Below are 56152 nucleotides of genomic sequence, written 5' to 3'. Positions count from 1 at the left end.
ATCATCACCATGAACGAACAGCCAACATTTTTAAGATTGAGAGAAGCATTGCCTGAACATATTGTTCTGGCACAAGTTGCATTTAGTGCATTTATGACAGCAAGCGGGTATACAACACGTAATCTATTCAATCGAAAAGTGGCTGACTTTGTTGTGTTAGACAAACAGTTCAACATTGTTGCCATTGTTGAACTGGATGATTCTTCACATAAAGGCAAAGAGGATAAAGATGCAGATAGGGATGCCTTAATTGCAGAAGCAGGTTTTAGGGTGATTCGATATAAGCGAACCCCTGATCTGGAACAAGTAAGAATTGACTTCAACATCTAAACCTCCAAGGCTTGGCTAATGCCAAGCCTTTTCTTTTTACACAACTTCCCAAAAATGGGAAGTACGGAGTAAAAAAAATCTTCTACAATGTGGGAAGAACTATACTTCCCCAATTAGGGAAAAATCAAGAGGTGAGAAAATGCTCAAAGACATCATCGAATTGAATAAAGTACGCTTTGGGAGCTATGAAAAACTAGCTTGGGAATTAGGTGTAACACCTTCAAATGTGTCTGACTGGAAAGCAGGACGCAAAAAGCCAAATGCAGTACAAGTAATGCAAATGGCTGACTTTATTGGATATGATAAGTACCATGTGCTCTGCTTAGTCATGGAAGAAATCGACACGAAGAATGCAGAGCTATGGAAAAAATGGCGTCCCTACGGGGATTCGAACCCCGGTTACCGCCGTGAAAGGGCGATGTCCTAGGCCTCTAGACGATAGGGACTTCTTGAGGTGGGTGTATATTAGGGTTCTGTCACCAAAGTGTCAAGAAGATGGGGTGATAGTTTGTTCAAAATATAACAAAACAGTTCAGCCGTCTTTTGGGTATCGTATAGGGCGGAATGTGCCTCCTTACCATCAAACTCAATCCCTGCCTGAATACACGCCCGCGCCAAGACAGTCTGACCAAACATGACCGCACTGAGGGTTACGGTATCAAACACAGAGAAGCTATGAAAAGGATTCTGGTTCTTTGTTCCAGTACGGGCAATTGCCGCCTGCAAGAAACCTAAATCAAAATGGGCATTGTGTCCGACCAAAACAGCATGGGTACAGTGCTGTGCCTTGCGAACCTCGTTCAATGATTTAAAAATACGTTTTAATGCACCACGTTCGTCTTCTGCCATCGCTACACGCATGGGGTTAAATGGATCAATCCCAATAAAATCTAAAGAACGGCGGTCAAGGTTCGCTCCCTCAAAAGGATTGATATGGGCATGGAATGATGGTCCAGGAATAAATTGCCCTTGTTCATCATAGACAATTGGAATACATGCGATTTCCAGAAGTGCATCGGTTTGTGCATTAAAACCTGCTGTCTCCACATCAACAACAACAGGTAGGAATCCACGAAAACGCTGGGCAATTACAGGGGCTTTACTTTCTGCTTGTGTCACACTTTTCTCCATTGCAGTGTTTTTCCTGCATGAAGTGGAATAATTTTCTGACCATCAAGATAGTCAAATGATTCAGCTACGGTATTTTCTTCCTTGACCAGCGTGATGGTAGAGGTATTGCGTGGCAAACCATAGAAGTCAGCACCGAATATGCTGGCAAAACCCTCTAGGCGCTCTAATTTACCCACTTGGTCAAATGCCTGAGCATACAATTCAATCGCATTTGGCGCACTATAACAACCTGCACAACCACAGGCATTTTCCTTGGCATTTTGTGCATGAGGTGCACTGTCTGTCCCTAGGAAGAATTTTGGATTACCGCTGGTTGCAACTTCCAGTAATGTGGTTTGATGAGTTTGACGCTTTAAAATCGGCAGGCAGTAAAAATGTGGCTTGACCCCGCCAACCAACATATCATTACGGTTAAACAATAAATGTTGTGGAGTGATGGTCGCGGCAACATTGCGATCCTGCTCAAGCACAAAATTGGCTGCATCGCTGGTGGTGATGTGTTCCAATACCACCTTTAATTTTGGAAACTGTTTTAGGAGGGGGGAGAGGATTTCATCAAGGAAACGTTTTTCACGGTCAAAAATGTCAACATGGTTGTGGGTCACTTCACCATGTAATAGTAAAGGCACCTGATGTTCTTCAAGCTGTTCAATTACCGCATACACCTTACGGATATCGCTGACACCATTGTCCGAATTTGTGGTGGCACCAGCAGGATAAAGCTTGATGGCATTCACAAATTCAGAGTCTTTAATTTTACGAACTTCGTCTGGAGGGGTATGATCAGTAAAATACAGCACCATACGTGGATCGAAATTGATTCCCTCTGGCACATGGGCAAGAATACGCTCGCGGTATGCTAAAGCTTCTTCTACAGTTTTGACTGGTGGAACAAGGTTCGGCATACAAATCGCGCGTGCAAATTGTTTTGCCAAATCAGGTACAGTGCGTTTTAGGGCTAAACCATCACGCAAGTGTGCGTGCCAATCATCTGGTTGTAAAAGTGTAAGAGTATTCAAGGCGTACTTCAAACTTAAAAATAATACAAATAATAATGCATATAGTGTGAAAATGGTAACTACAATTACGGATAAGTGGTTAACCAAAGCACATGACAAAATGCGATTTTGTGTTATTTTTATGCGGCATAAGAATAGTGCATTATAAAAAGAGTATTGAGGATGGATAACCAGTATGATCTTGATCAATTACGGAGGTCAAAAGAAGATCTAGAGCAGCTTGTTGCCCAGCATTTTAAATCAAATAACCAGCAGACCCTACTCCCTAAAAAGTTGGAAGATGAGTTTTGGGCATTCAATATTGACCGAACACGTGTCAATGCCATTCAGTTTTTTGGTCAGGGTGTGATTACCTATACCATTTTTGTACTGTTGATCTTACCCTCCAATTATTTTGTTCTTCGTGAAAGCCCACATTTTGTTCTCGATTTTATCTACAGCATTTTAAGCTTAATTGTTGTGGGGGCCGCACTGTTTTTATTCTGGGCCTTTTCCCGTTTTAGAAACCTAAGAATTTTCTTTTATCCAGCCGCCTGCACGATTGTTTTTTTTACCATTGTACTGACTTCATTGTTGATGATTGGCGTCTCTAATGTGGTGTTGCAGAATCAGGCAATGGTGCTGGTTGCTTTCTTATACATGCTGGGCTTTATCCTGAGTGGTATCAAACCCTTGCATATGCTGTGGATCGGTTCTTTCGCGGCAATTGTTACCCTGTTTTTTCTTTATTTTTTAAATATTCCCTATGACCTTTTGATGATAGGTCGGACCTTTATTGGAAGCCTGCTCCTCGGTTTTTCCATCAGTGTAATGCTGACTTCTAAAGAGCGACGGATTTTTATAAAATCAAAAATATCTGAGATTGATGAGAAAATCTTACGCTTACAAGCCTCCGAACTGCTCCATCTAAGTCAGCATGATGAACTGACCAATGTGTCGAATCGTCGTACTTTTGAGGAGATGTTTACCCATTACTATAACTTGGCATGTAAGGAAAGCACGTCGTTATCTGTGCTGTTTATTGATATTGATTATTTTAAAAACTACAACGATTTTTATGGTCATCAGATGGGTGATCAGGTGATTTCTGAAATCGCGAAAACCATAAAAAGTTCGATTCGCCATATGGATTTTATTGCACGTTATGGGGGAGAGGAGTTTGTGGTGCTGTTACCTGAGACTTCTGCCCAAGGTGCCTATGCGGTTGCAACCAATATTTACCGCGCCATTGACCGATTAATGATTGTACATGAGAAATCACTGGTCTCTAATTATGTCACCATTAGTTTGGGCATTACGGTTTTTAATGGTAATCCTAAAATCAGTCAGGATTTCCTGATTCAGACTGCGGACAAGGCATTATATCGGGCCAAGCAGTTAGGTCGTAATCAAATCTATTATCAACCATTGCCTATTGTTGAATAAAACTTGGCGATTAAAAAAACCGAATATTAGTGAATAATATTCGGTTTTAATTTACTTGGAATAACCCTGAAATTATTCAAGGAATTTTACGGTTACACCTGAACGGACTTTATTCCCCAAGTCATTGGCATCCCAGTTGGTTAAACGGATACAACCATGTGAGGCGGTCTTGGAAATTAATGATGGGTTTGGCGTACCATGAATACCAAATGATTTTTTACTCAAACCAATCCAGATATTGCCCACAGGTGCGTTGGGACCAGGTGGCAAGGTCAGTGGCTTAAGGTTTTTCCCCTGAACAAAGTTCGATGGTGAGTAGCTGTAGTATGGGTTTTTCGCAACACCTACCACTTTATAGGTACCTGTTGGAGAAGGTGTGTCAGAACTACCAATTGTCGCAGGAAATGATGCAATCATCTGGTTACGGCTATTAAACAGATAAAGCTGTTTTGCGCCTTTATGTGCCACGATTAAATGGATGTCTTCAGGCAAGTCGTTACGCACATTGGCAACAACGATTTTTTCACCTGGTTTTTTGAATGTTGCGGTTGGGTTGAGCTGTCTCAGGAATTTTTCATCCATGTGAAACTTTTCACCGAGCATTTCTGTCACACGTGTGTAGTAAAGGCCTTTCATTTTGGCTTGCAGCGCATAATCTGATGGGATTGAGTCTGCATAAGGGCCCTTAAAATCAGCATCGGTTGTGGTGTATTCAACATAGGCTGGTTTGGTTTGCTGGGAAACCAGTGCATCCCATGTTTCCTTGGTGAGCTCACCTGTTGGGGTGATGCCATTCATTTGCTGGAATGACGCAATCGCTTTCAGCGTGTTTTTACCATTGGCGCCATCAATCGCACCTGGTGATGCATGTGCATTGTTCAACATGACATGGGCACGTGCATAGGCAGGGTATTGGCCTTTCGGCATATTTTCAGACCACTCGGCATTATTAAGTGAGTCTAGATTCCAGCCTGTAGGCACTGATTTAGATGTTGCTGCTGAATCTGGAGCCTTTTCCAGATTCTGGGAAACAGTTGAGGCGGCATTATTGGGTTGTGGTTCAGAAGCCGCCGCCTGTGTGTCTGCCTGTGGTTCTGAGGCTGCCTGCGCGACCGAACTTGAAGATGACGCAACATCAATTGCTAAAGGATCAATTGGATCTTCAACTGAGGTTGAAATTTTTTTGGGATTTAAAGGTTGCTCAGTTGTAGGTGCAGCTAAAGCAACATTGATAAGAATAGAACTTAAACTCACAGCGAGTAATGAGCGAACAAACATGCAATTTAACCTTAAGAATTATTCATATTGAGATATAAGATATTACAAGTATTACAGAAAATAATTACGCTTGCAGTAGCAGTTTTGTGTCAAAGCGAAATTTTTATTTTAAAGGTGTAATGTTTGTATGGAATTGAAATTATAAATTCCAGGCTAACTTTGTTATGATGCGTTCCACATGAAAGAATTTAGAGATTGGTAATGACAACGTTGAAAAATGATCGTTTTTTACGAGCTTTATTACGTGAACCTGTAGACACCACACCTGTATGGATGATGCGTCAGGCAGGACGTTATTTACCAGAATACCGAGAAACCCGTGCGCAGGCGGGGGATTTCTTATCTCTATGTAAAAATACAGAATTTGCCTGTGAAGTCACTTTGCAACCTTTACGCCGTTACGAACTGGATGCCGCAATTCTATTTTCTGATATTTTAACCATCCCTGATGCACTGGGGTTGGGATTGTATTTTGAGGCGGGGGAAGGCCCAAAGTTTCATAAAACAGTACGCACTGAACAAGATGTCGCGAATCTACCGAAACTCAATGCCAAGTCTGACCTGGCCTATGTCATGAATGCCGTTTCAGCCATTCGATCTGCTTTAGGCGGGCAAGTGCCTTTAATCGGTTTTTCTGGAAGCCCGTGGACTTTAGCGACCTATATGGTGGAAGGCGGTTCCAGCAAGGAGTTCCGCTTTACCAAGAATATGATGTATGCACAGCCAGAAGTTCTACATGCCTTGCTTGATCATTTAGCAGATTCAGTGATTGATTATCTCAATGCACAGATTGATGCGGGTGCACAGGCCATCCAGATTTTTGATAGCTGGGGCGGGGCGCTGGCACATCGGGAATATGTTGAATTTTCATTGAACTATATGACCAAAATCATTGCTGGGCTTCAGCGTGAAAAAGATGGTCGCCGTATTCCGATTATTGTCTTTACCAAAGGTGGTGGTCAATGGTTGGAAGCAATGCTGACAACAGGTGCAGATGCATTTGGACTGGACTGGACAACGCCACTTTATACTGCAAGAGATGTGGTTGCTGGACGAGCCGCCTTGCAGGGGAATCTTGATCCAGCTACGCTTTATGGTTCGACGGCATCCATTGAAAAAGCAGTTAAAGCCATGCTGGATGATGCCTATCGCAATGGTGAAAAAACAGGTTATATCGCTAATTTAGGGCATGGTATTACCCAATGGGTCGATCCAGCCCAACCAAAGATTTTTGTGGATACCGTACATGAATATAGCGCGAAATATCTAGGCTGATATTTAAAAGGTATTTCAAGGCTAAACCAGCTAGGATCAGTTTCGTGCAGTTGATTGTATTACCACTCAATTTTATCAGTAGGGCAGCTTCGGCTGCCTTATTTGGATTGCTGCTTTTAATTGCTTTTGCAATGACTGCACCGATGGGAAGCCAGGAATATTACGGTTTTTACCGTTATGACTATTTGTTGTTTTATGCGCTGATTATCCAGATTTGCCTGCTGTATTTAAAACTTGAATCCTGGGATGAAGCCAAGGTCATTGCCTTATTCCATATTATGGCGATGGGGATGGAGATTTTTCTGACTCATCCTGCGATTGCATCATGGCAATATCCTCAGCCTGCAATATTCAAGTTGCTGACGGTGCCACTATTTGCGGGTTTTATGTATTCGGCTGTAGGCAGCTTTTTTGCAAGGTCACTCCGCCTGTATCAGGTGTCTTTTGAAAATCTCCCCCAGTTTGGCAATATGTTGTGCCTGGCAGTTTTGTCTTATTTAAATTTCATGACCAAATTCTTTATTCCTGATATTCGTATGGGATTATTTATCTGGAGTGTGGTGATTTTCTGGAAAACAAAATTATATTTTCAACTCGCCCAACATCGTTTCAAGGTTCCTATGCTGCCGATTTTGCTGATACTCGCATTCCTGATCTGGATTGCTGAGAATATCAGTACTTTCTATAAAATCTGGCTTTATCCAAGTCAGGTTGATGCATGGCATATGGTCGGCTGGGGGAAACTGGGTTCCTGGTATTTACTGTTATTGTTAAGCTTGGTTCTGGTCTTAAAAATACTGGGTGAGCGTGATCAAAATGGGACTTGGCACTTGCATTAGGCAAGAATGCTTCATCTGTTCCCAACGATTTCTGATTGATTCATCTTTGTTATGAATATTTCAGAAATATGAAAAAAGTATATGTATCTATATGATATTTATAGCCTTTATAGTGCTAAAAATGATGAAATATATAGCACAAATCGAACATATAGAATATATAGAAAACAAATACTTACTGATAGGTTTTGCAGTAAGTATTTGAGTCATTTAAGCAAATGGGAGTTTAATACCCACGTCTACATCATTCCAGATTATTTCATGGCCACTTGCATATTTATCTGTCATTGCTGGCGTGGTATGTCCAGCTAATGCCTGGGCACTCCTACCAGCTTTCTTATGAAGAAAAATTGATAATGCGCGTATTTCGTGGAACGTTGGCAACTGTTTTGCTGTATATGTTGGGTATGCTTGGGATTTCACCACAGCATATTTAAACTTATTACTGAGATGTGTTGGATGAATTTGGGTCCAATGCTCCTTAGGTGTTTTGTTTCGTCTACCTCGTTTATCTGGAATTTTCCGAATAATAAAGGGGCTAACCAGATTATCAGCTTTGCATCGTTCTAAAACTTTTTGCAGTTCAGCATCAATTTTAATCCGAATATAACCAGCACCCTCTAAAATCTCAAAATCATCCTCAGGGTCATCTGTGGTTTTTTCCTGGGCAACATGCAGATAACCATCATAAATATCTGTCCATTTAAGGTTAAGAATATCTATGCGGCGCTGTGTAGTCAGCATTGATATATCAATCGCATTTTGCAGCCACGGATCGCACATATCACGAACTTTCTTTAAGCCCTCAAGTGTATGTCGTTTACGTTGTTTGGTGGTGTGCTTGGTGATTGTAGCCCGTGCTGGATTATCTTCACGTAGACCCTTGCTGATCGCTAAATCAAAAATTTCATTCAGTAGGCTACGGCAGCTTTTTCCTGTGCTTGGTGGAAAATCATCAAGTAGCTGATTAACCATCAAGAGGGTTATTTCATCAATACCTATGTTTGGCCATCTATCTTTCAATCGCTCAATATTGAATTTATACATCCGTTTTGAGTTGCTGGCGATCGGACGTCCATCTTTACGTCTTTTATTTTCTAAATAATCGTCAGCAAATTTAGCAAAGCTTATGGTTCCTATCACCTTACCCACAAGGTCAGTTCTTGGGATGAGTAAATCATTCAGTTTTCTGGCCGCATTTATGGCATTATTTTTATCATTGCCAAAATTGGTAAACTTGCCAGTGACAGGGTGGCGGTATCTCCAAGTTTTACCCTCACCTCGATAGAGGTTTGCGGGTAAATCCTTGTTTTTTTTGTTACGTGGACGAGCCATTATTAGCCTCTAAGAACTTTATCAACGAGGTCATTACCAGTCTGTTTTTGGTAAATATCCCAATTTATATACCAGGTGCCTCTTTTACCATCTTCTGCGCCATGTAATTCGGCTGGCAATTTACCGTTACGGCATTTACGGGTAATAGTTTGAGAAGCTGGGGGAGTGGCGCCAGCCTCCTTGCTACCATAAACACGCTTAATGAATTCTGATACGTTAATTAAACAAGACACATCACACCTCACATGGCTTTCTTGTTTTAGCCAACACTCTTGCTCTTTGCCCCAGCTTGGTTCTACTCATTCCGATTAATTCAGCCGCAGCCCTTTGATTACCTTTTGTTTTAATCAAGGCCTTTTCAATCAACACATTTTCAAGATGCTGAACTAGACTTTTAGTGACATTCACACCACTTAATATGGCTTTATCAATGTCAGATTCACGTAATACGATGCTATTATTCATATCAGCACCTTAAATATTCATAAATAAAACAGGCTGACAACCAGTATCTTTAATGGCCGCATCTTTATAATGTTGGTAATAACTACTTATGTAGTCCTCACCAGTATCGTCATTAATAAAATCACGAATTTTATGAACATCCTCAGATGATAGGTCATACACAAAAAGACCATTTAAAAACTGTTCTTTAGATGTTTCTGTTTCACCATAATTTTCAATGTAATATTGATAAACATCTTCTTTTGTTTTTGCTGCATATATGGCTTCATCACAGTTTTCAATTAGTTGATAGCCATTTATTTGAAAATCCATAACACTCTCCTACAACCCCACCCACCGCATGAGTGGGGGTATATAAATTAACCCTGTAACTCTGCATAGCGGCGGTCATAGGCATTATTGATTTGTGCAGTCTCGTCATCTGGCAAGCTATTTACTGCTGGATCACTCATAATTTCGTTTAAACGATCAATGCTTGCGGCGTGTTCAATACTTTGAAGATAGGAGTCAACCAGACTTAATTCATCTTCAAAAATATCTTGCTGTGACAGTACCTCTTTACGATGTGCATAGGCCATCGATACCGCTTGGTTATGTTCCTGTGTCAGCTTTGACTCATTGCCTTTAATCGTTCTTGCCACTTCCGCCTCAAGCGATACCACATCTTTTGCCTCAGCAATCATTCGCTCAAGACCAGCTTTAACAGAATTGCTTTTAATCGGATCAGGTCCTACAACTGTAGCCTTAGGTTCTTCTTTAACTGGTGGTGGAGTGAACTTTTGCTTCAACTGGGTATATGTGTCTTTCAGGTAGGATAGATGTGTACCAGTCAAACCATCATTTTTTAAGAACTCATCATGGATTTTATTCAAATCATCCTGTGATGTAGCTGCATTCATGCGAAGTAAGTATTCTCTACGGATTGAAAGTGATGTGGCTTTTTCGGCATTCTTTGACTGGATTTTTTGAGTATCGTTAGCTTGCCGTTGCTCAAGCTGTTGCAAGTCATCTTCTGTAACTTCTGCATCAACAACTTCACCTAACCCATCATTAATGAGAACAGGTTCAGGCTTTTTTGCTGTGGATACCTCCGCAATGGGTTGGAACTTCTGGCCTTGAGCTTTGATCAGAGTCATTAATTGTTTGCGCTCTTCTTTATCCGCATGATCCATTGCTTGCTCTTCCATAACATCAAGATGAGCAGGGGATTTTGCTGACAAAATACCACGTTTAATCTGAGTAAATGTTGGTGCGTAATCCTCAACAACTTCATTTTGCATTACTTTTTGCTGTGAAACTTGGCTCTCATCCTCATAATTCTGGTGATTTGACACCTCATTTTGTGTTGAAGTTTGGACATTTTGATCCTGTTCTTGATATTGATTGGTATCAACGGTCACGAAATCGCCATCAATTGTTACACCCTTACCAGACTCTTGAGCATTAGAAACATCCATTGCATTTGATAATTCAATAGATTGAGGCATGTACTTTAATACTTGCAATAAAGCTACTTTACGAGCATATGCTTCAAAATGTTTATGTGAGTAATGATTTGGCTGTAAAGGCTTAACAACTGTTTTTTTGAAGTGTTCACGTACTTTACGCACAGGCCACACTTCAATAATAGGCATTTCTGAATCTTTAACACGACCAATTGCATAAACGTGTGTCAGTTTATCGACATCAAATTCGCCACAAGGTTTGTGACGGCAATATGGGGAGTCGCCAAGCATATAATCAAATTCATCACCCTCGTAAACCGCACCAGTCCAAACAGATGAACGGCCACCACGTTGTGCTAAATCAACAAGACCTTTCCAGCCTGGAATAAAAGTACATTTATCTTTGTAAGGCACTAAGTAACCCTGACCATTCACACCAGGTTCTAGTCCGAGTTGTGAAGCAATAATAATGCTCGAAAAAATTGAGTTCGAAGTACACTGTTGCAATGCGGGGTTTTGACTAAATGCGGTCAAAGATAAGCGAATCATACGATCCACGGTTAAATGTTTAGGTAAAGCTGCTTCTAGTTGAGATTTGTATTTCAGCATATAAGTTTGGAATGCTTTAGCTGGGCTTTGAGCTGGCATATTTTGGTTTTGAGCGTTCATGAAAAAATTCCTTAAATTTGAATAAAATCGTTAAAAAATGAATAAAATTAGTGAAAATCGGCTTCTAAAGCTTGTTTTGTCATGTACGATGGCAAGAATAAATCTTCCATTTCGAGTGAATAACCATCCCATTCGTTAATGAGAAGTGACTCAGCAAGCAATTCTTTAGCTTTGTTGTAGCGTGTGTCGCCAACGCTTAAAAATAGGTGGGATGCTTTATACTGTTTGACGTTGAAAGGAATAGAACTTTCCGCAACCAGTAAAATAAAGTCAGGTTTTTGCTCAGTTTGGTAATACTGCTGAAAACCCTCACGATACATAGATGCAGAAAGGTCATAACCAAAGTCAGAGCATTTTTTAGAGAAAGCGTGGGCACGTGCATCAGTCGTGGTTTTTAAATCCAAAATTAAGCCGTTTGGAAATGTCTTGCATGGTGCAATGTGCCAGTCAGGACGAATACGCAACGGTAAATCGAATACTGGATCGGTAAAGAATATGCTTGCCTCAGCCATGCCATAATTATTCTGCATATCAGCATAGGAGCTCAGTTTTTGCAGATTGATTACTATGCGCTTTGCGGCTTCAACCTGTTCAGCATCAACCAAGATTTTTCCTTGATTAGCTTGCTCCCAAGCCAAGGCTTCTTCTTTCCCAGCCTTTGTGCGACGCTCGAATTTTGGCGCAATAACAAATTCATTTTCAAACTGTTCAGGTTCAAAAAACAGTGTGTGAGCTAATGTGCCAAAATTCATGGCCGCTTTGGTTTCTCGTTCAACTTCTTTTAAAATATTGTTTGAATAGAAATGGGCAGCACTACGCAACATGTCTTTAAGCTGGCTTGAGCTGTACTCTGGGCGAGCGTGATATTCATCATTGCTCATACCCTGAATAAGTTGATCAGAAGATTGTAGAAGTTGAGGTATTGTATTCATAACTCACCGCCCTGAATTACTTTAAATTCAACTACCCATACCCACGGATTGGCATTCCAGCCTTTTTCTTTCCAGCCGTGCTTTTGATTCCAATAAATTGAATAATATTCTTCAGCACAATAATCGTCATCAGCCACCATACCCTCCGCAATGGCACCTGCTTCCGTAATGTCTTGAAGTCGCTCAACACGAATATTTGTGATTTCTAGCAAAATGCGGGATGCCCAGCGTGGCATTTTTTTTGATGATAAATATTCAGGGACTATAAAATCCCAGTCCCAATCTTCAGGCAGTAACTCTTCAACAGCATCAAAATTAGGTGCGGTTACTTCATTGTCTCCACCCGCTTCATAATCTATCCAACCACGACATGGCTGGCTGTCATCCATCGACCAGCCCTCGCAGGCATCAGCAATACGCCACTTCTCTTTAACCCATAGTCGATCACCAACAATTCCAAATGGACACTTGATTGTTAGAGGGAAAGTAGAAATATATTGTTGAATAACAGCCTCACTTCTGGCAGTACCTTTCCACCAGCCATGAGGGCCATTTGGTTCATATCCGATTACTGCTGGATGTTCAGCATATTTAAAAGGTCTACGAGTCTGAGTTTTACGACCATCCAAAATTGCCTGAACCATTGAAGTGGAAAATAAAATAGGATTTTCACCCATTAGAAAATCCCCCTTAACCAAGCGGCCAAAATCTGAAATACATAACCAAAGAAAATGAAAAGGGCATAACCAGTGAATATCAGTGCCAACATTTTTATTGAATCGACCAGATTGGCCCATAGGTGTTCCCAAAATGGAATTTGTATGTCCTTGTCCGTTGGTTCGGTACAGCAAGGGCGAGTCGTTTGACTCTGTATAGTTCTTTGTTTCATAATTTGATTGCTCCTCGTTGGGGGTAAAGCACATCGGAAGTTGAAAGGGTCGGTGTGCTTTTTTTTGTTTACGATAAGCAAGATAACTAAAGTTATTGCTTTGGTCAATAACTTTAGTTAGTTTTATGCTGAAAATTATGCTTTAATAACAAAAGAAGCCCTCATAGTGAGGGCTGTATGGAGTTATTAAGATGAAAGGTGTTCGTACGCTTTGGCGGCAGATATTGATTTTTAAGATGTTAAAGGTGAATCTGCTTTTGGGAAAAAAATCAGTCGATGAGCTTATTGCAGATGCAAAAAAAATAGAATCTTTTGTTTTCCAAAAAAATATACATGAAATTAGTTCGGAGGCTTCAAATGATTAAGTCACCAAAATCAATCGTGATCAATCCACCAAGAAAGGGGGTTTATGTTGATGTGAAAACTGAACATGATACTTTTCTAGTCGATATTGGGAATCAATATCTAGAGTTTTCTAGGATAGTCCAAGATACGTTCCAATTAGTACAATCGCATTCGGTAGATTATCTAAGCCCTCATCCAGTAGTTTCATGGTCAGGTGTTTTATGGACTCGGCAGGCAGCTCTCGAATGCCATCAATCATTGACTGCTTATGTTCAGGGGTTGCCTCCGCTTGATTGATTCTGCGTTCTAAAATAGTTCTTAATGTGTCAGCTTCAAACTTAATGGTAACAACGCCAAGAATTGCAGAAAGCCCACCATCATCAGCCAAAAAATCCATCCCTTTTTGACTGATTGTTGGTAGGTGAATAATCAAATTAAATCCAGTACCGTTGTAATTACTTAGTGTTAAACTTTTCTTTTCCACCAGTTCATGCTGCATTAAATAATATAAATTTCTTAATGCAGCCTCATAATTTTCTGATCCCTCTGGAAAATCATTGTAAAAATCCCAATGGTAGGGATATTTTGCAGCCATATATTCAAGTAGTTTTAGTTGTAAACTTCTATCAAGAGACATAACACACCATAAAAATAGATTTCATAATGCAAAGCCTATCCATTTTAAAAGCCAATATATCGGCCATATTTCTGCCAAGAAAAAATTGACAGGAATAAGTATTATCCAATTCCACCAATTGTAATTTGTATTAAAAAACAATAAGTATATAAGCGTTGGGATGCTACCCAACTGCCATAACCAGAAGAATAATTTACCTTTATCCATTATTTCCTCTATTAATCAATTAGACTTTAGGCAAAATTTTAAAATTAGCCCGTTTTTTGTGCCGTGATTTCACTACTTGGGAGTGGTTTCCAGCTATTTACAATTCCATCAATCAGCCCAATTCTTTCATCAGTAAGTTCCCCTTGCTTTGAAAGTAACTGTAATTTTTGTATAAGTTGATCAAGCTTATTTCCTTTCTGCTCAGTCGTTCCATACAAAATATAATCAATAGTCGTATCTAGTTTGACTGCCAATGCAACAAGGCTTTCATGTTTTGGAACATTCTCATCTTTTTCCCACTTTAAGACAGTAACACCGCTAACACCAAGAAACTCACCAAGAACTTTCTGTGAGAGCTTCTTTTGCGTTCTTAATGTATGAATGCGAGAACCTATAGTTTCCATAAAACAATATACCTAGGCAATAGATAACTTATGTTAGCTATTGACACGCTAACTTTAAGTAATAGAATAATGATAACTAAAGTTATCGAATTTGATTTTATGAAAAAGTCTGAAGCATTGAATTTGCTGCAATGCACAATTCCAGAATTAGCCAAAATTTTAAACATTTCAACAGAGGCCATTTACAAGTGGGGTGATAAGCCCATTCCGATTGCTCGCGAGTACCAGATTAAAGACATAGCGGCTGGAAGAAAGCCATTGGCTAAGTCTTGAGGTGTCTCTATGTCTGAAAAATTAATAGAGAGCATCACCCATAAATGCACTGATATTGAAAAGCGGAAGCTGGAAGCAATAGCAAAGTCACGTAATTTAAGTCTGTCTGAATTGATACGTTCAATCTGCATGAGAGAAATCCAAGATGTGGAGGAGTTTTTACATTCTCTCCAAACCGCATTTGCTCTTACCACAGATACAGCAGATACGTTTGAGCTGTCACCCCAGCCAATTATTGACATCACCCCAAAACGAATAGGCACAAAAAAAGCCCAACTGTGCGACCAGTTGAGCCTTATTGCCATACCAATAAATTGATATGAGGTAGTTCAGATGACCAGCTTATCACAGAACAACCAGCAAAACCAAGACCCTTTAAAAAAATTGAATTGGATACAACAGCATCATGCCGACGCCTTGGCAATTTTGGACTGGATGTTCCAGCGCAACAAAAACAACCTGATCAAACGTGGATACCGCCCTGATAACGCCGCCGTAAACCGTAAGGAGTGGCGTGAGTGTATGGAGTGGAGATTCCGTTGTGATTGGAGAATTTCGCAAGAAATAGAGCATAGCTTGGCACAGACGGGCTTGCTTTTCTTTTTTGGCGGTTATGTAAAACGCATTGAGGATAAGTAGCTATGAATACTGCACCAGTGATTCAGTTTCCTAAGCCTCAGCAAGAGCAACAAGAGGCTAGTAGGGGCATGTATAGCGATAGATTTAAAAAAGGCTATGTGATGTCGAGCCGATTGTACAGGGAGGAAGTTTACCCTTTCATTTCTGACGCTGCTCGGAATGTTTATGCCGAATTAGAGAACCGCATCAACGGACATAATAAGGAGTCTGATTTTGTCAGTTATTCCCAGTTACAGGGTGGCGAACTAAAAGGATCAAGAAAATTAGGTTCTAAAACAGTTACGGCAGGCATTAAAGAGTTACTTGATTTAGGTGTTATTAGTGTCATTGGAACAGGAAAACGCGGGGTACAAAAATATAAATTAAATGATATTTCCCTTGTTGACCACTTCACTATGGAAAGTACTTCACTAGGGAAAGTGGTCGAAGAAATTAAGGAAAGTACTTCACCTAGTGCAGAGAACCACTTCACTAGGGAAAGTAAAACCACTTCACTAGGGAAAGTGACAATAGATAATAAGAATTCTTTAGATAATAAAAAAAAGAAAGTTGCTGTGGATAACTTGGATTCTGAGATGTTTGGCAGCTCAGTCGAATACCATCAAGACGACAAGGAAATTTACACACTTCGGGAATTGGCAAATCGGTACACGGTTAAATCCGATTTCATCACTCAGGCACAAAAACAAAATTCACAGCTAACCGATGAATTTATTTTGGCTGAGTTGAAAAATTTTGTTCAGTGGTCAACAACACGGGAAAAAACCACGGCACAAGGCTGGATGAATTACTGGATTTATCGAATCCAAAAATTATCTACCTCAAAACCAAAAACTACGGCCAAGGCAAAAACATCACCTGGAACAAAAAATCTTACTGACCCTCAGATCAACATGTTCAGCAGAAAACTTTGTGCTTTGCCTGATTTTGCTTGTACCTATGCCAACGCTGGTGAATCACAGAAAAATTTTGAATCCCGTATCGCTGTAAAACTTCGTGATCCTGAAAACCTAAAACACTGGGCTTCATATCTTCGTGATGTTGGATTTATTGGCAATGTGGGGGGTAATGCATGAGATGGAGTGAAGATCAGCTACAAGCACACTTAAAAGCGCACAGAAATAGGGCTAATTTGAGCAAGGAGAGATTAAAAACTGAAAATGATGCAAAGGTACATCAAGCCAATAAAACTATCTTAAACGCGAAAATACAGCGAAATAAGATATGTGATGAAAAAGAGATTTTGAATTGTGAAATTGCAACTTGTCCGCCGTCTGTAAATCACTACTGGGTAGCAAGTGGCAAAAAACGCTATTTGAGCGAACAGGCAAAAATATTTCATGCTTTAGTTCGGGTTTTAGTACCAGCAAAACAGACTGAAGCACGATTGAAACTCGATGTCACTTTTCACTTTCCCAATTACCAGACACGGGACATTGATAACTACCTGAAAGCAACAATCGACAGTTTAGTGAAGTGTGGTTTATGCGTTGATGATGAACAGTTTGACGAGCTGGTCGTTAAGCGTGGTGAGGTTGTAAAAGGCGGTTTAATAAAATTAAAAGTGATGGAATTGGAGTGAATACCAATATGAAGATTTATGGAAATGGTAATCTCTGTTTTGATTCAAATATTTATACGTACTCAAACGATCCTCGTGCGCGCGCGCGTTTTGTTTCAGCCAAACAGCAGGCGAAAAAATTTATCGTCAAACGGCGTGGATATAAACCGCCTGATTTCGTTCGCATGATTTTAGACTTGCGCAATCTCGGCTGGTCGCATGAAAAGATTTCCTATGTGCTGGACTGTTCTGCCAATGCCGTTTCGTCCTGGGCTGTAGGTTCACGTCCATTTTACGATCATGGGGATGCGTTTATTCAGCTTTGGCAGGAAATGACGGGAATCGAACGTTACCCGCGTGAGGGGGAGTTTTTAACTTACAAATATGATATTGGGCAGTTAGATTTTCTGGATCAGCTTGACAGTGTGATTGGGCAGTTAGATGGCGAAGTGTCAGAACGTGACTCAAGTGACGGAGAAGGGTGATGAAACTAAATGGCTGGATTAATACAAGTGAACAATTACCAGAGACAGCTCCTAATACGGATGGTGAGGTATTCGCAGTGCTTACGGAAGATGGAAACGTTTATAGAGCTAGATATATGCACGATGTTTATGACGGTGGTGAATCAAAGTATTGGTCTGAGTTCACTATCGATAGTTGCGGTAGAGAAAACGAACACTACGAAATTTGTGAAAGAGTGACGCATTACATCTCTCTCCCAAAGGAGCAAAGCCAATGAATGCGATTAATTTTATAAAGCAGCACGGTATTGATAAGGCTAGGGAAGTTGTAGCTACTTACCATAAAATCCCAAATTACACATTCAAGGAAAAGACTGAACGTGGTTATTCATCATGCAAAAGTGTTGACCTTTCCGACCTCAAACGCCTCGTTGAGAGCGTGGATTTTATTAACAAGTTTGGTGGAATTGGTCTAGCAAAGGCTTATGACAAAGAAATGGGCTCTCATGGTTTTGATCCTTTCTTTGAGAAGTCCATCGCAGACTACGAGTCGATTTATTGTGTAGCAGACATGGGTGACGACACTCACATTGAGAACCATGTTAGTCCGCTTTGCAAAGTTGGGGTGAAGTGATGAGAGATTTTATTACCGATGTTGAGCAACAGTACGAGGTGTACTGCAAAATCGCAGAAGAATACGGATTTATTGATCTTAATGCCAAGAAAAACGGCTTTCGGTGCACAACAAAATCAAGTGAATTTAATGCTGGATGGATTGCGTTTACTGGTGCTATTGCAGCTATGCGAGAAGATCAACAATCCAAAGTGGATGAGCTGCAAAAGCGGGTGGATGCAGTAAAGACATTGATCGAAGAATATAGAGACCCACCAACGGAAGATAAGACATTTCAACATGCGCTATCAATTGTCGCATATGAGTTAGAGCAAGCGCTCAAAGGGGGAATCTAATGGGTGAAATCTTGTATGAGCAATTTAATGGTTTTGGTTACTGGTTCGTCACTCATGGAAAATTTAACCAGTTCGATCTTTTTCTAAATTATGAATTTCAATACGGCTTTATGGATTTAGATGATGCTAAGAAATGGATTGAGGAGTCTGACCAATGACCACATTCAAAGAGGCTCAAAGAAGCAGATCGAAAGCTGTGGCACGTTCTAAACGTGCCCCAAAGGTACTAACAGAAGATCAAGAGCAAATCACCCAACAAACCGATGCTACCTATAACTAAGACTAACCCTATCAGCAACGATAGGGCTTTTTTTATGGCACGAGTAACCAAAGTGCCAGGCGAGCAAACACCGCCTGAGACTGAAATCACAGAACAAAACCAAGTTGATCAAGATGGGCAGGCAACTCAAGTACAAGATCAGCCGCCAAGTGAATTAGATGCAGGCCAGCTTGGTGAGACAGGCGAACAAACACCGCCTGAGTGGGCTTTAAAAATTCTAGCTGGGCAGGCCCGTATTGAGGCTAAATTGCGCTCTATGTCGTTGCCGCAGGCCCAAGCTACACAACACGGTACTCCACCAATTCAGCAACCAAAACAGTCAGCCCAAGTTTTAACAGCTCAAGGCTGGGGTTCTAAGGAGTCCTGATATGTGTGGTTCTCCTAAAATTGTGCGTCAAGACCCCGAAGCAGATGCCAAGGCAGCAGCAGAAAAGGCAACGATGGAAGCCAACATGAAAAAGGCTAACCGCCGTACAGCGAACAGCTCAAGCGTGTTAAGCGGTGCTTTTGATGCCAATACCAAAACAAAATTGGGTGGTGGATAATGTCTAATTTCGCACAGCAACTTTGTACGCGACTTGATCAATTAAAGTCTGCTCGTGCGAACTATGAAGCGCACTGGTCAGAATGTTACAAGTACGGTGCGCCTGAGCGTCAGCAATGCTTTTCTTCTACAGTTGAGAATAGCAAGACGCAACAGCAGCAACGTGCTGATCTATACGATTCTACAGCCGCAGATTCGGTTCAAGTCCTTGTTTCAATGATTATGAACGGCGTAACGCCAAGCAATGCGATTTGGTTTAAAGCTCAGCCTGATGGTATAGACGACTTGGCTGTACTGACTGAGGGTGAGCGCTGGCTTGAAGATGTCTGTCAATTTATGTGGCGCAATATTCACGCTGCAAATTTTGACAGTGAAAGCTTTGAGACCATAACTGATGTTGCGGTTGCAGGCTGGGGCGTTCTCTACACTGACATTGACCGCGAAGCCAACGGCGGTTATGTGTTTGAGTCGTGGTCAACGGGTAGTTGTTATATAGGCTCAACCCGTGCGGACGGCATTATTGACACAATTTACCGTGAACATGAGATGACGGCCGAAACCATGATCAATACCTATGGTGAGGATAATTGTCATTTTACCGTTGTCCAGACTGCCAAACGTTCACCAGATACCAAGTACAAGCTTTTACACGTCATACAGCCAAGAAAGTCAAAGGGTGCAGGGCAGATCAATAAAGATATGCCTTTTGCTTCATATCACATTGATCTGAGCAATAAGCACATGATGAAAGAATCTGGCTATCACGAGTTCCCATGCGCTGTGCCACGTTTACGCCGTTTACCCAACTCAGTTTATGGCAATGGTCAGATGACTTTAGCCTTGGCTGATGCCAAGACGGTCAATGAATTGATGAAACTTACTATTAATTCGGCAGAAATGCAGATAGCTGGCATGTGGATTGCGGAAGATGATGGGACCTTAAATCCTCATACTGTTCGTATTGGTCCACGTAAGGTGATTGTAGCCAATAGTGTTGATTCTATGAAGCGGCTTGACGATGGGACAAATTTCCAGATAGCGGATTATCTCATTACCAATTTACAAGGCGGTATCCGTAAAAAGCTTATGGCTGACCAGTTGCCGCCAATTGGTACACAGCAGATGACAGCTACAGAGATCCATACCCGTGTCGAGCTGATCCGCCAGATGTTGGGTCCAATGTACGGGCGTTTGCAGTCTGAGTACCTGAAATCAATTTTAGACCGTTGTTTCGGGCTTGCCTTGCGTTCTGGTGTGCTTGGTCAGCCACCCCAAGAGCTTTGGGGGCGTAACCTGTCATTCAAATTTGTATCCCCTTTGGCGCGTAGTCAGCGTATGGAAGAAGTCATGGCGACTGAGCAATACGTGGCTAGTTTGGGGCAGATGTCAGCAGTAGACCAAACCATTTTAGACAATGTGGATTTTGATGCTGTGGCGGTATTAATCGGCAATGGCCGTGGCGTTCCTCAAACAATCATGCGAACGGCGGATGAAGTGCAGGAATTGCGTCAAGCACGGCAGAAAGCTATGCAGGAACAGCAACAGCAACAGGCACAGCAAGCCATGCTGGATAAGGCTGGGGATGTGATTGCCAAGGGTGCGGAACATCAACTTACCAGTGAGGTAATGCAGTGATTTATTTTGTTGGGCTTATCGCTATTGTCGTGGCTTTTATGTGGATGCGCTCAATTCAAGAAGTGAAGAAATTGAGCAAAGATGCCGATTATTGGCGCAATCAATGGCTAGAAACTATTGATGAACTAAGTATTTCTCGTAGTGAGCGATTTGAAGAATGGGAGCGTGCAAACATTGCTGAGGAACAAATTATTGTTTTAAAGCAAGAGCAGGCCGATCTTAAAGCCGCACAGAAACCAGAAGAACCAGAAGAACAAGGAAATTTTGTTAAGCGGCATCGTGTCACCAGAGCAACAGCAGAGACATACCGCAATGTTTTTGATCTTGATGTCAATGGCATACGGATTTTAGAGCATCTCACACAGACATTCTGCCGTGATGCTTTCACTGATTCAGAGCGTGAAACCTGTCACCGACTGGGGCAGCAAAGCGTGATCAATTTTATCGTCAATAACATCAATCGGGCAAACGACCCAAACTATAAGGAGTCTGTAAATGACTGATCAACAACAGCAACAAACACAAGAGCAGAACCAAGAATCCAATCAGAACCAAAATAGTATGCTTGGTGGTGGCCATGAGGGTGAGATTCAGGACGGTGGCGAACAAGGTAATCAGGGACAGGGCAATAACTCAGATACTCCTAAAGTTCCTGAATCGGCAGATGGGTACGAAGTCAATATTGATGGTTTTGATTTCAATGAGTTTAAAGGCATTGAGGAAAATAAGGCGTTTTTGGATGAAGCGCATAAGGCAGGGCTGAGTAATGAGCAGCTTGGTTTTGTTTTAGGTAAATACAACGAGATCATTCCACAGCTCATGGAAGCCAATGCCCATCTGGATAATGAGTCATGTATCCAGACCATGACAGAGGCATGGGGCAATGATACCCAAACCAATTTCGGTTTTGCAAAGGCAGCAGCAGACAATGCGATTGCCAATGGCATTTTAACGGCGGAAGAAGTGAATAGCCCTCAGTTCGGCAATAACCCACTTGTCCTAAAAATGGCTGCGTATTTTGGTCAACAACTTGGTGAAGATACCCCACCCAAAAACACCCACCAAAGCGGTGGTACGGATGTTCAATCATTAATGTCATCAGAAGCCTATTTGAGCGATAAGCACCCAGACCACGCCCGTGTCACTGCGCAAGTTCAGAACTGGTATCAGAAACAATATAAATAAGGGGTAAGCAATGCCTATTGTAAACGAAAATCGAATCACAGCAGCTTTTGTAATTCAGTATCACGACACTTACGAAGTTGCAGCAATGCAAAACGAGTCTCGGCTCTTAAAAACAGTGCATAATCGTGGAAAGATTACAGGTGAATCTTTTACCATTAACGACATGGGACAAGTGGAAATGCAGGCATCAGGCGCGCGCTTTGGTGCGACAGTGCTTACGATCCCAGACGCAGGGGTGCGAACTGCTTTAATGTCGGATTGGGATTTATTTATCCCAATTGAACCGCGAGATTTACCGAAATTAAAGGCGAATCCATCCGACAAATACATGAAAAATCTATTGTCTGCACGCAACCGAAAAACGGATGATATTATTTATCAAGCTCTTGTTGGTGGTATCACACGTAAAACTGTGAATGATGCAGGTGTGGCCTCTACATCTACAGTCGCTTTGCCAGCAGGTCAGATTATCCTTTCAGGCTTTGGTACATTGAAACAGAAGATCATCAAAGCGAAATCATTATTCCGTAAAAATGAATGCGATGAGCAGAACGGCGAAAAGCTTTATATGCTTTATACCGCAGATATGATGTCTGAGTTCCTGAACGACACCACTTTAACCAATGCGGATTACCTTAAAATTCAGATGCTACAAGATGGTGCGGTAGGTACAAACTGGTTGGGTGTGGAATGGATTCCATATGAAAAACTCAACAATGGTGCAGGCGGTGCAACCGAAGCACGCACAGTGATGTATGCAGGTTCAGCCGTACATTTTGGTGATGCGGATATTACAGGTTTTGATATTTCAACTCGTCCTGATTTGAAGAATGTTAAGCAGGTCGGCGGTGTTCACTCCTTTGGCGCTGGTCGTGCTAATGAAGTTAAAGTGGTCGCAATTGACTATTTACGTTCAGCTTAATTCTTTAACCCACTGTCCTAGGGCGGTGGGTTTTTATTCATTTATTTAGGAATATTAATATGTCTAGCACTGAACAACAAATCGAGCAGGAAATTCAGGATAAAGGCTTAAATGCACCACGTTTAACGCCTGAGTATATTGATTCAAAAATCAAGGCGATTCGCTATATTACAGGTGATAAATTTGATCTGGCATACTGTGCAGATGATTATAAAACTTGTGGATCACCACAATTAACTGTCTGCATTTTGTCACTTGAAAATGGCTTCACTGTGACTGGTGAATCGGCATGTGCAAGTCCTGAAAATTTTGATCGAATCATTGGTCAGAAGATCGCATATGAAAATGCACGTGAAAAAATTTGGATGCTTGAGGGCTATTTATTAAAAGAAAAACTTCATCAAGAAAGTTTGAATAGTAAGTTTTAATACCCACCAAACTGCACCTAAAACCCATTCACTATGAATAAAAGTGAGTGGGTTTTTTATTATGACTACAACAAACGTCAGTATTTGCAATGAAGCACTTAGCATGATCGGTGCTAAATCAATTATTTCATTTGATGATGCTACTGAAAATGCACGGCGCTGTGCATCCATTTATGACACTACACGCAAGGCTTTGTTGCGCATGCACCCGTGGAGCTTTGCAAAGAAGCGTGTCCAGCTTGCGCCAATTTCCACACATCCATCTTTTGGTTATGCCCATGCATTTCCATTGCCTAATGATTTTATGCGTGTCTATGACGCTGGCGAAATCAATTATGAGATTGAGGGGCGGCATATTTTGGCAGACACAAGCCTGATCAACCTTGTTTATGTCTATGACAACGACAATGAGCAGACATGGGATTCATTATTTACCGAGTGTATGGCCCTTTATCTGGTGCGTAAGTTGGCAAAACCCATTACAGGCAGTCAGGCTGAGGCTGATAGCGCATGGGTACAACTACAGGGCATGTTAAAGCAGGCAAGGGCAATCAATGGACAGGAACGTCCAGCACAGGATTTTGCATCTAACTTTCAATCTACCCTGATCGGAGTGCGTAATTAATGAAACAGTACATTATGAAAAATAACTTTAGTGCTGGGGAGCTTGCACCAACGTTATATACACGTACGGACATTCAGCAGTATGCAAATGGGGCTAAAACCCTACGCAATGTCATTCCTTTGGTGGAGGGTGGAGTGAGAAAAAGACCTGGAACATTTCACATGGGAATTGTTCCTAATGCTGTGCGCCTGATCCCATTCGTTGTTAGTTCTGATCAGTCGTACATGCTGGTTTTTAGGCCATTGGCTATTGATATATACAACCCAAGAACAAAGACATTCGTTGCTAATGTCGTTACACCCTATACCGCAGAGCAGATACCAGATATTCAGTTCGTGCAATATCGTTATGAGATGTTCTTTACCCATAAAGATGTGCCAGTGCAGCGTTTCCGTTCTTCAATGGACTTCACTGCATGGGAATTTAACCAGTTTGTCTATACCCATGCGCCTACTGATTCAGAAAATGCACGTACGCCGTTTAGAAAGGGAAAACCATCTGGAAAAGATGTAGGTGCTTTTGTCTCTTTTGTGCTTGATATTCTAAATACTTGGCTTAATACCACTGCCTACATTGTCGGGGATGTAATCCAATATTCAGGAAAAATCTATCAGGCAACCAAGGATGGAACAGGTCAGCAGCCAGATATTTCACCCTCATACTGGGTGGAGGTGACCGCAGCCGCAGGGGGATTTGTTGCCGATGATATAGGCAAGTATATTAGTGTGAATGGTGGAATCATCAAGATCACTGAATTTGTTAATACTAATCAGATCAATGGTGAGATCATTGTCAAGCTTGATTCAGATGTTCAAGCAATAGAGCGCTCTTGGTCCATATTATCACCTGTTTTTAATGCCACTGACGGTTATCCACGTTGCTGTACCTATTTTAAGCAGCGACTTGTTTTGGCTAACACTAAAAAAGCACCGAACAAAATCTGGTTTAGTGCCGTTGGTGGTAACGGCAACTTCCTTGAAACCACGGAGGATGGGGATGCTTTCAGTATTGTATCGGCATCGGGTTTAGCCAACAGTATTTTATTCTTGGAAGCCCAGCGTGGCGTTGTGTGTCTTACTTCTGGCGGTGAATACATGGTCGACTCAGACGGCGTACTGACCCCCACAACCGTAAATATCAATGAACATACCGCATACGGTGCATATCCTGTAACAAGGCCTTGTCGTGTGGGGAATGAGCTTCTATTTATTCAGCGTGGTGGTGAGCGTTTACGGGCCTTGTCGTATCGTTATGAAGTGGATGGACTGGTATCACCAGAGATCAGTGCATTATCATCCCATATCGGTGAGTTACACGGCGGGATTAGTGAAATCTGCTATCAGCAAGAGCCTGAAAGTCTGGTGTGGTGTGTGTTGGGTGATGGAAAAGTAGCATCTATCACATTCAACCGTGATCAAGAAGTCCTTGCTTGGGCACAGCATGACTTTGGCGGATCGGTTAAAAGTATTTGTTCTGTGCCTACAGCTTTAGGTTCTGATCTTTGTTTTATGCTGGTTTATAGAACGGGCGTACCGTGTTTGGAGCAATTGTCTTTTGATGCCCTTTTGGATTCGCAGAGAGAAAAGACATTGACTACAGATTCAATTAATAAAACAGAAATTGGGTATGTTGGTAATCTTAGTGTTTATCAGGTTAGTGGTGAATCAGTCTATTCAGTAGAATTTACCGAGACTTTGACGGAATTACAGGTGCCAGGCATGACAGGCCAAACCGTTAAATATGGCCGTCTATTTAGCTGTGTTGCGGAACTATTCCCACCAGAACTAAGCCAGGCGCCATTATCTTCAATGCTATTTAAGGCAAAAATTGACCGCATGGCATTTTTCTTTAATAAGACTTTAGCGCCTGTGATCAATGGTGAATTAATTGAACTGTTCACCTTTGACCAAAACCCATTTGATGCACAAAAACCAATGACAGGCTATCACATGATTGAGGGTGGCTACTGGGAAGATTTGCACAATACACCTATCAAGATTTCACACAACAAACCGCTACCATTTCACTTGCAAGCTATCACCATGCAAATGTCAATTAATGAGAAATAGACATGAGAATACGTGAAGCTTCACACATGGACATACCCATTTTAATAAAGATGGGTGCGGCCTTTATCAATGAGTCACCAACATTTAAGCAGCGTGGATTTAATCCAGATAAGGCGGCACAGCATTTTAAATGGTTGTTGGATGGTAACGGCGTTATTTTTATTGCTGTGCAAGATGGTCAGATTGTAGGCGGTTTTGCTGGTGGCATCACTACAGATTGGCAGTCTGATCATAAGCTTGCCTTTGATTATGTGATGTATGTCATGCCTGAGCATCGTAATGATGGGGTGGCAAAGGAATTGGTTAAAACCTTTATTTTGTGGGCTAAAGAAATGGGTGCGGACCGTATCAATTGCGGCACGGCGACAATGGTCAATACCAAACAGTGTGCAGCACTTTATGAGTCATTGGGCTTTACGCCTGTGGGCTTATTCTTGGAAATGGAGCTATAAGTCATGGCAGCATTACCAGCGATAGCAGCCGTTGCTAGTGCCGCAGGGACGGCGATAGCAGGCTATTCGGCATATACCAATAGCAAAACCGCATCAAAGCAGGCGGAAGCCGATGCGGATGCAGCACGTTCACAGGGTCGCCTGGAAGCTGAACGTATTCGCAAGCAGAAAGAAAAGACTCAATCCGCAGCCCGTGCGGCATTGGCCCAAAATGGCCTAAATGTTGGCGAGGGTACAGCCGTTACCATCAACGACACCATCGAACGTGATGCAGGGTATGACGCTGCAATGTCCGAAATAGGTGGGTTTAATGCATCTCAGCGATTGCAGGCCGAGGCAAGTATTCACCGTAAAAACGCCAATACCGCAGCTATAACCACACCATTAAATGCTTTTTCCAGTGGCGTAAATACATATAAGGGGTGGAAATAATGGCTAAAATTCCGATGGGCAATTTTGGTAACGCTATGCCACAGGTTCAGCGGATCCAGATGCCGCAAGACCAAAGCGGTCAGATGATTGCCAATACTTTGCAGAATGTGGGGCAGGTTGCAGAACAGCAGCACCAAAGACAGGTTGAGAAAGATCGGCTACAAGGTGCAACCGTTGCCAGTAATTTTAGTTTGGATATTGAAAACCTTGCAGGTGATTATCGTCAGCGTGTGGCAGCAGGTGAAGATGCCACTTTAATAGATCGTGAGTTTAGCACTGAGTTTGCTAAACGTCTTGATGATACTTTATTGCAAATACCTGAAACGGTTAGAAAGGATTTTGCACCCAAGTTTACCAATTTTGGAAATCAGCAGATTGGTTCATTTTATGAAATTGGTCGTAGAACTGAGGTTGAGACAGCTAAAACAAATGCAAAAGTGACGTTGGATAATCTGTCAAAAATGAAAAATACTGAATTAGCTGATCAGTATGCGGCGGAAGCTATCCAGTCAAGCAAGCCTTATTTATCACCCAGTGAAGCATTATTATACGCTAAAGATTATAAGCAAAATCAGAGCCTGAATACTATTAATGATGAGATTCTAACAGCGACACAGAACTCTGATATTGATGGGCTACAAAGAGTTTATACTGAATTAAGCAAAGAGGATGGTAAATATAATAGTTTGGATGGTCAGACTATTAATTCACTTAAATCGTCTATTTCCAGTCGTATTCTATCAATCCAAAATCATCAACAACAGCAAGCAAATAAAAGAGAGTCGGAAGCCAAATCAGTATTAAGTGATTATGTAACTGATCTAGGTACAGGATTGCCATTATCACCTGAACGTCAGAAGAATGTTTTGCTTGCTACTAAAGGGACTCCTTTTGAGGAAGACGCTTTGCTGTATGCAAAGCATGAACCACAATTTCAAGAATTTAGGGTATTAGATACCAATTCCATGAAAGCTAAAATGGATGCTTTACAGGCAAGTATGCTAAAAAATCAATCTAATAACGCTTCCAGAGATAAGAAAATTTATGATGTCTATAATAACATTTATAAGGATAAACTGGATTCTGCAAAAAATGATCCTGTAGCTTATGCAGTATCACAAAATCAGGATATTAAACGTATTACTGGTATTGATGTTATTTCTAATCCAGCACAGGCCGTAAAAAACATACTTCATAATGATACTGTTTTACAAACTTTACGAAAAACAGAGCCTAATTTAAATCTTGATCCAATTGGTAAAGATGATCTGGATAGTATTAAACAGTCTTTGGAACGTGCAAATATTTCACAAACTTTAGGTTTTATGTCTCAACTCATTAAGCAGGTTCCCAAAAATGCTTATGGTCAAAACCTAATAGAAAAAATATTTAAACAGATTGGTGATGGTAATGATTCATATCTATTTGCCAGTCAAGCTTTAGCCAATAATTTAAATTATAAAGGGGCTTCTGTAGCCAGTGGCATATTACAAGGGCAGCGCTTAATCCAGCAAAAAAATTCAATTATTCCTCAAGCGGTAGAAGCTGACTTTAGGACAGCTATAGGTAATCTTGCTCAAAAAGGCGACTTCAAGGCAGACCTTGATGCGCTTAGTAGTATGTATGCATTTTATGCCAGCAAAAGAGGCATAAGTCATGCCAAGAAAGATGATGCAATAGATGAGCAGACATTCAAGGATGCCCTTAATGCGGTAACTGGTGGCATCTATACTCAACAAAAGCAAGGCATGTTATGGGGTACAAGAAACGCTGGTTTCACCCTTGATGGTAATGATGTCGATTCATGGAAAGTGGAAATGCCTTATGGCATGGATGAGGCCAAGTTTAAAACCAGATTGGATGACTCATATAAAAGAGCATCGGAAATATCAGGAATCTCAGTTGATTTTCTAAAATCCAATTACCGTCTACAGGTTCGTGACAACACCAATTTAACAGACACCACTATTTATGACCTATTGGATGCCAATAACCAAAAATTAACCACTAAAGGTAAAGATGGTAAGGCAGTTGGCTATTCTTTAAGGGTATACAGGAAATAAGTCATGGGAATTTTTAATAGTTATGATGATGTTGACCTTGAAGAATTTGCTAAACAGGAATCTGACAAAGGTTATGCCAAGCCGATTAATCCAATTGATGTAAAAGAAGTTGATGCTTTTGACCGTTCTTTGTCAGCATTGCCTCGTGGTGTCGCTGCTGGGGCACTAAAAGCAGGCAGTATGGTAGCAAAGCCAATTCAAAGAATCGCTGATACCATTGAGTACACACTTAATGATGACTATGACAAGCCCCTAGATGTCCGTAAAGAGCAATTACCACAATTTGTTGATCGACAGTCGGCAGAGCGCACCAAAACCACATTAGGTGTGGTTGAGGAAATTGAGGATAAAAAGAATACAGGTGCGGTTGGTCAATTCCTAATGGGGATTGGTGATTTTGCAACTCGTGCTGTAATCGGTGGGGTTGCTGGTGGTGTGGGCGGCGCGGTTGCAGTCACAGGCTTATCAGAAGCGGATTATACCTATAATTCTTTGGTGCAAGCTGGTGTAGACCCAAGCACAGCCTTTAAGGTTGCATCCACTCAAGGCGTTGTAGCTGGTGGTAGTGTTGCTATACCTGTTTGGAGAGGCGCAGGCATTGCGAAAAATGTAGGCTTAATTGCCGCGCCTGTAGTGGTTTCTCAGGCTGGACGAGAATTAAGCCAAAATGTACTAGAAAAAGCTGGTTTCGAGAAACAGGCAAAACAGTATGAATTTGATAAAACTGGCTTTGCTACAGAACTCGCCCTTTCTATTATCTTTAACAGGGGTACGGCCTATTTAAATAACCGTGTTGCCAAGAATGAATTAAGCCAGGAACAGGCGGATATAATATCTCAGGATGCAGCAGAGGCAGCCGATGATGCCTCAGCGCAATTGGTTGGTCAGTTGGGTAAGGAGATGGATGATATTGTCACGCCTAATGGTGATGATATTGTTAAATCTGAATACCATAAACAAAATGTCAACACGGCAATAAATCAGGTTGTTCGTGGTCAGCCTATTAGTGTTCCCCATAATATCCAGATTGATGCTCCTACTAGACAGATTACTATTCCACGTTCTGACTTTAAATCCATTCGCTATGATGACCCCCGTTTAGATGCTGTATTAAATAATAAGGCAAAGCAAATGGGAATGGAGTGGGCGACGCCTCTGTTATTGGCTATTCGTAGAGCAGGGGAAAAGTCTCACAATAACCAAGTCTCACCTAAAGGTGCACAATCCATTATGCAAATTATGCCTGATACCAAGGCAGGGCTTGAGCGTAATTACAAAAAGACTTGGGATATTGATAATCCAGAACATGCAACCGAAATGGCTTTATATCTTGTTCGTGAAATGTCAGAACAATATAAGACCAAAGACCCATTGGTTTTGGCTGCACATTATAATGGTGGCTTTGCCAATGGTAAGGCCATGCAGAAAAATGGTAAGCCTAAAGCTTTGGAAACAGTCAATTATGTAAATCGGATTCGTGACTTTTTACAGTCTGGCCAAGATAAAAAATATACTGGGGAAAATACTGCAACTGTGTTTGGTGCAGATGGTTCAAATTATGAAGTTGCGTATGAAGTTAAGTCACTGAATGATTTGATTGCATCGAATGATCAACTATATGGTGTAAACCCCAACTATCCAGCAGAACTTCAACCACGGGACCGTACCCGTGAAGCTTCTCGTCAACAAATTGAACGTATCGCTGATGACTTAAAGCCTGAGCTATTGGGTGAGAATCCTATGATTTCTCAGGGTGCGCCCATTATTGGCTTGGATAATGTGGTTGAATCAGGTAATGGTCGTACCTTAGCGATTGGCAAAGCCTATGCAGATGGTAAAGCGGATGCCTACCGTCAGTTTGTAAGTGATTTTGCTGGCGCTCGAGGGTGGGATATTTCGGGTATTAACAACCCTGTTTTAGTCCGTACCCGATTAAGTGACGTTGACCGTGTAGAGTTTGCAAAGCTTGCCAATGAAAGCGATGTGGCACAATTCAGCGCTTCTGAACGTGCAAAAAGTGATGTTGACCGTTTGCCTGATGCATCACTGTTAAAGCTAAATTCTGATGGAAATATCAACCTCGATGGGAGTATGGACTATGTCCGTGCTTTCATTGACCAAGTTTCTCCAGCAGAACGTGCGACTATGATCACGGCTGATGGTCGTTTGTCACAAGGTGGAAAACAGCGTATTGAGCAGGCTTTGGTCCAACATGCCTATGGTGATTCTAATCTTGTTGCCCGATTGTCTGAAAATCTAGGTGATGACAGTAAAACAGTTTTAAATGCCTTGTTACGTTCTGCACCACAATTAGCGCAATTGGCTGATCTGGTCAAACAAGGTGGACGGCATAGCAATACCATTGCACAGGATTTAGCGCAGGCAGCGCAAAAACTCAGTGATCTTAAAGCCAATGATTTAAAGGTGGATGACTATTTAAATCAAGAGCAGCTTTTCGGTGATGATTTATCACCTGGAGCAAAAGATTTTTTAAAAGTCTTTGATCAGAACAGTCGTAGTTCCAAAGCCATTAATGACTATATCAAGTCAAAGATTGATGAGGTCGATGCCAAAGGCGACCCAAGACAAGGTAGTTTGTTTGGTAATACGCCACAGGAACAGGCGGCTTTATCCTTAATTAATGAATATCCTGATCATGTTGTTTCAATTACAAGACAGCGTGAGGATGGTTCATTTTATGAGGATGAGATTAGATTGAGTGATGTTCCTGATTATATTAAGGAGCAAAACAAGATTTCAGATCAAGAGCTAACAGCAACACAAACAGCAGTCACCTGTGCATTAAAATTTGGAGGTTAATATGGCAATGCGTCCTGAGTGTATACAAGCGGTTGCTCAAGCATTAGGTAAAAACACATTAAGCCAAGTAGAGCAAAAAAATATTGAACAACGTATTACTGATGCCATGAATCAGTTGGCTAAAAAAGATCGTGATGCTTTTAGGGCTATGAGTAAAAGTGAGCGGCTAACTGAGGCGGGTAAAATCGTTGCTGATGATATTGTTTCAGATAAATTAAGAAAAAATAAAATCTTGGCAGATGACATCATTAAACAAACTAATGGCATGCTGGATTTAATCGATGATAAATTGCCAGCCCATGAAAAATTAGACCGTATGATTGCATTTCATGGTGATATGTCGGGAGCAGATACTTCTTTGAATACTGGATTTAAAACAATCAGAACTGAGGCTAAAAAAGAGCTATGGGATTTTTATACTAAAATTAAAGGATGGACGAGACTAATTGAAGATAAGACCCTGAAGCGTAATATTGTTAAGGAGCGTTTTGGTGAAGATAGTGGGGATGTGGAAGCTAAAAAAATTGCAGACAAATTGGAAAAAGTTTATGAGTCTCTTAGAGAGCGATTTAATAGCCTTGGTGGGAAGATAGGTGATTTAGGGGATCGTTTTGGTTTTAATACGATTTGGAGTCCTCATAAGTTAAGGGAGATGGGGCGTGACAAGTGGAATGAGCTTGCCTATAAAAATATTGATCGTAATACGCTTATGGATACAGAAGGCAATTTATTAGATGATGCGGCAGTTAAAAAACTACTAGATGATGCCTATGAAACAATTATCATGGATGGATTAAACAAGGCAGAATATGGTGAACTTCAAGTAAGAAATACAGGTAAAGTCACTAATCGTTTTTCTGATAGCCGTGTTTTGCATTGGAAAAATGCAGATGCTTGGCTAGAAATGCAGGATGCTTTCGGTGAATTGCCTTTGCTTGATCTGATTGATTACCATATTGACGGTATGTCAAAAAGTATTGCTTTAGTTGAAAAATTTGGTAGCAATCCTAACCGAGCATTTGATATTTTGGCGCAAGCCGCCCAAAAAATGGATTTAGAAAAATTAAATCATAATCCTAATTGGCTCCAGACGGTAGATATAGAAAATGGTGTAAAGCGAGCCAAAACCATGTATAACGCTTTTGTTTGGCGTGAAATGGGCGCAGGAAGTGACACGGTTAATATGCTTGGTCAGGCATACAGAACGTGGAATGTATCCTCAATGTTGGGTGGTGTAGTATTATCATCTATCAACGACTTATCCTCAATGACAAAATTGGCTAATCTGCATGGCTTATCATGCACGAAATTATATTGGAATCTACTTAAAGAATTAAACCCTTTTAATCAGGCGGATAAAGAGTTTTCATATAGTATGGGGATCGCCTTAGATGAAATTACAAACTCTTTATCAAGGTATGCTATAGATGATTTGGGTAGTGCCCATAGTCGAGCCAGTCAAATGGTTAGAGTTTCCCAGAATGTAGCAGCAACAACTATGCGCTTGTCTTTAATCAACGCTTGGACTCGTGCTACAAAATCTGCATGGTCCAAAACCTTAATGAATAAATATGCCACGCTGACCAAAGAAAAAGATTGGGGTAGTCTCAAAAAAGAAGATCAGGAATTTTTGGGGCGTATGGGTTTGGATGAGCGTACTTGGGAAGTTATGCGAATGGCTGATCCTATTAAAGATGCCAATGGTGTGCCGTTAATGACGATTGAGTCTATCCGTAATATCCCCGATGATATGCTAAAACATCTTGGCGACCCAACGGCTGTAAAGGACAAGGCTGTTAAGCAATTTTGGGGGCATGTTCTGGATGAGCAAGGGATGGCAGTGATTGAAGCTGATTTGAGGGAGCGGACAAAGCTTTTTGGTAATACACATGGTGGCAGTCTAATAGGTTTCTTTGGTCGTGGCATGATGCAATTTAAATCATTCCCTACAGCTTTTTTAATGCGCCATGGTAGCCGCGCCTTACGTGATGGCGCACTTTCGCCAACACCTTTTACCTATATGATTCCTTTGATTATGGGAATGACAGTATTGGGTGGACTTTCTCAACAACTGTCTGAATTATCTAAGGGCAATAATCCTTTACCAATGTGGGATAGTAACGATCCTAAAGTTGCTTTAGAGTTTTTAGGAAAAGCTATAACTAAAGGTGGTGGATTGTCACTACTTGGAGATATTGTTGCGGCAGGTGCTGACCCAATGGGGCGTGATAGTCGTAACTTTTTACTTGGACCATTAGGTAATGATATAGCTGAATTAGCCTCAATGATAAGCGGAACATCCAATAAGATTTTAAATGGGCAGGATGTAACATCCAAGTTTAATCAGATGTATATGTTCGCTAAATCCAAGATGCCAGGCAACAATCTTTTTTATACCAAGACCGCTTTAAATCGGTTAATGTTTGACGACGTACAAAATATGATTGCCCCAGACTATCAGCAGAAAATGTTGAAAAAAATGCGTAAGCAAGGGCGTTCTCAATGGTGGAAACAAAATGGTGATATTGAAGCACCTGATTTTAGTGGGGTTGTGAAGTGAAAAAATATATCTTTTTATATGCCTTTCTTGCAATAAATATGGCTATGAGTGGGTATGCAATTTGGCAGAATCATAATTTAAAAAGACCTATTCTATATCTTAGTTATGATTTAGAGAGGGTTGAAACCAAAATAGATGAGTTAGATGAAAAAGTAGAGAAAAATTGGAGTTTAACATCTAATCTTTACATGAAAATTGACAGGCCATGAAGTTAATATATGGATTTAAAAGGATAAATATTACTTAGGTAAAAATAAATGTATATACCTTTTAGAATTAGAAGAAAAAGATACCTATTAAATACAAATGGTTTGATAGGTTTTTTATTATTTCTAATACTTGTCATATTGTGGGGTTCATCTGATTTCAACTTTAACATATTTGGTTATTTGAAAAGTATTCCTATTTTTGAAATTCCAATTTATGCGGTAGCTGTATATATTCACTTCTATATTTTTTGCATAACAAAACTTGATGATTAATAGAGTTGCAAAAAATTGAAAAGCCCTAGAATTTAGTTGTTCTAAATTCAATTGGGCATGATTTTACCGTTTGGCTTTATCCATACAATCCTTACACCATTTTGTCAGACCATCATCTCTTTTTGTGTTTTTATAAAAACTGGTTTTTAATCTAGTTCTTTTACAGTTAGGACACTGCTTTTTATTGCTCTTTTCATTTTTTCTATCTTCGTTCAACTGATTCAAACAGTCAGTACACCATTTTGTTAAACCATCTTCATGTTTGCTGGATTTTGAAAATGCAGAAAATGGGAGGGATTCTTCACATTTAGGGCATAATTTTTCAGGATCTTTAGGCTGTGTTTTTTGTGCTATTGATTGCGGTACATTAAATAAATCTTGTTGTAACACTGGTTCAGGTTTTGGTGATGGCTCTAATGTTAAAGCTGGCGTTTCTGGTTTATTTTCCATTTCCAATTTCTCCACTGGTTTATGTGGGATGCTAGGTTGTATATCCTTTATTGTGGTAGTGCCAACATCTTGCGTAGTATAGGAAGTTCTGACGCTATCAATAACCTGTCGCCTTTCTATGCGAATTTCACCATCTGGGGTTTGAATTACTTTTTTATGGGTGATAGTGGTTTGATCTTTCCTTTCAGTTTTATTTTGATTTAGAAAATATATTGCTAACCCAGCAACTCCTATAAATATTAAAAACCACACAGCAGACCCCCATTGATTTTTAACGGCAACAAAAAATTGACAAATTTAAATGCTTTAGTTTGCCTTAAATAAAAGTGCGTCACGCACCTTTATTTTTTTCTTCCATAAGCTGTTTCGTTAATTTGGTTAAGCTTAGGACTTCATTTTGCAAGCCTTCAATTACATGCAAAACAAAGGCTTTATCAAACTCTTGTTGTTCTTTTATCTCAAATGATTCCTCAAGACGAGCGACCATATCAGCATTCATTGAGCGATTATATTGCTCTGCGGATGAATGAATTTTATCCCTTAATTCAGGTGGTACACGAAGCCTTACAGTCACGTGTTTAGGGTTGTCACTCATAATATTTCCAATAGCCTCAGAATGAGGTTAAATAATTGCTCTACTATATTGACAATACCTCAAAATGGGGTTAATTTTAAATAACCTCAAAGTGAGGCTATAAAAGGATAGTTATGAAACCTGAGCAAAACAAACCCACTGATGTTCGCTTTAGATTGGAAAAAGAGTTGCATAAACCTTTAAAAGATTTAGCGAAAAAAGAAGATCGTTCAATGAATTATTTAATGAATAAGGCAGTTGAATTTTATTTGAACCAAAGTAAAGAGATGAAAACATAATGAAAGTAGATTTTAATGTTCTCATTTTTGTTGATAATGGTGTAATCAAGACAACAAAAAAGCCCGTGATCTTGGCGGATTGGGCTTGATTGGTGTCGCAATCTAAAAGGAAAGACAACATGTCTAATTTAGCACAAAATTTTCAAAACCCAAACTATAAGCCTTTAACTATTGGTGAATTTGCGATTCATCAAGATGAAGATGGGCTTTATTGCCTGAATGATTTACACAAGGCTAGTGGTCATGAACAAAAATATAGACCTAAATATTGGCTTGAAAATCAGCAAACCAAAGATTTAATTAATGAAATTGAAAAAGAAATTAGTGAGGGCGGAAATCCGACATCACTCTTAAAGCGAGCAATTAATGTTATTCGTGGTAATCGCAGTGATGGACTAAAACAAGGCACATACGTCTGCCTTGAATTGGTCTATGCCTATGCCATGTGGATTAGCCCACCATTTTATTTAAAAGTCATCCGTACCATTATGGCGTTGGATCAGCCACAGCCAGAACTAAAAACTTCTCCTATCGTTGACCGAACCGCATTACATATAGCCAATATTATTCAGGATGACTTATTGTTCTTACCACCCAAAGAACGCTGTCAGTGGTTTGTAGTGGTTGATCCAATCCACGAAAGAGGCGGCGTTTTGATACAAAAACTCCCTAACACTTACTACCCAGTGAATATTGTAAATTTTGCAGATCGTTTGAGTGCCTTGCAAAGTATCATTGCTGGTTCTGAGGTTGTGGAACTTGGTAGAAGTATAAAACGTTATCTAAGCAAAGAGGAGTTGCTTACCCTGTAGAGTAACTCACCCACCAAACCGCACCTAAAACCCTCGTATATATACCTAAATATACGAGGGTTTTTTATATGTCTACTGAAAAGAAGAAAGTCGGTCACTTAAAGCCTGAGACCAAAGAGAAGCTGGAACTGTCTTTGGAAATGGCTGCATCCAGTTCTATTGATTTAATCACTGAAGCTTATGGCCAAGATATTTTTGATAAGCAGGGACGTGGTGATCTAGTTTGGTTGTACAAAGGCGCAAAAGAAGCCCTGACGTGCATGGAGAAAATCAAGCGCATTCTCAATGATGATGAGCTGTCCGTAGGTGATCCAAACGAGCGTAAGATCACGCCAGAGATGCAGGCAGCGGCACTACTAGAATCCGTTGCCAAGAAGCTTGAGGAGCGCAAACAGCGCCCAAGCTGATGATTAAAGTTGGCTTTGCAGCGTTCTACCTAGTTTATGCCGAAACGCTTAACTGGGTCGTTCCCGATTTCCATTTAGATGTCTGTGATTTTCTGGAAGATTATGGTGCGCTTGGCTTATTGATGATGCCGCGTGGACACGGTAAATCCACAATCTTAGACATCTATAACGCATGGAAATTATTCTGTAATTCTGACCATCTTATTTTGCATCAGGGTGCAACTGATCCAGATGCCTACAAAGTCAGCCGTGGTACTGAACAAGTATTAGAGCGTCATCCACTTTGCCAATTGTTCAATATTAAAAAAGAACGTGGTGAGACCCAAAAGTGGTGGGTGACAGGTTCTACAGACGTGCGTCACGGCTCTATACATGCCCGTGGCATTTTATCCAACGTCACAGGTGCACGCGCAAATGAAATCCAGAATGATGATGTGGAAGTACCCAGCAATATTGGTACACCAGAGGCACGGGAAAAACTCCGCTACCGCCTTTCTGAGCAGACACACATTCTTATTCCAGGTGGACAAAAACTATTTGTCGGTACACCACATACCCATGATTCCCTTTATACCCATGTAAAAAACTTGGGAGCAAAATGTATGATCCTGAAAATGTTTGAGCATGAGGCACGTTTTGAGAATTGCTCAACGGCCATTGTTGGTTTTGAACCTAAAAATATATTTAGTGGTATTGGCGTTACAGCCAAGTTTTTATTACTGGGCGCGGATTACCAATACATTAAAAAGGGTAATGCCTATCACATCATCTTTACTAAAGAACACTACCTCATTGATGTTTATAGTGATGCGCTTTGGGCTGAAAGATTCACACCCGAAGAAATGGAAAAGCGCCGTAAAGAGTGTCGTACGCTGAATGAATGGGATTCACAGTATCAGCTACACGCCAAGCCTGTCGGGAACGTCCGTTTAGACCCTGACAAGATGATTGCCTACGATGTTGAGCCAGTGCTACGCCGTGCCAATGGCCGCTACATCATGATGTTGGGTGAACGTCAAATAGTAGGGATGACATGCCGTTCAGACCCAAGTTCAGGTAAAACCAAGTCAGATACATCAGCCGTTGAGCTGGTGCTCCATGATGATATTGGTAATAAATATTGGCATCGTTCTATTGAATTGCTTGGCCCAGTCGTTGAGACGGATGACGATGGCAATATTAATGGTGGCCAAGTCTGGCAGCTATGCGATCTTATTGAAGAATTCCATGTCCCACGAGTCACAATTGAGACCAACGGTATAGGAAATTTCTTTCCAGCATCCCTTAAAGGGGCATTGAAGAAACGTAAAATTCGTTGTGGTGTATCAGAAATACATTCATCACAGGCCAAGAACAAGCGCATTTTAGAGGGCCTAGAGGGACCATTGGTTTCAGGCATGCTGTGGGTCCATGTGTCTGTCATTGATACCCATGAGGGTGAAAACACATCCAAGCAATACAAACAAATGCGGATGTTCAATCCAGCAGTGACGGAACAAGAGGATGATCATTTAGATGCTTTGTCTGGCGCTGTCACAGATCAGCCTGAACGGGTCGGGAAAATACACAACAAAGAGGGGTACAAAGAAAGCCCTAATTGGAGAACCAACGGTGGCGTACATGAAGCCACTTTAGATTTTGACAATTAATGGGTGGACAACATGGCTGTACCTGAACAGATTCCATATAAAGAGTATGTAGCCAATGGAACTACTACGGTATTTCCATTGGAATTTTATTGCGAGAAACAAGAGTTTCTTATTGTGACTGTTAATGGTATTGAGCCTGAAAATGGGCAATGGTCATTAACTGATAATGCTGTGATATTTTTAACTGCACCCATAAATCAAGCAAAAGTCATTATCAAACGTGACACACCTCTTGAGCGTAATACGGACTACCAGACATACAATAATTCATTTCGCCCTGAACCTGTAAATTATGATTTTGATCAGATTTGGAGAAAGCTTCAAGAATTGGGTGTTGCAGATTGGTTATTGAATTTAAAGCTTGATAAGGAAATTGCAGACCGTATTGCGGCCGATTTAATTTTACGCAATGATCTTGATGCGGAAGTATTGGCACGTATTGCGGCTGACACCAACTTACAAAATAAGTTGAACACAGAGATTCAGGCGCGTATTGATGGTGATAAGTCAACTCTATCAAGTGCAAATACCTATACACGCAATTACTTTGCTGACATCTTAAATTCAATTATTTCGAATGGTAGCGGAGCATCTGTTGACTCTGCTGTAATGACATGGTCTGGTCGCATCCAGCGCGAAAAAAACAAGGATGTTGTTTCATCGTTTGATAACCTATTGATTGATCATACAGCAGGTGTTGATAGCACGGCTGCAATCAACAATTTAATAAACAATAATAATAATGTGCAGTTGATGGATGGTACTGTGCAGATTTCAGAGATTATTGACTTAAAAGGTCATGATAATTTCGTCAAAACCCAAGCAAAAGGGGCTTTAACTCCAAATTATTTAGCGCATGAGCAAATATTAAAAGGCACTTTGAGGCAAGAGACATGGATATTGTACGATGCAAAGTCATTCTGGCGCGTTGGTCCAACAGTGGCTGTTTGGGGGGACTCAAACACAGCTTTTTGTGATGCATCTGCAAACCGTGTTACAGCGCTCGGCGAGGGTTCATATCCAGCTACACTTGAGATGCTGCTAAAAGACTATGTGTATTATGCTGAGGGTCGAGTACGTGGCGATGGTAGTCCAGGTCAAACAGCCGAATATGGATGGCAAAACATAGAATCAATGCTTACAAGTTTTTCGCCCCAGATATGTATTATCGCTTGGGGAACAAATGATATTAGCAAGAACTTTACTCGTGAGCAGTATATTGATTATATGCGAAAACATATTGTTAGATTGCAAACTGCGGGCGTGATGACGATTGTATTGAGTATTCCGTACCGTGGCGGAAACGCTGAATATTTAGAAAAAACAAAAGCATGGAACACGTCACTGAAACGTTTGTGTGATGAATACGACGTTCGCTTCGTGAACATCTACAACGTGTTTGCGAACTTGCCCGCAACATATTTTTGGGAAGATAATGTGCATTATCAGTGGCGTGCAACACGCATGATTGCTGAGCGTGTGCGTGATGTGATTATTGCAGACTACGGATTGCCTGCCACAAAATTCAACAAGTCACTCATCCCTCAAAATATCCTCAATTTAAATGAAGTGACTGGGCTGACCTCTACCAAGGCAAAAGCCTTGTCAATTGTTGATACAGCAAACCAATACATTAAGCAATGGTATCCAAAAGCGATAAAAATTCCTGCAAATACCGAGATTAGCTTTACCTATAGCGGGCCCTTTCTTGCATTGTTTGACCGCCCAGCGAGTGGATTCAGCTTTTACGTGAATGATGCACCCACAACAGCATTGTCGCGCGGAAATACAATCTATTTTGCATCAATAGCCCAGCGTTTGGATGGATCATCAGGAATATTCAGATTGCGTTCTGATGCGGATATGTATCTGCTAGCAACATATTCTGCGGATCGTATGGGGCGGTATGTGTACACCCCAGCAGAAATAAATAACGCCCTGTGTGTTTGTGGGCTAATTACAGTGAGCAGTGGTACAACAACGATTCAGTCTATTGTTACTCAGCGTTCAGATTCTGAAGTGATTCCGTTCGGTGTTAATCCCGTTTTAAATATTCAAAACATCGGAACATTTGCAGAACGTAGTGCGTTGACTGGGATGCCTGTAGGTTTCGTATTTTTACAGGGCAATACTTTCTATCGCTACAACGGCACATCTTGGATAGCAATAGCATAATACCCAACAAACCATGATCAACCCTGACCTTTAATTAGAGTCAGGGTTTTTTTATTACCAAGATTAGGGGCATTTATGGATGTATTGAAATGGATTCAAGAGCTTTTTCAAACTTTTGGAACTGCATTAACTTCATTTTTTATGGGGTTCATCATGGCTTATTTTCGTACTAAGAAAAAATTAGGTAAGGCTGATTTTGCAGAATCAATCATGTGCGGCCTATTTTCTGTTGGTGTCTGGTCTGTGCTTGAGTGGCTCGGTATCCCTCAGATTGTTTCAGTTGGCGCGGCATCGGCAATTGGTTACATGGGTACTCATTTCGTGAGCAACTTAATTGAAAAAAAGGTGAATCGAAGTGAGTAAGAAATTAACAGATCAGCAGATTATAGAGCAAGCTAAAAAGCTTGGTGTTGAAGTAGCGGCATTGAAAGCAGTTATTCAAGTTGAATGTAAAGGTTCAGGATTCAATAATGATGGTACACCAGTCATTCTTTTTGAGCGTCATGTCATGCGTCAACGCTTGATTGTGAATGGTAAAAGAAGTATTGCTGAAACAATGGAAATCAAGCGGCCAGATTTATGTAGTAAAACTTCTGGTGGCTATGGTCTGTATTCAGTACAGCATAAAAAATTAGATGATGCTGCAAAGTATGATAGGGTCTCAGCTTTAGAATCATGTAGCTGGGGAATAGGACAAGTTATGGGCTATCACTGGTACAGTCTTGGATATGACTCTATTCAGCAATTTATTAATGCTATGTATAAAGATGAGGCATTACAGCTAGATGCTATGTGTCGTTATATTAAGCATAACAACTTAATAAATGCACTAAAAAACAAAGACTGGAAAGCCTTTGCTTTAGGATACAATGGTAAAGACTACAAAGAAAACAATTATGATGTGAAGCTTGGGAATGCTTATAAAAAATTCTCAACATGAGCAAAACGCTCACTCTCAAGTCTGATTGTGAGCATTTTTGTTTTGATTGTTTTTTAGACAATTTGGTTATAATCTTGGCTACAAATTTCTGTCAGTAAAATCAAAGATAAAGGATGATGTAGAGATAGTTTTGTTAAAGTTTTGCAAGAATTTTGCAGCCATACTTTTATTTATGCAACAATAATTTTATAAAACAAAATGTTATGTAAGTTGCTATTTTATTGTTATATATATTTCAGATTTATTTCAAATTTTATTTGCTAAAACAAACTAAGCCCGCTATTTTAATTTAAGTGTAAGTGAAACTACACCACACAATAGTGATAACAAATATCAAAAAATAATGGACTGGAGATCATTCCTATGTTGAAAAAAATTGCATTGGCAGCTTTATTGGCAGCTGGATCAAGTGTAGCAATGGCTGATAATGACGTTGGTTGCGGTGCTGGTACACAAATTTGGGCGGGACAAAAAGGTGTTGCACCTAAAATTCTTGCTGCAACAACCAATGGTATTTTTACCAACCAATTGCTTGGGATTACATTTGGTACTTTAGGATGCCGTCAGGGTGGTACAGTCACTGCTCAGGTCGTTACCTTTACCAATGAAAATGCTGAATCTTTAGCGCGTGATATGGCAGTCGGTCAGGGCGAAAGCTTAAATGTACTTGCTGAACTCATGCAAATTAAACCAACAGACAAGGCGCGCTTCTTTGCTGTTTCAAAAGCCAACTTTGCTGAAATCTACTCAAGCAAAAACAAAAATACACTTCAGGTTTTGGACTCTTTACAAAGCGTAATGGCGAAAGACTCTGTTCTTAAAGCTTACGTTTAATGTGTTGAACCAAGAAAACCCTGTCCTGATGGCAGGGTTTTCTTATACTCAATTTTAATGATTCCTAAAATATTTGTTGCTGAATGAAATTAGTTACCTGCGCGATGACTGCCTTGATGTGTAATTTTACACATGCTGCAATTGAACCTCATATCCAGAATTACCTCAACCACGCTGAACAGCAACAACTTGATCAACAGGTCACTTGGCAGCGGTTGATGTATGCAGATCAGGCAAAAAAAAGCGAGGTGGTATATAAAGGTTATTTCTACGCTGAAGATGGCCAAACAAATCTAAAGCATGAATTACAGGCTGATATTCAAGCCCTATTTATTTCCGCACCTGATAACCAGTCGATTCGCTGTAAATTTCCAGCACGGAGTCGTTGGTTGATACAGCAACTCAGGATTGATCCACAGCAACTTCCAGTAGCTCATTGTCCTGAATTTGACCAATGGATGAATCAAATTAAGCCACATAAGGCGACCTTGATTTATGCAACAGATTTTATGGGCAATCCAAGTTCAATGTTTGGGCATACCTTGTTGCGTTTAGACCCAAAAGATCAAAAACAACTGAATCTGGTGTCCTATGCGGTGAACTATGCCGCCACAGTAAGTGGTGAAGACAACTGGTCTTATGCATGGAAAGGATTAACAGGGCAGTATCCAGGTGAATATTCCCTGATGCCATATTATCGCAAGGTGAAAGAATATGGTGATTTTGAAAGCCGTGACTTGTGGGAGTATGAGCTAAACCTAGCACCTGATGAAACACGTTTTCTGGTCGAGCATATTTGGGAAATGCAGCATGTCAGTTTTCCCTATTATTTTGCCAGTGATAACTGTGCCTATCGTTTGCTGGGATTGATTGATCTGGTTCGCCCAAGCCTAAACTTAAAAAAACAGTTTAATTATGCAGCGATTCCAATTGAAACCTTAAAGGCTGTCGATCAGCAAAATCTTGTTAAGGATGTGGTTTATCGCCCAGCACTGGAAACACAACTTCTTTCTCAAGCCAAGCAACATGGTACAGCTTTGGCAAAAGTTGCCCACAAGATTGCTTTTCTGCCAGCAGAGCAAGTTTCAGCAGCTTTAAATTCGTATAGTGTTCAGGATCAGGCAAAAATTCTGGAAATGGCGTATGACGATTTATATTTGCAGTATATCAGTCGTAAAGTTGATGCTGACTTTGCCCAACCGCAGTTACGACAACTTCTGGCTGAACGGAGTCAGATTGATGTAGATAAACAACGTCATGAACCTGTACGACCAAGAATGCAACCTGTTGAGGGACATCATGCCCGTAATGTTTCTGTTAATGTGGGTGAGGTGCAGGGGAAAAACTTTGTAGAGTTAGGGCATCGTCAGGCCTATCATGACTTGATTGACCCACAGGGCGGCTACCGCCTAGGAACGCAACTGCTATTTCTGGATGGTGGACTGCAATATCGTGATGACAAACTCAAGCTTGAACATTTAGACCTGTTGTCTGTCAATTCTTATAATCCGATTCAACCGTTTAAACCACCATTGACATGGGGCTTTAATTTTGGCTGGAAACAGGAAGCAATCGATAATGGGCAATTTAATGAAGAACAGCAGCATGGAGCGGTTAACCTGAATATGCAGGCGGGATATAGTCTGGCAGATTATGATCGTCAACATCTCTGTTATGCCCAATTACAGGGACATCTACAAGGTGGGCGTTCTCTGGATAAAGGTTGGCGTGCTGGACTGGGGCCAACTGTAGGCTGTATGAATCAATGGTCAGATCACATGAATAGTGTGGTGCAAATTGAATTGCCATATTGGCAGGATCAAAACCAATGGAATTTAAGAGTGGGCACACAGCTTCAATATAGCTTTAACTCAAACAACGCCCTGCGATTAAATTGGGATTTTGAACAGCAAGACCATAAGAATTGGACGAAATTTGGACTGGGTTATGCCTGGTTTTTCTAAGACTTGAAAAGCATTTGATCAAGGCATTCGGAATTGATCAAACCTCTACAATCACATAATACTTTTTAACTGCTTCAAGTACTTCAAATGTGCCAATAAATGCAGGTGGAATAATACCTGCATTTCCAGCAGCCACTTCAATAAACGTATCGGTTTGTGCATCATGGATACGTACAGTACCCTCAATCACCTGAAAAAATTCCTGTTTATTGTCAGCAAATACAATATTCCATGCCCCGACCTCACATTGCCAAATTCCACAGCTCATGTGTGGATGTTCATATAGGCTATAAGTCAGGCGTTCTGGGTTGCCTTTAACTAGGCGATCAGGACGAGGGTAGTCAATACTGGCTTCATCTATATTCAAATTTGAGTACGATAATAATATTGCTTGAGAGTTAATAGGTGATGTCATAGGATTGGTAGGAATGATATTTAATTGTTTAGTATAAGGGAATATAAAGTAACCTGAATCACGGATAAGCCATAGACTTGAAAAAGAGAAGGACTAGAGCCATCAGTTAGTTACCACACAAAACTTACGACTCTAGTCCTTATGTTCGATAGTACCCAATTATTCTGTATAATTGATGATTTCTTTCTAAAATTTGAATCAGTTTACTGGAAATTCTTAAAGCAAAATCTTAAATGCCTAAGAATTCGCCCTGCACAGCTCAGTATTTCTGAAATTGTCTTTATTGCAATTTGGTATAAACATTCACATTTCAATAACTTTAAAGCATTCTTTACGGCACTGAGACATAACTATTTTCATTTATTCAAAAGCCTGCCTTGTTACCAACGTATGATTTACCTGATCAATACTCATCAACTGGCTTTACATGCCTTACATTTCGCCCTGATGAAAGATCAGCAAAGTCCTTATTTATGGATCGATTCAACGACATTGGCTGTCTGTAAAAATCAGCGAATAAAAAGACATAAATCGCTAGCAGCAATTGCAACTCGTGGTAAAAGTTCTATGGGTTGGTTCTTTGGTTGTAAGTTGCATGTACTTATGAATCAGTCAGGTGAAATACTCAGCACAGCTTTATCAAATGGGCATATAGCAGATATAAAAATGGTTGAACAGTTAGTCAAAGGAATGACTGCTAAATTGTATGCTGATCGTGGCTATATTAGTCATGAGTTAAAGAGTAAATTAAGAGTACAAGATATTGATTTAATTACCTATCACCGAAAGAACATGAAATCTATACAGTTATCAAAAGCAGATGAATACCATCTGAAACAACGCAATAAAATAGAAACTTTATTCAGTTTGCTGAAGGGGGTGTACAATCTAGTGACGACTAGAGCGAGAAGTGTTGCAGGCTATTTAGCTGGTATTTACGCATCTTTATGTGCTTATCAAATATGTCATCAAAACAAGCCGATGATTCGTATTATGGAAATATCGGCTTAAACAAGATTCGGGTTAAAGTAGGTAAACCATTATGCAGAAAGAAATAGTTATCTGTGAAGAGTGCCTAAGTCAATATTATAAGAATGCTTCAATGATGACGGAACTTTGTCCAGAATGTTCACATATTCTATATAATTATATAAATTGTGAGCATAGCTTCCAAAATGGACACTGCTTATATTGTTATTGGGATGGTAGTCAAAGTGACTATATTAAATCAATAAAGTGAACTAGTACAACCAAGCTTAGAGCAAGCTTGGTTGTATATGGAAGTTAATAACTTTCAGGAACCGCACTTAAAAACTCACGGCGAGCTTCCTTGTCCGTCTTAAAATCACCAATAAACGAAACAGTACGGGTGGTGGATTCCTGCTTGCCAACACCTCGCATCATCATGCACATATGCGCTGAATCAATCACTACAGCAACACCACGTGCCTGAGTCACTTCAGTAACTGCTTCTGCAATTTGTTGGGTCAAATTTTCCTGAATTTGCAAACGACGGGCAAACATTTCAGTAATGCGGGCAAACTTGGATAAACCGAGAACCTGACCTTCAGGTAAATAGGCAATGTGCACACGGCCATAGAAAGGCAGCAGATGGTGTTCACAAAGTGAATAAAACTCGATATTTTTGACCAATACCATTTCATGGTTATCGGATGGGAAAACCGCACTATTGGTCACTTCCTCAAGCGTTTTGCTATAGCCAGAAGTTAAAAAAGAAAAAGCTTTAGCCGCACGCATGGGCGTATCTTTTAGGCCTGGGCGATTTAAATCTTCACCAACGGCAGTTAAGATATTTGCGTACGATTGCTGCATAGACATAACAATGTTCACTTAGGTGGATTGAACAAAACGGCAATTGTATCAGAAAACGATTAAAAAACTTAGTTTTGATCCAATTGCCGATTACTGATTGTACTTTGGATTTTTTTCAGCACGTTTAAGCAGTACCAAAACTGCACCTGTACCTCCCTGATTTTCAGGTGCACTGACAAAAGCCAATACATCACGATGTTGTCTGAGCCAACCATTGACATAGGTTTTTAAAATCGCTTCTGGACCTTTGCCATGTACAATTTTAATGACATTTTGATTTTCATCTTTTGCGATCTGGATAATTTGCAAAACTGCTGACCGTGCCTGCTCAACGGTACAGCCATGTAAATCGACTGCCTCAAACCAGCGCATTTTGCCTGCTTTTAAATCCTCAAAAACTTTATGCTGCAAGGTTGCAATCCGATAGCTTAAAGCAGCTTGGCTTGCAACAGGATTCAGGATGGCTTGGGTATCTGAAATCTCAGTATGTTCCTGTTCGGCAGACCCCTCAGCCGCAGCTCGTTTTGCCAATGTTTGTGCATCAACTTTCTTTTGACGTGTAGGTTGGGTATTGGCGATATTGTCATTTTTGATCGGTTGAACGCCCCTTAATTCTTTTTTAAACAATTCATGATCATCGGGTTCAGCTTTTACATCAGGCACATTTTTTTGTGCTGTAATTTGTGCAGAATTGCCTGATTGTGGATGGGCAATCTGTTTTTTAAAGCCTTTTAATAAGTTGAGTTGGTCTTTAGAAAGTGACGAATCGTGTTTGCTCATGATAAGAAAAAATAGCTGGACAGATTTTATATTATATCAAGAATGAGAATATTGACAAAAAATATGTTTTTTTATAGGTTTAGTTCCAATTAACTTAGAGTAAAGAATAATGGATGCTGGAAAAATTACAATTAATGAAATTTTTAATGGAAATAAAATTTTAGAAATTCCTTTTTTTCAACGATCTTATGTTTGGGGTGAAACGCAATGGGGGAGATTTCTGGAAGACTTAGAACATGTGAGTCTGGTCAATAAGCCTTATTTTTTAGGTTCAGTTATTTTTAAACAGATGATGACAAATTCTGCTCAAAGTATAGGTGATTTAAGAATTATTATTGATGGACAACAGCGACTAACAACATTAAATATTTTCTTTAAAGTACTTTGTCTTAAAAACAAACAGAATAGTTATTTTGATCGTATTTTTAGATTAATGAGTAATAATGAGATTTCAGTTCGTCATAATAAAAATAATATTGAATCTTTTGAGAAAGTGCTAAATTTACCTGAATTACGGATAAGAAATTGACTTGAAAAAAAAGTAGTTAGAACAATTTAGAAAGTTACGACACAACCTAAAAGCTCTAACTACCATGTACGATTTTACAGAAATTTTTTGTAGTGTTGATGATTTTTTCAAAAAGTTTGAACCTATCTATTGGCAATTCCTCAAACAGGAGAAGAAACGTCAACGTATCCGACAAGCCACACTCTCCTTGTCTGAAATTGTGACGATCTCCATTTGCTATAAAGCTTCTCAAATGCATAACTTTAAAGCTTTTTTCCAACTTCTATGTCAATATGAAAGCAGGTTGTTTAAAGAGTTACCTTGTTATAAAAATATACTTACTCTTATCAATCAACATCAGCTTGCGATTCATGCTTTGCATTATGCGTTAAATCAGCATAAGGAAGATTCATATCTATGGATTGATTCGACACCTTTGCCTGTATGTAAAAATAAAAGAATTCCTAAAGAACATCATGCTTTAGATGATATTGCTTCTCGTGGTAAAAGTTCTATGGGGTGGTTTTATGGTTGTAAATTACACCTGTTGATGAATCATCAAGGGGAGATTGTAAATTCAGATATCTCGAATGGACATATTGCTGATATTAGAAAGGTAGAAAAACTAGTTGATGGATTATCAGCAAGAGTCTATGGTGATCGGGGATATATCAGCCAAGCACTAAAAGAAACTCTTAAAGAGCAAGGCATTGATTTAATTACCTATCCTAGAAAGAATATGAAAGTTATGCTATTACCATTTTCTGATGAATTTCACTTACGTCAACGAAAAAGAATTGAAACGTTAATAGGTTTACTGAAAGAAAAATACCATTTGGTCACAGGAAAACATCGTTCAATTGCGGGTTTCTTATCAGGTGTATTTTCCTCTTTATGTGCTTATCAGCTTTGTCAGAAGAATAAGCCTCAAATTCATGTGGTTAATTCTTTGGCTTATCCGTAACTGGGGTTAAATTTACAAGATTTGGAAGAGCTTCCATGTAAAGATGGTGATAATATTATTCAAGCATATCATTATTTTAAAAAAAATTTAGAACCATCAAAGTTTAATTTGCAAAATATTTTGTCAAAAATTTTATTTGTAGGAATTGATCTTAATTTTGATGAAAACGAACAGCAAATTTTTGATACAATTAATTCGTTGGGTGTAAGTTTAACGACTGCTGAATTATTGAAGAACTATTTTTTTAATCGTGATGAGATTGAAACTTATAAAAAATATTGGGAAGATATTTTTGAACGAGATGATGTTACAAAGCTATATTGGGATAGGGAAATTACAGCAGGGAGTTCAAAGAAAACATTTATTGATTTATTTTTCTTTTCATACCTGCAAATTAAAGTGCAAGATAAATCTTTGAACATAAAAGCAGAAGACAAAGTTGAATATTCAAAAGTAGAAAATTTATTTGAATCTTATAAGGCCTTTATTAAGGATTATCTTACTGATAATAAAAGAATAGTTTTAGAGGAAATAAAAAATTATGCAACTATTTTTAGAGAAAATTTTGATTATGAAGTTATAGAAAAAGAGCTTTCTAATGATTCAGGTATAGAACGCATTAATGCAATCATTTTTGGTCTAGATACTTCAACATTAATTCCTTATGTGTTATTTATTCTAAAAAATGTAAGAGATGAAAATGTAAAGAACGAATTATTTGGTTTTATTGAAACTTATATTATGCGAAGAATGGTTATTCATGCCAATACTAAAAATTATAATCAATTTTTTACTGATCGGCTAATAAGTAATGAAATTCTTTCAAAAGAGCAATTCTTATTATTTTTAGATAAGCAAGAAAATAAGGTAAATTTTTTGCCTTCTGATGATGAGATGAAAAATGGTTTTAATGATTCTAAATTGATCAATAAACAGGCGGCAGGAATTTTATATCTTATTGAATCTAAAATTAGAAATAAAAAATTACATTCAACTCAACTTCTTGGACTAAATAAATATAGTCTGGAGCATATTATGCCAAAAAAATGGGAAAATCATTGGGAAAAATTAATACAGCAGGAAGATAAAATAGCTAGAAATCGAAAATTGTTAACATTAGGGAATTTGACAATTATTACTCAATCTTTAAACTCTTCTATTCGGGATGCAGATTGGTTAATTAAAAAAATAGGTAAAAATGATAAAAAAGGATTAGAGGCTTATGCAGCAGGACTCGAAACTTTGTATGAATATTTAAAAGAGCCTAATTGGAATGAGCAAATGATTCAATGTAGAGCAACATTCTTATATGAAAAAGCAAAAAATGTCTGGAAAATATAAGGCTAAACGGTTTTGAACTAAAATGTTATGATCTCGTCCATGATTCTTGAGTTTTAAAGAATCATGGACTTTAGATTCTTACATTATTTGCGGTTTCCCAAACAATTCTGTAAACGCCTGATCAGGACGAGGCTGTTTCATAAAACTTTCGCCAACAAGGAAAGTATGAATCTGATTGGCCTGCATCATTTCAACATCAGCAGGTGTGGCAATACCGCTTTCAGTGACCAATAGACGAGATGCTGGTAATAAGGCTTTTAACCGCAATGAAGTATTTAAATCCACATCAAAGGTTTTTAGATTACGGTTATTGACACCTAGAATGCATTGTTCAGACAGCCTTAAGGCACGTTCCAGTTCATATTCATCATGCACCTCAACCAAGACATCCAGTTGATGTTCAAATGCTGTTTTAGACATTTCCTCTAGCTGTTGGTCTGATAAACACGCAACGATCAATAAAATACAATCTGCTTGTAAAGCACGCGCTTCAACCACATTATAAGGATCAATCAGGAAGTCCTTGCGTAATGCGGGTAAGGCACAATGGTTACGTGCGATCACAATATTTTCATCGGCACCCTGAAAGAAATCAACATCAGTTAAAACAGATAAACATGCTGCTCCAGCTTGTTCATACTGTTGCGCAATTTCCGCAGGATTAAAGTCTGCCCGAATCACACCTTTGGATGGTGATGCTTTCTTAATTTCAGCAATCACAGCAGGGCGCTTATGTTGTAATGCATTGGCAAAACCGCGCACTGGTGTTGCTTCTTTCGCCCACTGTTCCACATCATGCAAGCTACGTTGTTTTAAGCGTGCTGCCAGTTCCTCATGTTTGCGGTCAACAATTTTACCTAAAATGGTATTTCGAATATTGATCATGAGAAATCCTTAGTCTGCCTGATATTGTTTCAATGTCTTGGTAAACTCACCCAAGATACTCATTTTTTCCAGGGCCTGTCCGCCATAGAGAATATCCTGAGCCAGCTCGACGGCCTGTTTATAGGTCTTGGTAATACCTGCCACATAAATACCCGCACCCGCATTAAGTGCAATCATATTGGCTGCTTTTTCACCGATTTCAGATTTATCACGACTTAAAGCATCCTTAATTAACTTTAAGCTTTCTTCTGAACTATCTACCACCAAACCTGTCAGCGTTTGTGATGGAATCCCAACTTCATCAGGTGTCAGTGTCCATTCAGTAATTTCACCATCTTTGAGTTCAGCAACTGTGGTTGGTGCAGCCAGACTGATTTCATCCAGACCATCTCTGGAATGTACAACCATGACGTGTACCGCCCCCAACTGTTTTAAAACCTCAGCGATTGGAAGACACAGTTCATCTGAAAACACGCCAATCACAAAACGATTGACACCAGCGGGATTGGTTAAAGGACCCAATAAATTAAAGATACTGCGAATACCCAGTTCACGACGTGGTGCCACAGCATAACGCATGGCTTTGTGATGATTCGGTGCAAACAGGAAACCCACACCCATTTCACGAATGCAACGTTCAGTCTGTTGCATATCCAGATCAAGCTGAATACCCATCTGCTCCAATACATCCGATGAACCCGATTTACTGGATACACCTCGATTGCCATGTTTGGCGATGGTTGCACCCGCAGCAGCAATCACGAAACTTGAGGCAGTGGAGACATTAAACAGGTTTTGGCCATCACCGCCCGTTCCCACAATATCAACCAAATGGGGAATATCACTGACATCGATCTTGATGGCAAACTCACGCATGATACGTGCCGCAGCCGTAATTTCATCAATACTTTCGCCTTTCATACGCAAACCCATCATCAACGCGCCAATCTGGGCGTCGGTGGCTTCACCCTGCATAATGCTACGCATGACATCTTCCATTTGCGGCTGGGTCAAATGAATGTTTTTGGTAATATGATTCAATGCTTGTTGAATGTTCATTTATGCATAAATCTCTAAAAAATTCTTAAAAATCTGGTGTCCATGCTGGCTCAGGATGGACTCTGGATGAAACTGAACCCCCTCAACAGGAAGTGTTTTATGCTTTACACCCATAATTTCTTCAATCGTGCCATCTGGCTGATTGGTCCAGCAGGTCACTTCAAGACAATCTGGCAGTGTTTCCTGTTCAATCACCAATGAATGGTAACGTGTCGCAGCAAAAGGCGAGGGTAAATTGCTAAAAATACCTTTATTGCTATGGTGCATATCTGATAAACGACCATGCATCACGGTTTTGGCACGGATAATATTGCCACCAAAAGCCTGTCCAATCGCCTGATGCCCCAGACAAACGCCCAGCAAGGGAATTTTTCCTGCAAAATGATTGATGGCTGGAATGGAAATTCCTGCTTCAGTTGGGGAACATGGGCCAGGACCAATCACCAGATATTGAGGCTGCCATCGTTCGATATCCTCTAATGTGACTTGATCATTACGAACAACTTTTACTTCCTGATTCAACTCGCCAAAATACTGAACGATGTTGTAGGTAAAAGAATCGTAGTTGTCGATCATTAGAAGCATTTTAAAATCAACCTGTTGATTATAAGTGATATTTTGATAAGTGGTTGTAAATGTTACTCACATTGTTACTCACTTTAAGAAAATGGCTATCAAAAATAAAGCCGCTTTCTAAGCGGCTAATGTATCAGATTTTGATTCTCTTGTGACAACCTCATTCACATACGAATTCAGGTAGTAACTAACCTGACTAACAATTTGTCTGTTTAAGATAGCAGTGGCTTCTCCTGTTCCATAATTATTTTGCTTTGAAATGCGCTTCATCGTTTTTTCTTGCATTTGCAAAACATCATAAGCTGTGATGTTTTTAATATCTTTCTTTCCTATAGTTGGGAATATATCTTTTTCAAATGCTTTCTCAATTGATCGCCGATAGCTTTCTGAGCGCCTAGCTTTTCTTTTTTCAAACCATTCAACTGCAATGTTCTGGAAAGTGCATGCCTGATTTAATTTAATCTTAGCTTTTTCTTCTTGTCTATTCTGTGATGGGTCGATATTTTGGTCCAATAAGGATTTTTGCTCTAAAGTTTTTTGACGTGCCTGGGCTAGTGTTATAACTGGATACTCACCGAGACTAATCATTTTAGCTGTGCCTAAGTAGCGATATCTAAAACGCCAGAGTTTAGATCCGCTGGGGCGAACTTCAATGCAAAGCCCGCCTTGATCAGCAACACGATAAGTTTTGTCTTGTGGTTTAAGCTGTTTTATTTTAGTGTCATTAAGCATTGGTAATTTGTGAGTAACTTTATTAAACAGAGTGGGTACTCACAATATTACTCACAAAAGTGGCGGTTGTAGTAGAACCAATTCGAACCAAAACGAACGGAAAAAATGATAAGAAACTTTATTGACAGAGTGAAGCGAACTAAATAGAACTTCAACGGAGCAACATGCTTCTTTTCGATCATCAGAAGCATGACTTTAACCTTTTGAAAAATGTACACTTTATTGTGTTGTGATCTTAAATAAATCTATCAGCTTGTCTTATTTTTTAATCGCTATAACGAATAAAAATATTCACTCATGATAGAGGAAAATAATCATAGCAAAAAACAAATGGGCAATGCTGAATATTTCGAGTAATGATGATTTGGATGAGGATAAAAACGTGTAAATAAAAGACAGAAAAATGCAGAATAAATTTTTTTAATTTAAGGGCTTAGTAAAAAATGGCACACCTGAATTGAAAGTCTAATTGAATTGATTGGAATCAAACTGAAAAGAATGATATAAAAAGCCAATTTATGCCAACCAAAGATGGCGTAATTGGCACTACATTGGTTCTTTGTTATATGTTTTGCACTGTTTTGGTTCATTGTGTCTGTTTTGGAGACGAGCTGACGTGGAAATGTATAAATATGGTGCATTTGTGCAAGCAAACATTATAGTAGACATGGGATATGGAGCCTAAAGCATTTTTTCTGCAAAGAATTTCAATGTTTTAGGTATGCTTTAAAATTGTTGGTATGGTAATTGCTAATTATATATCAACAACTAACACGCACTTAACAGGTGCACAAAAATTTCATTGGAGCAAATGAGCATGGCGAACAAGGTCCTTCAACTCATCAAAGAAAGTGGCGCAAAATGGGTCGATTTTCGCTTTACTGATACTAAGGGTAAAGAGCAGCATGTAACTTACCCAGCTGACACCATTGATGAAGATACCTTTGAAGACGGTAAAATGTTTGATGGTTCTTCAATTGCTGGTTGGAAAGGCATTGAAGCGTCTGACATGATTCTACGTCCAGATGCTGAAACAGGTTTCCTTGACCCGTTCTTTGCTGAGCCAACTGTTGTTGTGACTTGTGACGTTATTGAGCCATCTACTGGCCAAGGTTATGAGCGCGACCCACGTTCGATTGCTCGTCGTGCTGAAGAATATTTAAAATCTACAGGTATCGGTGACACAGCATTCTTTGGTCCAGAACCAGAATTCTTCGTTTTTGACGAAGTGAAGTGGGATATCGACATGTCTGGCGCTCGCCATACATTGATCGCTGAAGAAGCTGCATGGTCGACTGGTAAAGATTATGAAGCAGGTAACTCTGGTCACCGCCCACGTGTGAAAGGCGGTTACTTCCCAGTTCCTCCAGTTGATTCTCATCAAGACATGCGTGCTGAAATGTGTGCACGTATTGAAGACATCATGGGTCCAGGTCGTGTAGAAGTACATCACCACGAAGTTGCATCTTGCCAATTAGAAATTGGTGTGAGCTTCAACACCATGGTTCGTAAAGCGGACGAAGTTCAACAGTTCAAATATGCAGTTTGGAACGTTGCACACCAGTATGGCAAAACAGCTACATTTATGCCTAAGCCAATGGTAGGTGATAACGGTTCTGGTATGCACGTTCACATGTCAATCTCTAAAGATGGCAAGAACCTGTTTGCTGGTGATGAATATGCTGGTTTATCTGAAATGGCATTGTTCTTCATTGGTGGTATCATCAAGCACGCGCGTGCATTGAATGCGATCACTAACCCAGGTACCAACTCTTACAAGCGTTTGGTTCCTCACTACGAAGCACCAATCATGCTTGCTTACTCAGCGCGTAACCGTTCCGCTTCTATCCGTATTCCTTACGTTTCTAGCCCTAAAGGCAAGCGTATCGAGGCACGTTTCCCAGATCCACTAATGAACCCATACTTA

64 protein-coding genes, 1 tRNA gene and 3 pseudogenes (2 of these 68 only partly in view) are annotated in these 56152 nt (G+C 40.0%); 45 read left to right on the top strand and 23 right to left on the bottom strand.

The window, feature by feature from the left end; all coding sequences use genetic code 11:
• Window positions 1-327: pseudogene (locus QLH32_RS05295) on the top strand (DUF2726 domain-containing protein); its annotated part reaches 111 nt to the left of the window's first position; the annotation flags it as partial.
• Between the two features lie 373 nt (window positions 328-700).
• Here QLH32_RS05295 and QLH32_RS05290 read toward each other — a convergent pair.
• The 3 genes from QLH32_RS05290 to pyrC form a co-directional block, all read right to left on the bottom strand.
• Window positions 701-776 (bottom strand) — tRNA-Glu (locus tag QLH32_RS05290).
• Between the two features lie 19 nt (window positions 777-795).
• Window positions 796-1461 carry a ribonuclease T gene (gene rnt, locus QLH32_RS05285; RefSeq protein WP_283268511.1) on the bottom strand — a complete coding sequence of 222 codons (666 nt, stop codon included), beginning with the start codon at window positions 1459-1461 and terminating at the stop codon, window positions 796-798.
• Window positions 1446-2480, bottom strand: a complete 1035-nt coding sequence (gene pyrC, locus QLH32_RS05280) for a dihydroorotase (RefSeq protein WP_283268510.1) — start codon at window positions 2478-2480, stop codon at window positions 1446-1448. The genes rnt and pyrC overlap by 16 nt, the downstream gene beginning before the upstream one ends.
• Before the next feature lie 162 nt (window positions 2481-2642).
• Between pyrC and QLH32_RS05275 the strand changes: the two genes are divergently transcribed.
• The gene (locus QLH32_RS05275) at window positions 2643-3905 is read left to right on the top strand and encodes a diguanylate cyclase (protein WP_279959215.1); all 1263 of its coding nucleotides are present in this window, start codon (window positions 2643-2645) and stop codon (window positions 3903-3905) included.
• Between the two features lie 72 nt (window positions 3906-3977).
• Here the strand turns inward: QLH32_RS05275 and QLH32_RS05270 are convergent, their stop codons facing one another.
• Window positions 3978-5183, bottom strand: coding sequence for a L,D-transpeptidase family protein (locus tag QLH32_RS05270; protein WP_283268509.1), 1206 nt, complete (start codon window positions 5181-5183; stop codon window positions 3978-3980).
• A gap of 201 nt (window positions 5184-5384) precedes the next feature.
• On the opposite strand from QLH32_RS05270, the gene hemE reads away from it, so the two are divergent.
• Both hemE and QLH32_RS05260 read left to right on the top strand, forming a co-directional pair.
• A complete protein-coding gene (gene hemE / locus QLH32_RS05265; RefSeq protein ID WP_283268508.1) occupies window positions 5385-6458 on the top strand; it encodes a uroporphyrinogen decarboxylase in 1074 nt (357 codons plus the stop codon).
• Between the two features lie 44 nt (window positions 6459-6502).
• Complete coding sequence (locus QLH32_RS05260) at window positions 6503-7297, top strand: DUF817 domain-containing protein (RefSeq protein ID WP_283268507.1); 795 nt, start codon at window positions 6503-6505, stop codon at window positions 7295-7297.
• 210 nt (window positions 7298-7507) lie between these two features.
• Here the strand turns inward: QLH32_RS05260 and QLH32_RS05255 are convergent, their stop codons facing one another.
• From QLH32_RS05255 to QLH32_RS05220, 8 genes are read right to left on the bottom strand one after another with little or no spacing between them, the layout of a single operon-like run.
• On the bottom strand, window positions 7508-8632 hold the full coding sequence (locus QLH32_RS05255; protein WP_283268506.1) for a phage integrase Arm DNA-binding domain-containing protein: 1125 nt from the start codon (window positions 8630-8632) through the stop codon (window positions 7508-7510).
• A gap of 2 nt (window positions 8633-8634) precedes the next feature.
• Window positions 8635-8865: a hypothetical protein gene (locus tag QLH32_RS05250; protein ID WP_283268504.1), complete on the bottom strand. Its 231-nt coding sequence runs from the start codon at window positions 8863-8865 to the stop codon at window positions 8635-8637.
• A 1-nt stretch (window position 8866) separates the two neighbouring features.
• A complete protein-coding gene (locus tag QLH32_RS05245; RefSeq protein ID WP_283268503.1) occupies window positions 8867-9097 on the bottom strand; it encodes a helix-turn-helix domain-containing protein in 231 nt (76 codons plus the stop codon).
• A gap of 9 nt (window positions 9098-9106) precedes the next feature.
• Window positions 9107-9409 carry a hypothetical protein gene (locus tag QLH32_RS05240; RefSeq protein ID WP_283268502.1) on the bottom strand — a complete coding sequence of 101 codons (303 nt, stop codon included), beginning with the start codon at window positions 9407-9409 and terminating at the stop codon, window positions 9107-9109.
• 47 nt (window positions 9410-9456) lie between these two features.
• Window positions 9457-11211 (bottom strand): recombinase RecT, encoded by a 1755-nt coding sequence (locus QLH32_RS05235; protein WP_283268501.1) that lies wholly within the window; start codon window positions 11209-11211, stop codon window positions 9457-9459.
• 47 nt (window positions 11212-11258) lie between these two features.
• The gene (locus QLH32_RS05230; RefSeq protein ID WP_283268500.1) at window positions 11259-12143 is read right to left on the bottom strand and encodes a PD-(D/E)XK nuclease-like domain-containing protein; all 885 of its coding nucleotides are present in this window, start codon (window positions 12141-12143) and stop codon (window positions 11259-11261) included.
• A complete protein-coding gene (locus QLH32_RS05225; RefSeq protein ID WP_283268499.1) occupies window positions 12140-12820 on the bottom strand; it encodes an ASCH domain-containing protein in 681 nt (226 codons plus the stop codon). The genes QLH32_RS05230 and QLH32_RS05225 overlap by 4 nt, the downstream gene beginning before the upstream one ends.
• On the bottom strand, window positions 12820-13032 hold the full coding sequence (locus QLH32_RS05220; protein WP_283268498.1) for a hypothetical protein: 213 nt from the start codon (window positions 13030-13032) through the stop codon (window positions 12820-12822). The genes QLH32_RS05225 and QLH32_RS05220 overlap by 1 nt, the downstream gene beginning before the upstream one ends.
• A 191-nt stretch (window positions 13033-13223) precedes the next feature.
• On the opposite strand from QLH32_RS05220, the gene QLH32_RS05215 reads away from it, so the two are divergent.
• Window positions 13224-13397 carry a hypothetical protein gene (locus tag QLH32_RS05215; RefSeq protein ID WP_283268497.1) on the top strand — a complete coding sequence of 58 codons (174 nt, stop codon included), beginning with the start codon at window positions 13224-13226 and terminating at the stop codon, window positions 13395-13397.
• 110 nt (window positions 13398-13507) lie between these two features.
• Here QLH32_RS05215 and QLH32_RS05210 read toward each other — a convergent pair whose 3' ends face one another.
• Both QLH32_RS05210 and QLH32_RS05205 read right to left on the bottom strand, forming a co-directional pair.
• Complete coding sequence (locus tag QLH32_RS05210) at window positions 13508-14014, bottom strand: hypothetical protein (protein ID WP_283268496.1); 507 nt, start codon at window positions 14012-14014, stop codon at window positions 13508-13510.
• Between the two features lie 251 nt (window positions 14015-14265).
• Window positions 14266-14625, bottom strand: coding sequence for a helix-turn-helix domain-containing protein (locus QLH32_RS05205; protein ID WP_283268494.1), 360 nt, complete (start codon window positions 14623-14625; stop codon window positions 14266-14268).
• 30 nt (window positions 14626-14655) lie between these two features.
• On the opposite strand from QLH32_RS05205, the gene QLH32_RS05200 reads away from it, so the two are divergent.
• The 26 genes and pseudogenes from QLH32_RS05200 (at window position 14656) to QLH32_RS05075 (ending at window position 34755) form a co-directional block, all read left to right on the top strand.
• Window positions 14656-14898 carry a Cro/CI family transcriptional regulator gene (locus QLH32_RS05200; RefSeq protein WP_349307083.1) on the top strand — a complete coding sequence of 81 codons (243 nt, stop codon included), beginning with the start codon at window positions 14656-14658 and terminating at the stop codon, window positions 14896-14898.
• A gap of 9 nt (window positions 14899-14907) precedes the next feature.
• A complete protein-coding gene (locus tag QLH32_RS05195) occupies window positions 14908-15216 on the top strand; it encodes a hypothetical protein (RefSeq protein WP_283268493.1) in 309 nt (102 codons plus the stop codon).
• 15 nt (window positions 15217-15231) lie between these two features.
• Window positions 15232-15537, top strand: a complete 306-nt coding sequence (locus tag QLH32_RS05190; RefSeq protein ID WP_283268492.1) for a hypothetical protein — start codon at window positions 15232-15234, stop codon at window positions 15535-15537.
• 2 nt (window positions 15538-15539) lie between these two features.
• Entirely contained in the window at window positions 15540-16613 is a 1074-nt protein-coding gene (locus QLH32_RS05185; protein WP_283268491.1) for a hypothetical protein, read from the top strand.
• Window positions 16610-17119: a RusA family crossover junction endodeoxyribonuclease gene (locus tag QLH32_RS05180; protein WP_283268490.1), complete on the top strand. Its 510-nt coding sequence runs from the start codon at window positions 16610-16612 to the stop codon at window positions 17117-17119. The genes QLH32_RS05185 and QLH32_RS05180 overlap by 4 nt, the downstream gene beginning before the upstream one ends.
• An 8-nt stretch (window positions 17120-17127) precedes the next feature.
• Complete coding sequence (locus QLH32_RS05175) at window positions 17128-17583, top strand: hypothetical protein (protein WP_283269284.1); 456 nt, start codon at window positions 17128-17130, stop codon at window positions 17581-17583.
• Window positions 17583-17840, top strand: coding sequence for a DUF551 domain-containing protein (locus tag QLH32_RS05170; protein ID WP_283268489.1), 258 nt, complete (start codon window positions 17583-17585; stop codon window positions 17838-17840). Before QLH32_RS05175 ends, QLH32_RS05170 begins: the two co-directional genes overlap by 1 nt.
• Window positions 17837-18196 carry a hypothetical protein gene (locus QLH32_RS05165; protein WP_283268487.1) on the top strand — a complete coding sequence of 120 codons (360 nt, stop codon included), beginning with the start codon at window positions 17837-17839 and terminating at the stop codon, window positions 18194-18196. Before QLH32_RS05170 ends, QLH32_RS05165 begins: the two co-directional genes overlap by 4 nt.
• Entirely contained in the window at window positions 18196-18531 is a 336-nt protein-coding gene (locus QLH32_RS05160; protein ID WP_283268486.1) for a hypothetical protein, read from the top strand. The genes QLH32_RS05165 and QLH32_RS05160 overlap by 1 nt, the downstream gene beginning before the upstream one ends.
• Window positions 18531-18689 (top strand): hypothetical protein, encoded by a 159-nt coding sequence (locus tag QLH32_RS05155; protein WP_283268484.1) that lies wholly within the window; start codon window positions 18531-18533, stop codon window positions 18687-18689. The genes QLH32_RS05160 and QLH32_RS05155 overlap by 1 nt, the downstream gene beginning before the upstream one ends.
• Window positions 18686-18784 (top strand): annotated as a pseudogene (locus QLH32_RS05150) (VRR-NUC domain-containing protein); the annotation flags it as partial. The gene QLH32_RS05155 and the pseudogene QLH32_RS05150, both read left to right, overlap by 4 nt.
• Before the next feature lie 61 nt (window positions 18785-18845).
• Entirely contained in the window at window positions 18846-19178 is a 333-nt protein-coding gene (locus tag QLH32_RS05145; protein WP_283268483.1) for a hypothetical protein, read from the top strand.
• Between the two features lies 1 nt (window position 19179).
• Complete coding sequence (locus tag QLH32_RS05140) at window positions 19180-19356, top strand: hypothetical protein (protein WP_283268481.1); 177 nt, start codon at window positions 19180-19182, stop codon at window positions 19354-19356.
• Window positions 19356-20990, top strand: coding sequence for a portal protein (locus QLH32_RS05135; RefSeq protein WP_283268479.1), 1635 nt, complete (start codon window positions 19356-19358; stop codon window positions 20988-20990). The genes QLH32_RS05140 and QLH32_RS05135 overlap by 1 nt, the downstream gene beginning before the upstream one ends.
• Window positions 20991-21034: 44 nt before the next feature.
• The gene (locus tag QLH32_RS05130; RefSeq protein WP_283268478.1) at window positions 21035-21493 is read left to right on the top strand and encodes a Bbp19 family protein; all 459 of its coding nucleotides are present in this window, start codon (window positions 21035-21037) and stop codon (window positions 21491-21493) included.
• Window positions 21486-22175, top strand: a complete 690-nt coding sequence (locus tag QLH32_RS05125; RefSeq protein ID WP_283268477.1) for a hypothetical protein — start codon at window positions 21486-21488, stop codon at window positions 22173-22175. The genes QLH32_RS05130 and QLH32_RS05125 overlap by 8 nt, the downstream gene beginning before the upstream one ends.
• Window positions 22176-22191: 16 nt before the next feature.
• On the top strand, window positions 22192-23097 hold the full coding sequence (locus QLH32_RS05120) for a phage capsid protein (RefSeq protein WP_283269283.1): 906 nt from the start codon (window positions 22192-22194) through the stop codon (window positions 23095-23097).
• Between the two features lie 59 nt (window positions 23098-23156).
• Window positions 23157-23525, top strand: coding sequence for a Gp49 family protein (locus QLH32_RS05115; protein ID WP_283268476.1), 369 nt, complete (start codon window positions 23157-23159; stop codon window positions 23523-23525).
• Between the two features lie 61 nt (window positions 23526-23586).
• Complete coding sequence (locus QLH32_RS05110) at window positions 23587-24150, top strand: phage connector family protein (RefSeq protein WP_283268475.1); 564 nt, start codon at window positions 23587-23589, stop codon at window positions 24148-24150.
• Window positions 24150-26219: a phage tail protein gene (locus QLH32_RS05105; protein WP_283268474.1), complete on the top strand. Its 2070-nt coding sequence runs from the start codon at window positions 24150-24152 to the stop codon at window positions 26217-26219. Before QLH32_RS05110 ends, QLH32_RS05105 begins: the two co-directional genes overlap by 1 nt.
• A gap of 2 nt (window positions 26220-26221) precedes the next feature.
• Window positions 26222-26671, top strand: coding sequence for a GNAT family N-acetyltransferase (locus tag QLH32_RS05100; protein WP_283268473.1), 450 nt, complete (start codon window positions 26222-26224; stop codon window positions 26669-26671).
• A 3-nt stretch (window positions 26672-26674) separates the two neighbouring features.
• The gene (locus QLH32_RS05095) at window positions 26675-27103 is read left to right on the top strand and encodes a hypothetical protein (protein WP_283268472.1); all 429 of its coding nucleotides are present in this window, start codon (window positions 26675-26677) and stop codon (window positions 27101-27103) included.
• A complete protein-coding gene (locus QLH32_RS05090; protein ID WP_283268471.1) occupies window positions 27103-29166 on the top strand; it encodes a hypothetical protein in 2064 nt (687 codons plus the stop codon). The genes QLH32_RS05095 and QLH32_RS05090 overlap by 1 nt, the downstream gene beginning before the upstream one ends.
• 3 nt (window positions 29167-29169) lie before the next feature.
• Window positions 29170-31986 carry a transglycosylase SLT domain-containing protein gene (locus tag QLH32_RS05085; RefSeq protein WP_283268469.1) on the top strand — a complete coding sequence of 939 codons (2817 nt, stop codon included), beginning with the start codon at window positions 29170-29172 and terminating at the stop codon, window positions 31984-31986.
• A gap of 1 nt (window position 31987) precedes the next feature.
• Window positions 31988-34546, top strand: a complete 2559-nt coding sequence (locus QLH32_RS05080; RefSeq protein WP_283268468.1) for a hypothetical protein — start codon at window positions 31988-31990, stop codon at window positions 34544-34546.
• Complete coding sequence (locus QLH32_RS05075; RefSeq protein ID WP_283268467.1) at window positions 34543-34755, top strand: hypothetical protein; 213 nt, start codon at window positions 34543-34545, stop codon at window positions 34753-34755. Before QLH32_RS05080 ends, QLH32_RS05075 begins: the two co-directional genes overlap by 4 nt.
• A 336-nt stretch (window positions 34756-35091) precedes the next feature.
• Here QLH32_RS05075 and QLH32_RS05070 read toward each other — a convergent pair whose 3' ends face one another.
• Together QLH32_RS05070 and QLH32_RS05065 are read right to left on the bottom strand one after the other, a co-directional pair.
• Window positions 35092-35730 carry a hypothetical protein gene (locus tag QLH32_RS05070; RefSeq protein ID WP_283268465.1) on the bottom strand — a complete coding sequence of 213 codons (639 nt, stop codon included), beginning with the start codon at window positions 35728-35730 and terminating at the stop codon, window positions 35092-35094.
• Window positions 35731-35809: 79 nt separating this feature from the next.
• Window positions 35810-36073, bottom strand: coding sequence for an Arc family DNA-binding protein (locus QLH32_RS05065; RefSeq protein WP_283268463.1), 264 nt, complete (start codon window positions 36071-36073; stop codon window positions 35810-35812).
• Between the two features lie 113 nt (window positions 36074-36186).
• Here QLH32_RS05065 and QLH32_RS05060 point away from each other — a divergent pair, with 113 nt between their 5' ends.
• The 9 genes from QLH32_RS05060 to QLH32_RS05020 all read left to right on the top strand — a co-directional run bounded on the left by QLH32_RS05060 (window position 36187) and on the right by QLH32_RS05020 (window position 45132).
• Window positions 36187-36351: a ribbon-helix-helix domain-containing protein gene (locus tag QLH32_RS05060; protein WP_283268461.1), complete on the top strand. Its 165-nt coding sequence runs from the start codon at window positions 36187-36189 to the stop codon at window positions 36349-36351.
• A 119-nt stretch (window positions 36352-36470) separates the two neighbouring features.
• Entirely contained in the window at window positions 36471-37163 is a 693-nt protein-coding gene (locus QLH32_RS05055; RefSeq protein WP_283268459.1) for a KilA-N domain-containing protein, read from the top strand.
• A gap of 68 nt (window positions 37164-37231) precedes the next feature.
• The gene (locus QLH32_RS05050; protein ID WP_004757545.1) at window positions 37232-37570 is read left to right on the top strand and encodes a hypothetical protein; all 339 of its coding nucleotides are present in this window, start codon (window positions 37232-37234) and stop codon (window positions 37568-37570) included.
• Window positions 37570-39219, top strand: a complete 1650-nt coding sequence (terL, locus tag QLH32_RS05045; RefSeq protein WP_283268456.1) for a phage terminase large subunit — start codon at window positions 37570-37572, stop codon at window positions 39217-39219. Before QLH32_RS05050 ends, terL begins: the two co-directional genes overlap by 1 nt.
• 12 nt (window positions 39220-39231) lie before the next feature.
• A complete protein-coding gene (locus QLH32_RS05040; protein WP_283268454.1) occupies window positions 39232-41394 on the top strand; it encodes an SGNH/GDSL hydrolase family protein in 2163 nt (720 codons plus the stop codon).
• 75 nt (window positions 41395-41469) lie between these two features.
• Window positions 41470-41757, top strand: a complete 288-nt coding sequence (locus QLH32_RS05035; RefSeq protein ID WP_283268453.1) for a phage holin family protein — start codon at window positions 41470-41472, stop codon at window positions 41755-41757.
• On the top strand, window positions 41750-42334 hold the full coding sequence (locus QLH32_RS05030) for an N-acetylmuramidase family protein (protein WP_283268452.1): 585 nt from the start codon (window positions 41750-41752) through the stop codon (window positions 42332-42334). The genes QLH32_RS05035 and QLH32_RS05030 overlap by 8 nt, the downstream gene beginning before the upstream one ends.
• Before the next feature lie 363 nt (window positions 42335-42697).
• Window positions 42698-43168, top strand: coding sequence for a DUF3015 family protein (locus QLH32_RS05025; protein WP_267980918.1), 471 nt, complete (start codon window positions 42698-42700; stop codon window positions 43166-43168).
• A gap of 83 nt (window positions 43169-43251) precedes the next feature.
• Window positions 43252-45132, top strand: a complete 1881-nt coding sequence (locus tag QLH32_RS05020; protein ID WP_283268451.1) for an Lnb N-terminal periplasmic domain-containing protein — start codon at window positions 43252-43254, stop codon at window positions 45130-45132.
• A 37-nt stretch (window positions 45133-45169) separates the two neighbouring features.
• On the opposite strand, the gene QLH32_RS05015 is transcribed toward QLH32_RS05020, so the two are convergent.
• Complete coding sequence (locus QLH32_RS05015) at window positions 45170-45547, bottom strand: cupin domain-containing protein (protein WP_279959212.1); 378 nt, start codon at window positions 45545-45547, stop codon at window positions 45170-45172.
• A gap of 141 nt (window positions 45548-45688) precedes the next feature.
• Here QLH32_RS05015 and QLH32_RS05010 point away from each other — a divergent pair, with 141 nt between their 5' ends.
• Window positions 45689-46558 (top strand): IS982 family transposase, encoded by an 870-nt coding sequence (locus QLH32_RS05010; RefSeq protein ID WP_283268449.1) that lies wholly within the window; start codon window positions 45689-45691, stop codon window positions 46556-46558.
• A gap of 273 nt (window positions 46559-46831) precedes the next feature.
• Here the strand turns inward: QLH32_RS05010 and folE are convergent, their stop codons facing one another.
• On the bottom strand, window positions 46832-47380 hold the full coding sequence (gene folE, locus QLH32_RS05005; protein ID WP_279959311.1) for a GTP cyclohydrolase I FolE: 549 nt from the start codon (window positions 47378-47380) through the stop codon (window positions 46832-46834).
• 90 nt (window positions 47381-47470) lie between these two features.
• Window positions 47471-48160: a Smr/MutS family protein gene (locus QLH32_RS05000; protein WP_283268447.1), complete on the bottom strand. Its 690-nt coding sequence runs from the start codon at window positions 48158-48160 to the stop codon at window positions 47471-47473.
• A gap of 109 nt (window positions 48161-48269) precedes the next feature.
• On the opposite strand from QLH32_RS05000, the gene QLH32_RS04995 reads away from it, so the two are divergent.
• The 3 genes from QLH32_RS04995 to QLH32_RS04985 all read left to right on the top strand — a co-directional run bounded on the left by QLH32_RS04995 (window position 48270) and on the right by QLH32_RS04985 (window position 50973).
• Window positions 48270-48689 carry a DUF262 domain-containing protein gene (locus QLH32_RS04995; RefSeq protein ID WP_283268445.1) on the top strand — a complete coding sequence of 140 codons (420 nt, stop codon included), beginning with the start codon at window positions 48270-48272 and terminating at the stop codon, window positions 48687-48689.
• A gap of 64 nt (window positions 48690-48753) precedes the next feature.
• A complete protein-coding gene (locus tag QLH32_RS04990; RefSeq protein WP_283268303.1) occupies window positions 48754-49632 on the top strand; it encodes an IS982 family transposase in 879 nt (292 codons plus the stop codon).
• Window positions 49633-49653: 21 nt separating this feature from the next.
• A complete protein-coding gene (locus QLH32_RS04985; RefSeq protein ID WP_283268443.1) occupies window positions 49654-50973 on the top strand; it encodes a DUF262 domain-containing protein in 1320 nt (439 codons plus the stop codon).
• Window positions 50974-51051: 78 nt separating this feature from the next.
• On the opposite strand, the gene trpC is transcribed toward QLH32_RS04985, so the two are convergent.
• The 4 genes and pseudogenes from trpC to QLH32_RS04965 form a co-directional block, all read right to left on the bottom strand.
• A complete protein-coding gene (trpC, locus tag QLH32_RS04980; protein ID WP_283268441.1) occupies window positions 51052-51858 on the bottom strand; it encodes an indole-3-glycerol phosphate synthase TrpC in 807 nt (268 codons plus the stop codon).
• A 9-nt stretch (window positions 51859-51867) separates the two neighbouring features.
• A complete protein-coding gene (gene trpD / locus QLH32_RS04975; RefSeq protein WP_267980911.1) occupies window positions 51868-52917 on the bottom strand; it encodes an anthranilate phosphoribosyltransferase in 1050 nt (349 codons plus the stop codon).
• Window positions 52918-53502 (bottom strand): anthranilate synthase component II, encoded by a 585-nt coding sequence (locus QLH32_RS04970; protein ID WP_283268440.1) that lies wholly within the window; start codon window positions 53500-53502, stop codon window positions 52918-52920.
• A gap of 171 nt (window positions 53503-53673) precedes the next feature.
• Window positions 53674-54225: pseudogene (locus QLH32_RS04965) on the bottom strand (tyrosine-type recombinase/integrase); the annotation flags it as partial.
• Between the two features lie 811 nt (window positions 54226-55036).
• Here QLH32_RS04965 and glnA point away from each other — a divergent pair.
• Window positions 55037-56152, top strand: the 5' portion of a protein-coding gene (glnA, locus tag QLH32_RS04960) for a type I glutamate--ammonia ligase (RefSeq protein WP_171062418.1). 300 nt of this gene lie beyond the right edge of the window; only the first 1116 of its 1416 coding nucleotides appear in the window; its start codon is at window positions 55037-55039; the stop codon falls past the right edge of the window.

Source organism: Acinetobacter corruptisaponis, assembly GCF_030053775.1.
GTDB lineage: Bacteria > Pseudomonadota > Gammaproteobacteria > Pseudomonadales > Moraxellaceae > Acinetobacter > Acinetobacter corruptisaponis.
The sequence above is the reverse complement of the archived record's forward strand: the minus strand, read 5'-3'. Positions and strand labels throughout refer to the sequence as shown.

Excerpts from the sequence above, each read along its gene's own strand:
- QLH32_RS05040 (WP_283268454.1), top strand. The coding sequence starts at position 39,232 with ATGGCTGTACCTGAACAGATTCCATATAAAGAGTATGTAGCCAATGGA.
- QLH32_RS04990 (WP_283268303.1), top strand. The coding sequence starts at position 48,754 with ATGTACGATTTTACAGAAATTTTTTGTAGTGTTGATGATTTTTTCAAA.
- QLH32_RS05205 (WP_283268494.1), bottom strand. The coding sequence starts at position 14,625 with ATGGAAACTATAGGTTCTCGCATTCATACATTAAGAACGCAAAAGAAG.
- QLH32_RS05155 (WP_283268484.1), top strand. The coding sequence starts at position 18,531 with ATGGGTGAAATCTTGTATGAGCAATTTAATGGTTTTGGTTACTGGTTC.
- QLH32_RS05255 (WP_283268506.1), bottom strand. The coding sequence starts at position 8,632 with ATGGCTCGTCCACGTAACAAAAAAAACAAGGATTTACCCGCAAACCTC.
- hemE (WP_283268508.1), top strand. The coding sequence starts at position 5,385 with ATGACAACGTTGAAAAATGATCGTTTTTTACGAGCTTTATTACGTGAA.
- QLH32_RS05085 (WP_283268469.1), top strand. The coding sequence starts at position 29,170 with ATGGGAATTTTTAATAGTTATGATGATGTTGACCTTGAAGAATTTGCT.
- QLH32_RS05130 (WP_283268478.1), top strand. The coding sequence starts at position 21,035 with ATGCGCTCAATTCAAGAAGTGAAGAAATTGAGCAAAGATGCCGATTAT.
- trpC (WP_283268441.1), bottom strand. The coding sequence starts at position 51,858 with ATGATCAATATTCGAAATACCATTTTAGGTAAAATTGTTGACCGCAAA.
- QLH32_RS05020 (WP_283268451.1), top strand. The coding sequence starts at position 43,252 with ATGAAATTAGTTACCTGCGCGATGACTGCCTTGATGTGTAATTTTACA.
- QLH32_RS05220 (WP_283268498.1), bottom strand. The coding sequence starts at position 13,032 with ATGAAACAAAGAACTATACAGAGTCAAACGACTCGCCCTTGCTGTACC.
- QLH32_RS05225 (WP_283268499.1), bottom strand. The coding sequence starts at position 12,820 with ATGGGTGAAAATCCTATTTTATTTTCCACTTCAATGGTTCAGGCAATT.
- folE (WP_279959311.1), bottom strand. The coding sequence starts at position 47,380 with ATGCAGCAATCGTACGCAAATATCTTAACTGCCGTTGGTGAAGATTTA.
- QLH32_RS05090 (WP_283268471.1), top strand. The coding sequence starts at position 27,103 with ATGGCTAAAATTCCGATGGGCAATTTTGGTAACGCTATGCCACAGGTT.
- QLH32_RS05275 (WP_279959215.1), top strand. The coding sequence starts at position 2,643 with ATGGATAACCAGTATGATCTTGATCAATTACGGAGGTCAAAAGAAGAT.
- QLH32_RS05125 (WP_283268477.1), top strand. The coding sequence starts at position 21,486 with ATGACTGATCAACAACAGCAACAAACACAAGAGCAGAACCAAGAATCC.
- QLH32_RS04995 (WP_283268445.1), top strand. The coding sequence starts at position 48,270 with ATGGATGCTGGAAAAATTACAATTAATGAAATTTTTAATGGAAATAAA.
- QLH32_RS05240 (WP_283268502.1), bottom strand. The coding sequence starts at position 9,409 with ATGGATTTTCAAATAAATGGCTATCAACTAATTGAAAACTGTGATGAA.
- QLH32_RS05135 (WP_283268479.1), top strand. The coding sequence starts at position 19,356 with ATGTCTAATTTCGCACAGCAACTTTGTACGCGACTTGATCAATTAAAG.
- QLH32_RS05035 (WP_283268453.1), top strand. The coding sequence starts at position 41,470 with ATGGATGTATTGAAATGGATTCAAGAGCTTTTTCAAACTTTTGGAACT.
- QLH32_RS05185 (WP_283268491.1), top strand. The coding sequence starts at position 15,540 with ATGAATACTGCACCAGTGATTCAGTTTCCTAAGCCTCAGCAAGAGCAA.
- trpD (WP_267980911.1), bottom strand. The coding sequence starts at position 52,917 with ATGAACATTCAACAAGCATTGAATCATATTACCAAAAACATTCATTTG.
- QLH32_RS05065 (WP_283268463.1), bottom strand. The coding sequence starts at position 36,073 with ATGAGTGACAACCCTAAACACGTGACTGTAAGGCTTCGTGTACCACCT.
- QLH32_RS05080 (WP_283268468.1), top strand. The coding sequence starts at position 31,988 with ATGGCAATGCGTCCTGAGTGTATACAAGCGGTTGCTCAAGCATTAGGT.
- rnt (WP_283268511.1), bottom strand. The coding sequence starts at position 1,461 with ATGGAGAAAAGTGTGACACAAGCAGAAAGTAAAGCCCCTGTAATTGCC.
- QLH32_RS05055 (WP_283268459.1), top strand. The coding sequence starts at position 36,471 with ATGTCTAATTTAGCACAAAATTTTCAAAACCCAAACTATAAGCCTTTA.
- QLH32_RS05140 (WP_283268481.1), top strand. The coding sequence starts at position 19,180 with ATGTGTGGTTCTCCTAAAATTGTGCGTCAAGACCCCGAAGCAGATGCC.
- QLH32_RS05050 (WP_004757545.1), top strand. The coding sequence starts at position 37,232 with ATGTCTACTGAAAAGAAGAAAGTCGGTCACTTAAAGCCTGAGACCAAA.
- QLH32_RS05195 (WP_283268493.1), top strand. The coding sequence starts at position 14,908 with ATGTCTGAAAAATTAATAGAGAGCATCACCCATAAATGCACTGATATT.
- QLH32_RS05210 (WP_283268496.1), bottom strand. The coding sequence starts at position 14,014 with ATGTCTCTTGATAGAAGTTTACAACTAAAACTACTTGAATATATGGCT.
- QLH32_RS05115 (WP_283268476.1), top strand. The coding sequence starts at position 23,157 with ATGTCTAGCACTGAACAACAAATCGAGCAGGAAATTCAGGATAAAGGC.
- QLH32_RS05160 (WP_283268486.1), top strand. The coding sequence starts at position 18,196 with ATGAGAGATTTTATTACCGATGTTGAGCAACAGTACGAGGTGTACTGC.
- QLH32_RS05230 (WP_283268500.1), bottom strand. The coding sequence starts at position 12,143 with ATGAATACAATACCTCAACTTCTACAATCTTCTGATCAACTTATTCAG.
- QLH32_RS05100 (WP_283268473.1), top strand. The coding sequence starts at position 26,222 with ATGAGAATACGTGAAGCTTCACACATGGACATACCCATTTTAATAAAG.
- QLH32_RS05165 (WP_283268487.1), top strand. The coding sequence starts at position 17,837 with ATGAATGCGATTAATTTTATAAAGCAGCACGGTATTGATAAGGCTAGG.
- QLH32_RS05145 (WP_283268483.1), top strand. The coding sequence starts at position 18,846 with ATGGCACGAGTAACCAAAGTGCCAGGCGAGCAAACACCGCCTGAGACT.
- QLH32_RS05060 (WP_283268461.1), top strand. The coding sequence starts at position 36,187 with ATGAAACCTGAGCAAAACAAACCCACTGATGTTCGCTTTAGATTGGAA.
- QLH32_RS05175 (WP_283269284.1), top strand. The coding sequence starts at position 17,128 with ATGAAGATTTATGGAAATGGTAATCTCTGTTTTGATTCAAATATTTAT.
- QLH32_RS04970 (WP_283268440.1), bottom strand. The coding sequence starts at position 53,502 with ATGCTTCTAATGATCGACAACTACGATTCTTTTACCTACAACATCGTT.
- terL (WP_283268456.1), top strand. The coding sequence starts at position 37,570 with ATGATTAAAGTTGGCTTTGCAGCGTTCTACCTAGTTTATGCCGAAACG.
- QLH32_RS05270 (WP_283268509.1), bottom strand. The coding sequence starts at position 5,183 with ATGTTTGTTCGCTCATTACTCGCTGTGAGTTTAAGTTCTATTCTTATC.
- QLH32_RS05215 (WP_283268497.1), top strand. The coding sequence starts at position 13,224 with ATGAAAGGTGTTCGTACGCTTTGGCGGCAGATATTGATTTTTAAGATG.
- QLH32_RS05095 (WP_283268472.1), top strand. The coding sequence starts at position 26,675 with ATGGCAGCATTACCAGCGATAGCAGCCGTTGCTAGTGCCGCAGGGACG.
- QLH32_RS05235 (WP_283268501.1), bottom strand. The coding sequence starts at position 11,211 with ATGAACGCTCAAAACCAAAATATGCCAGCTCAAAGCCCAGCTAAAGCA.
- QLH32_RS05200 (WP_349307083.1), top strand. The coding sequence starts at position 14,656 with ATGTTAGCTATTGACACGCTAACTTTAAGTAATAGAATAATGATAACT.
- QLH32_RS05105 (WP_283268474.1), top strand. The coding sequence starts at position 24,150 with ATGAAACAGTACATTATGAAAAATAACTTTAGTGCTGGGGAGCTTGCA.
- QLH32_RS05015 (WP_279959212.1), bottom strand. The coding sequence starts at position 45,547 with ATGACATCACCTATTAACTCTCAAGCAATATTATTATCGTACTCAAAT.
- QLH32_RS05190 (WP_283268492.1), top strand. The coding sequence starts at position 15,232 with ATGACCAGCTTATCACAGAACAACCAGCAAAACCAAGACCCTTTAAAA.
- QLH32_RS05170 (WP_283268489.1), top strand. The coding sequence starts at position 17,583 with ATGAAACTAAATGGCTGGATTAATACAAGTGAACAATTACCAGAGACA.
- QLH32_RS05000 (WP_283268447.1), bottom strand. The coding sequence starts at position 48,160 with ATGAGCAAACACGATTCGTCACTTTCTAAAGACCAACTCAACTTATTA.
- QLH32_RS05025 (WP_267980918.1), top strand. The coding sequence starts at position 42,698 with ATGTTGAAAAAAATTGCATTGGCAGCTTTATTGGCAGCTGGATCAAGT.
- QLH32_RS05010 (WP_283268449.1), top strand. The coding sequence starts at position 45,689 with ATGTTCGATAGTACCCAATTATTCTGTATAATTGATGATTTCTTTCTA.
- QLH32_RS05180 (WP_283268490.1), top strand. The coding sequence starts at position 16,610 with ATGAGATGGAGTGAAGATCAGCTACAAGCACACTTAAAAGCGCACAGA.
- QLH32_RS05245 (WP_283268503.1), bottom strand. The coding sequence starts at position 9,097 with ATGAATAATAGCATCGTATTACGTGAATCTGACATTGATAAAGCCATA.
- QLH32_RS05110 (WP_283268475.1), top strand. The coding sequence starts at position 23,587 with ATGACTACAACAAACGTCAGTATTTGCAATGAAGCACTTAGCATGATC.